The sequence below is a fragment of the Stenotrophomonas oahuensis genome, assembly GCF_031834595.1.
GTDB lineage: Bacteria > Pseudomonadota > Gammaproteobacteria > Xanthomonadales > Xanthomonadaceae > Stenotrophomonas > Stenotrophomonas oahuensis.
Map to the genome: position 1 here is coordinate 3,519,152 of NZ_CP115541.1, position 54,613 is coordinate 3,573,764.

Annotated in this window: 59 protein-coding genes and 1 tRNA gene (1 of these 60 only partly in view); 39 read left to right on the top strand and 21 right to left on the bottom strand. The window is 64.9% G+C overall.

All coding sequences use genetic code 11. The features are described from left to right. Both PDM29_RS15740 and PDM29_RS15745 read left to right on the top strand, forming a co-directional pair. Positions 1 to 598, top strand: the end of a protein-coding gene (locus PDM29_RS15740) for a serine hydrolase (RefSeq protein WP_311191005.1). Its footprint begins 851 nt before the window's first position; 598 of the gene's 1,449 nt are visible here — the last part of the coding sequence; its start codon lies beyond the left edge, outside the window; the stop codon is at positions 596 to 598. Positions 599 to 601: 3 nt separating this feature from the next. Continuing rightward, positions 602 to 874, top strand: a complete 273-nt coding sequence (locus tag PDM29_RS15745; protein WP_311191006.1) for a hypothetical protein — start codon at positions 602 to 604, stop codon at positions 872 to 874. 30 nt (positions 875 to 904) lie between these two features. Here the strand turns inward: PDM29_RS15745 and PDM29_RS15750 are convergent, their stop codons facing one another. Beyond that, positions 905 to 1,837, bottom strand: coding sequence for an AraC family transcriptional regulator (locus PDM29_RS15750; RefSeq protein ID WP_311191007.1), 933 nt, complete (start codon positions 1,835 to 1,837; stop codon positions 905 to 907). Between the two features lie 124 nt (positions 1,838 to 1,961). Between PDM29_RS15750 and PDM29_RS15755 the strand changes: the two genes are divergently transcribed. Continuing rightward, positions 1,962 to 2,819: an oxidoreductase gene (locus PDM29_RS15755; protein ID WP_311191008.1), complete on the top strand. Its 858-nt coding sequence runs from the start codon at positions 1,962 to 1,964 to the stop codon at positions 2,817 to 2,819. A gap of 8 nt (positions 2,820 to 2,827) precedes the next feature. On the opposite strand, the gene PDM29_RS15760 is transcribed toward PDM29_RS15755, so the two are convergent. The 9 genes from PDM29_RS15760 to amaB all read right to left on the bottom strand — a co-directional run bounded on the left by PDM29_RS15760 (position 2,828) and on the right by amaB (position 11,303). Beyond that, the gene (locus PDM29_RS15760) at positions 2,828 to 4,135 is read right to left on the bottom strand and encodes a type II toxin-antitoxin system HipA family toxin (protein WP_311191009.1); all 1,308 of its coding nucleotides are present in this window, start codon (positions 4,133 to 4,135) and stop codon (positions 2,828 to 2,830) included. Continuing rightward, positions 4,132 to 4,479 carry a helix-turn-helix domain-containing protein gene (locus PDM29_RS15765; protein ID WP_311191010.1) on the bottom strand — a complete coding sequence of 116 codons (348 nt, stop codon included), beginning with the start codon at positions 4,477 to 4,479 and terminating at the stop codon, positions 4,132 to 4,134. The genes PDM29_RS15760 and PDM29_RS15765 overlap by 4 nt, the downstream gene beginning before the upstream one ends. A 266-nt stretch (positions 4,480 to 4,745) precedes the next feature. Continuing rightward, the gene (locus tag PDM29_RS15770; protein WP_311193804.1) at positions 4,746 to 5,630 is read right to left on the bottom strand and encodes a DMT family transporter; all 885 of its coding nucleotides are present in this window, start codon (positions 5,628 to 5,630) and stop codon (positions 4,746 to 4,748) included. A gap of 35 nt (positions 5,631 to 5,665) precedes the next feature. Further along, a complete protein-coding gene (gene murB, locus PDM29_RS15775; RefSeq protein WP_311191011.1) occupies positions 5,666 to 6,724 on the bottom strand; it encodes a UDP-N-acetylmuramate dehydrogenase in 1,059 nt (352 codons plus the stop codon). Beyond that, complete coding sequence (locus PDM29_RS15780; RefSeq protein WP_311191012.1) at positions 6,721 to 7,776, bottom strand: quinone-dependent dihydroorotate dehydrogenase; 1,056 nt, start codon at positions 7,774 to 7,776, stop codon at positions 6,721 to 6,723. The genes murB and PDM29_RS15780 overlap by 4 nt, the downstream gene beginning before the upstream one ends. Positions 7,777 to 7,785: 9 nt before the next feature. Continuing rightward, positions 7,786 to 8,556, bottom strand: a complete 771-nt coding sequence (locus PDM29_RS15785; RefSeq protein WP_311191013.1) for a class I SAM-dependent methyltransferase — start codon at positions 8,554 to 8,556, stop codon at positions 7,786 to 7,788. A gap of 7 nt (positions 8,557 to 8,563) precedes the next feature. Next, positions 8,564 to 8,848 (bottom strand): DUF4190 domain-containing protein, encoded by a 285-nt coding sequence (locus PDM29_RS15790; RefSeq protein ID WP_311191014.1) that lies wholly within the window; start codon positions 8,846 to 8,848, stop codon positions 8,564 to 8,566. 83 nt (positions 8,849 to 8,931) lie between these two features. Further along, positions 8,932 to 9,774 (bottom strand): SDR family NAD(P)-dependent oxidoreductase, encoded by an 843-nt coding sequence (locus PDM29_RS15795; protein ID WP_311191015.1) that lies wholly within the window; start codon positions 9,772 to 9,774, stop codon positions 8,932 to 8,934. Continuing rightward, a complete protein-coding gene (gene amaB, locus PDM29_RS15800) occupies positions 9,774 to 11,303 on the bottom strand; it encodes an L-piperidine-6-carboxylate dehydrogenase (RefSeq protein WP_311191016.1) in 1,530 nt (509 codons plus the stop codon). The genes PDM29_RS15795 and amaB overlap by 1 nt, the downstream gene beginning before the upstream one ends. 256 nt (positions 11,304 to 11,559) lie before the next feature. Here amaB and kdsA point away from each other — a divergent pair, with 256 nt between their 5' ends. Both kdsA and PDM29_RS15810 read left to right on the top strand, forming a co-directional pair. Further along, positions 11,560 to 12,405 carry a 3-deoxy-8-phosphooctulonate synthase gene (kdsA, locus tag PDM29_RS15805; protein WP_125359844.1) on the top strand — a complete coding sequence of 282 codons (846 nt, stop codon included), beginning with the start codon at positions 11,560 to 11,562 and terminating at the stop codon, positions 12,403 to 12,405. 118 nt (positions 12,406 to 12,523) lie between these two features. Further along, positions 12,524 to 12,600: transfer RNA gene (locus PDM29_RS15810), tRNA-Arg, on the top strand. Between the two features lie 247 nt (positions 12,601 to 12,847). On the opposite strand, the gene PDM29_RS15815 is transcribed toward PDM29_RS15810, so the two are convergent. Next, positions 12,848 to 13,525 carry a hypothetical protein gene (locus tag PDM29_RS15815; protein ID WP_311191017.1) on the bottom strand — a complete coding sequence of 226 codons (678 nt, stop codon included), beginning with the start codon at positions 13,523 to 13,525 and terminating at the stop codon, positions 12,848 to 12,850. A gap of 991 nt (positions 13,526 to 14,516) precedes the next feature. Between PDM29_RS15815 and PDM29_RS15820 the strand changes: the two genes are divergently transcribed. The 4 genes from PDM29_RS15820 (at position 14,517) to PDM29_RS15835 (ending at position 16,197) form a co-directional block, all read left to right on the top strand. Then, the gene (locus tag PDM29_RS15820; RefSeq protein ID WP_311191018.1) at positions 14,517 to 14,777 is read left to right on the top strand and encodes a SymE family type I addiction module toxin; all 261 of its coding nucleotides are present in this window, start codon (positions 14,517 to 14,519) and stop codon (positions 14,775 to 14,777) included. A gap of 122 nt (positions 14,778 to 14,899) precedes the next feature. Further along, on the top strand, positions 14,900 to 15,181 hold the full coding sequence (locus PDM29_RS15825; protein ID WP_311191019.1) for a hypothetical protein: 282 nt from the start codon (positions 14,900 to 14,902) through the stop codon (positions 15,179 to 15,181). 708 nt (positions 15,182 to 15,889) lie between these two features. Next, entirely contained in the window at positions 15,890 to 16,030 is a 141-nt protein-coding gene (locus PDM29_RS15830) for a hypothetical protein (RefSeq protein WP_311191020.1), read from the top strand. Then, positions 16,027 to 16,197: a BLUF domain-containing protein gene (locus PDM29_RS15835; protein WP_311191021.1), complete on the top strand. Its 171-nt coding sequence runs from the start codon at positions 16,027 to 16,029 to the stop codon at positions 16,195 to 16,197. Before PDM29_RS15830 ends, PDM29_RS15835 begins: the two co-directional genes overlap by 4 nt. 431 nt (positions 16,198 to 16,628) lie before the next feature. Here PDM29_RS15835 and PDM29_RS15840 read toward each other — a convergent pair whose 3' ends face one another. The 3 genes from PDM29_RS15840 to PDM29_RS15850 form a co-directional block, all read right to left on the bottom strand. Further along, a complete protein-coding gene (locus PDM29_RS15840) occupies positions 16,629 to 17,030 on the bottom strand; it encodes an NUDIX hydrolase (RefSeq protein ID WP_311191022.1) in 402 nt (133 codons plus the stop codon). A 142-nt stretch (positions 17,031 to 17,172) separates the two neighbouring features. Then, positions 17,173 to 18,432 (bottom strand): IS256 family transposase, encoded by a 1,260-nt coding sequence (locus tag PDM29_RS15845; RefSeq protein ID WP_311191023.1) that lies wholly within the window; start codon positions 18,430 to 18,432, stop codon positions 17,173 to 17,175. Between the two features lie 60 nt (positions 18,433 to 18,492). Next, on the bottom strand, positions 18,493 to 19,242 hold the full coding sequence (locus PDM29_RS15850) for an SDR family oxidoreductase (protein WP_311191024.1): 750 nt from the start codon (positions 19,240 to 19,242) through the stop codon (positions 18,493 to 18,495). A gap of 98 nt (positions 19,243 to 19,340) precedes the next feature. Between PDM29_RS15850 and PDM29_RS15855 the strand changes: the two genes are divergently transcribed. Further along, positions 19,341 to 20,237: an AraC family transcriptional regulator gene (locus PDM29_RS15855; protein ID WP_311191025.1), complete on the top strand. Its 897-nt coding sequence runs from the start codon at positions 19,341 to 19,343 to the stop codon at positions 20,235 to 20,237. Positions 20,238 to 20,432: 195 nt separating this feature from the next. On the opposite strand, the gene PDM29_RS15860 is transcribed toward PDM29_RS15855, so the two are convergent. Together PDM29_RS15860 and PDM29_RS15865 are read right to left on the bottom strand one after the other, a co-directional pair. Continuing rightward, entirely contained in the window at positions 20,433 to 21,200 is a 768-nt protein-coding gene (locus PDM29_RS15860; RefSeq protein ID WP_311191026.1) for an SDR family NAD(P)-dependent oxidoreductase, read from the bottom strand. Between the two features lie 60 nt (positions 21,201 to 21,260). Continuing rightward, a complete protein-coding gene (locus PDM29_RS15865) occupies positions 21,261 to 22,064 on the bottom strand; it encodes an NADPH-dependent F420 reductase (protein WP_311191027.1) in 804 nt (267 codons plus the stop codon). A 178-nt stretch (positions 22,065 to 22,242) separates the two neighbouring features. Between PDM29_RS15865 and PDM29_RS15870 the strand changes: the two genes are divergently transcribed. After that, positions 22,243 to 23,139, top strand: coding sequence for a LysR family transcriptional regulator (locus tag PDM29_RS15870; RefSeq protein ID WP_311191028.1), 897 nt, complete (start codon positions 22,243 to 22,245; stop codon positions 23,137 to 23,139). 221 nt (positions 23,140 to 23,360) lie between these two features. Here PDM29_RS15870 and PDM29_RS15875 read toward each other — a convergent pair whose 3' ends face one another. After that, positions 23,361 to 23,978: a hypothetical protein gene (locus PDM29_RS15875; RefSeq protein ID WP_311191029.1), complete on the bottom strand. Its 618-nt coding sequence runs from the start codon at positions 23,976 to 23,978 to the stop codon at positions 23,361 to 23,363. A gap of 255 nt (positions 23,979 to 24,233) precedes the next feature. On the opposite strand from PDM29_RS15875, the gene PDM29_RS15880 reads away from it, so the two are divergent. Next, on the top strand, positions 24,234 to 24,629 hold the full coding sequence (locus tag PDM29_RS15880; protein ID WP_311191030.1) for a hypothetical protein: 396 nt from the start codon (positions 24,234 to 24,236) through the stop codon (positions 24,627 to 24,629). 154 nt (positions 24,630 to 24,783) lie between these two features. Here the strand turns inward: PDM29_RS15880 and PDM29_RS15885 are convergent, their stop codons facing one another. Next, on the bottom strand, positions 24,784 to 25,116 hold the full coding sequence (locus PDM29_RS15885) for a hypothetical protein (protein ID WP_311191031.1): 333 nt from the start codon (positions 25,114 to 25,116) through the stop codon (positions 24,784 to 24,786). Positions 25,117 to 25,293: 177 nt separating this feature from the next. Here PDM29_RS15885 and PDM29_RS15890 point away from each other — a divergent pair, with 177 nt between their 5' ends. From PDM29_RS15890 to PDM29_RS15920, 7 genes are all read left to right on the top strand, one after another. Next, positions 25,294 to 26,274: an acyl-CoA dehydrogenase family protein gene (locus PDM29_RS15890; protein WP_311191032.1), complete on the top strand. Its 981-nt coding sequence runs from the start codon at positions 25,294 to 25,296 to the stop codon at positions 26,272 to 26,274. Beyond that, the gene (locus PDM29_RS15895) at positions 26,262 to 27,050 is read left to right on the top strand and encodes a PIG-L deacetylase family protein (RefSeq protein ID WP_311191033.1); all 789 of its coding nucleotides are present in this window, start codon (positions 26,262 to 26,264) and stop codon (positions 27,048 to 27,050) included. Before PDM29_RS15890 ends, PDM29_RS15895 begins: the two co-directional genes overlap by 13 nt. Next, on the top strand, positions 27,047 to 27,634 hold the full coding sequence (locus PDM29_RS15900) for a methyltransferase domain-containing protein (protein WP_311191034.1): 588 nt from the start codon (positions 27,047 to 27,049) through the stop codon (positions 27,632 to 27,634). Before PDM29_RS15895 ends, PDM29_RS15900 begins: the two co-directional genes overlap by 4 nt. Further along, positions 27,631 to 28,332 (top strand): glycosyltransferase family 2 protein, encoded by a 702-nt coding sequence (locus PDM29_RS15905; protein WP_311191035.1) that lies wholly within the window; start codon positions 27,631 to 27,633, stop codon positions 28,330 to 28,332. Before PDM29_RS15900 ends, PDM29_RS15905 begins: the two co-directional genes overlap by 4 nt. Then, positions 28,323 to 28,604 (top strand): hypothetical protein, encoded by a 282-nt coding sequence (locus PDM29_RS15910; RefSeq protein WP_425508679.1) that lies wholly within the window; start codon positions 28,323 to 28,325, stop codon positions 28,602 to 28,604. The genes PDM29_RS15905 and PDM29_RS15910 overlap by 10 nt, the downstream gene beginning before the upstream one ends. A 174-nt stretch (positions 28,605 to 28,778) precedes the next feature. Then, positions 28,779 to 29,228, top strand: coding sequence for a PA2169 family four-helix-bundle protein (locus PDM29_RS15915; RefSeq protein WP_311191036.1), 450 nt, complete (start codon positions 28,779 to 28,781; stop codon positions 29,226 to 29,228). A gap of 120 nt (positions 29,229 to 29,348) precedes the next feature. Continuing rightward, positions 29,349 to 29,636 (top strand): hypothetical protein, encoded by a 288-nt coding sequence (locus tag PDM29_RS15920; protein WP_311191037.1) that lies wholly within the window; start codon positions 29,349 to 29,351, stop codon positions 29,634 to 29,636. Positions 29,637 to 29,643: 7 nt separating this feature from the next. Here PDM29_RS15920 and PDM29_RS15925 read toward each other — a convergent pair whose 3' ends face one another. Further along, entirely contained in the window at positions 29,644 to 30,471 is an 828-nt protein-coding gene (locus tag PDM29_RS15925) for a DUF6491 family protein (protein WP_311191038.1), read from the bottom strand. Positions 30,472 to 30,716: 245 nt separating this feature from the next. Here PDM29_RS15925 and PDM29_RS15930 point away from each other — a divergent pair, with 245 nt between their 5' ends. The 6 genes from PDM29_RS15930 to thrC all read left to right on the top strand — a co-directional run bounded on the left by PDM29_RS15930 (position 30,717) and on the right by thrC (position 37,576). After that, positions 30,717 to 31,466 (top strand): helix-turn-helix transcriptional regulator, encoded by a 750-nt coding sequence (locus PDM29_RS15930; RefSeq protein WP_311191039.1) that lies wholly within the window; start codon positions 30,717 to 30,719, stop codon positions 31,464 to 31,466. 36 nt (positions 31,467 to 31,502) lie between these two features. After that, positions 31,503 to 32,453, top strand: a complete 951-nt coding sequence (locus PDM29_RS15935) for a DMT family transporter (protein ID WP_311191040.1) — start codon at positions 31,503 to 31,505, stop codon at positions 32,451 to 32,453. 126 nt (positions 32,454 to 32,579) lie between these two features. After that, positions 32,580 to 32,717 carry a hypothetical protein gene (locus PDM29_RS15940; protein WP_311191041.1) on the top strand — a complete coding sequence of 46 codons (138 nt, stop codon included), beginning with the start codon at positions 32,580 to 32,582 and terminating at the stop codon, positions 32,715 to 32,717. Positions 32,718 to 32,803: 86 nt separating this feature from the next. Beyond that, positions 32,804 to 35,329: a bifunctional aspartate kinase/homoserine dehydrogenase I gene (thrA, locus tag PDM29_RS15945; RefSeq protein ID WP_311191042.1), complete on the top strand. Its 2,526-nt coding sequence runs from the start codon at positions 32,804 to 32,806 to the stop codon at positions 35,327 to 35,329. Beyond that, a complete protein-coding gene (locus tag PDM29_RS15950) occupies positions 35,326 to 36,252 on the top strand; it encodes a homoserine kinase (RefSeq protein ID WP_311191043.1) in 927 nt (308 codons plus the stop codon). Before thrA ends, PDM29_RS15950 begins: the two co-directional genes overlap by 4 nt. Positions 36,253 to 36,286: 34 nt before the next feature. Further along, positions 36,287 to 37,576 (top strand): threonine synthase, encoded by a 1,290-nt coding sequence (gene thrC / locus PDM29_RS15955; RefSeq protein WP_311191044.1) that lies wholly within the window; start codon positions 36,287 to 36,289, stop codon positions 37,574 to 37,576. A 47-nt stretch (positions 37,577 to 37,623) separates the two neighbouring features. Here thrC and PDM29_RS15960 read toward each other — a convergent pair whose 3' ends face one another. Then, positions 37,624 to 38,385: a Crp/Fnr family transcriptional regulator gene (locus PDM29_RS15960; RefSeq protein WP_311191045.1), complete on the bottom strand. Its 762-nt coding sequence runs from the start codon at positions 38,383 to 38,385 to the stop codon at positions 37,624 to 37,626. Between the two features lie 140 nt (positions 38,386 to 38,525). Here PDM29_RS15960 and hisS point away from each other — a divergent pair, with 140 nt between their 5' ends. Then, entirely contained in the window at positions 38,526 to 39,923 is a 1,398-nt protein-coding gene (hisS, locus tag PDM29_RS15965; protein ID WP_311191046.1) for a histidine--tRNA ligase, read from the top strand. 435 nt (positions 39,924 to 40,358) lie between these two features. Here hisS and PDM29_RS15970 read toward each other — a convergent pair whose 3' ends face one another. Then, positions 40,359 to 41,999 (bottom strand): ankyrin repeat domain-containing protein, encoded by a 1,641-nt coding sequence (locus tag PDM29_RS15970; RefSeq protein WP_311191047.1) that lies wholly within the window; start codon positions 41,997 to 41,999, stop codon positions 40,359 to 40,361. 248 nt (positions 42,000 to 42,247) lie between these two features. Between PDM29_RS15970 and PDM29_RS15975 the strand changes: the two genes are divergently transcribed. The 13 genes from PDM29_RS15975 (at position 42,248) to PDM29_RS16035 (ending at position 54,333) form a co-directional block, all read left to right on the top strand. Then, entirely contained in the window at positions 42,248 to 42,568 is a 321-nt protein-coding gene (locus tag PDM29_RS15975; protein WP_311191048.1) for a YerC/YecD family TrpR-related protein, read from the top strand. Between the two features lie 11 nt (positions 42,569 to 42,579). Then, positions 42,580 to 43,491 (top strand): ATP phosphoribosyltransferase, encoded by a 912-nt coding sequence (gene hisG, locus PDM29_RS15980; RefSeq protein ID WP_311191049.1) that lies wholly within the window; start codon positions 42,580 to 42,582, stop codon positions 43,489 to 43,491. Beyond that, a complete protein-coding gene (gene hisD, locus PDM29_RS15985; protein ID WP_311191050.1) occupies positions 43,488 to 44,783 on the top strand; it encodes a histidinol dehydrogenase in 1,296 nt (431 codons plus the stop codon). The genes hisG and hisD overlap by 4 nt, the downstream gene beginning before the upstream one ends. Continuing rightward, the gene (hisC, locus tag PDM29_RS15990) at positions 44,780 to 45,868 is read left to right on the top strand and encodes a histidinol-phosphate transaminase (protein ID WP_311191051.1); all 1,089 of its coding nucleotides are present in this window, start codon (positions 44,780 to 44,782) and stop codon (positions 45,866 to 45,868) included. The genes hisD and hisC overlap by 4 nt, the downstream gene beginning before the upstream one ends. Beyond that, entirely contained in the window at positions 45,865 to 46,938 is a 1,074-nt protein-coding gene (hisB, locus tag PDM29_RS15995) for a bifunctional histidinol-phosphatase/imidazoleglycerol-phosphate dehydratase HisB (protein WP_311191052.1), read from the top strand. Before hisC ends, hisB begins: the two co-directional genes overlap by 4 nt. Beyond that, positions 46,935 to 47,537, top strand: a complete 603-nt coding sequence (hisH, locus tag PDM29_RS16000) for an imidazole glycerol phosphate synthase subunit HisH (protein ID WP_311191053.1) — start codon at positions 46,935 to 46,937, stop codon at positions 47,535 to 47,537. The genes hisB and hisH overlap by 4 nt, the downstream gene beginning before the upstream one ends. After that, a complete protein-coding gene (hisA, locus tag PDM29_RS16005) occupies positions 47,534 to 48,268 on the top strand; it encodes a 1-(5-phosphoribosyl)-5-[(5-phosphoribosylamino)methylideneamino]imidazole-4-carboxamide isomerase (protein WP_311191054.1) in 735 nt (244 codons plus the stop codon). The genes hisH and hisA overlap by 4 nt, the downstream gene beginning before the upstream one ends. Beyond that, the gene (hisF, locus tag PDM29_RS16010) at positions 48,262 to 49,038 is read left to right on the top strand and encodes an imidazole glycerol phosphate synthase subunit HisF (RefSeq protein WP_311191055.1); all 777 of its coding nucleotides are present in this window, start codon (positions 48,262 to 48,264) and stop codon (positions 49,036 to 49,038) included. The genes hisA and hisF overlap by 7 nt, the downstream gene beginning before the upstream one ends. After that, a complete protein-coding gene (hisIE, locus tag PDM29_RS16015; protein WP_311191056.1) occupies positions 49,028 to 49,651 on the top strand; it encodes a bifunctional phosphoribosyl-AMP cyclohydrolase/phosphoribosyl-ATP diphosphatase HisIE in 624 nt (207 codons plus the stop codon). Before hisF ends, hisIE begins: the two co-directional genes overlap by 11 nt. A gap of 90 nt (positions 49,652 to 49,741) precedes the next feature. Further along, positions 49,742 to 51,343, top strand: a complete 1,602-nt coding sequence (locus PDM29_RS16020) for a calcineurin-like phosphoesterase C-terminal domain-containing protein (protein WP_311191057.1) — start codon at positions 49,742 to 49,744, stop codon at positions 51,341 to 51,343. 191 nt (positions 51,344 to 51,534) lie between these two features. Then, on the top strand, positions 51,535 to 52,554 hold the full coding sequence (locus PDM29_RS16025) for a glucokinase (protein ID WP_311191058.1): 1,020 nt from the start codon (positions 51,535 to 51,537) through the stop codon (positions 52,552 to 52,554). A gap of 55 nt (positions 52,555 to 52,609) precedes the next feature. Beyond that, positions 52,610 to 53,608: a glycosylasparaginase gene (locus PDM29_RS16030; protein WP_311191059.1), complete on the top strand. Its 999-nt coding sequence runs from the start codon at positions 52,610 to 52,612 to the stop codon at positions 53,606 to 53,608. Positions 53,609 to 53,610: 2 nt separating this feature from the next. Continuing rightward, entirely contained in the window at positions 53,611 to 54,333 is a 723-nt protein-coding gene (locus tag PDM29_RS16035) for a copper homeostasis protein CutC (protein ID WP_311191060.1), read from the top strand. Positions 54,334 to 54,613 lie beyond the last annotated feature (280 nt).

A 54,613-nucleotide genomic window follows, 5' to 3' on the forward strand; every position in this document is an offset into this window, starting at 1 on the left:
CTACATCGGACATTTCGGGAAGCGGGCACCCGACCACGCACCCGGAGTCCAGGACGGGTATTCGAACTACGGCTATGTGGTGCTGGGTGCGATCATCGAGGCGGTGAGCGGGCAGTCCTATTACGACTATATCCAGAAGCACATCTACGCTCCGGCGGGCATGACCTCTACCGGGTCGGAGCCCGAGTCCAGTCTCGTGGTTGGACGGGGAGTGCCGTATACGAAGGTGGATGGCCAATGGAAGGTCGAGTCCGCGTCATTGCCCTGGCGTGGCACAGCGGCAGGTGGTGGCTACAGCACGATCGGCGACCTGCAGCGGTTTGGTGACGCGCTGTTGCGAGGTGATCTGGTCTCCCCCGCGCTGCTGGATCAGGCCACTTCGCCGCAGAATCACAAGCAGTGGTACGGATACGGGTTCATGGTCAGTGGTAATGGTACCGCACGTCAGTTCGGACACGAAGGCGGGGCGTCGGGTGCCAATGCCGCTTTCGTGGTGATCCCGAGCAGGCAGTATGTTGTCATTGGACTCAGCAACAACGACCCTGACGCGATGGAGAATGCAGTTAACTTCCTCGCGCGGCGGCTGCCGCTGGAGTAGGCGGTGTCCGCGATGAAGCCGCTCTGGCGTGTGCTTGTCGCCGTGTCGGTGCTGTGTGGTGTGACTTCGACGTGGCTGCTTTTCACCAGCGGTGCCGGCGCAGGGATGCTCGCGGCGGCACAGTTGTTCGTGCTGGGTGCACTTGCTGCAGGGGGAAGCGCCGGGGTTGCGGCTGTCTTGGGTGACACCCGCAAACAATGCACCGGGATTGCACTCCTGGCTGGTTACGGACTGGCGTTGCTGGCATTCCTGCTTGGAATAGGCAACGTCCGGTAGTGACGCGCCATGCGCGTCATCGCACCGCGATCAATGCGACGAAACAAATCCAGACCCTCCCGGCGTAGCCGGCACAGAAAATGCCTCGCGCATGCGCTTCACCTCCCGCCCAGGCGTCAATCCGAACAACCGCTTGAACTCCCGGTTGAACTGCGACGTGCTCTCATACCCCACCGCATGGCAGGCAGCGGCAGCGGTCATTCCTTCGCGCACCATCAGCAGACGCGCCTGATGCAGGCGCGTGGACTTCAGGTACTGCATGGGCGAAGCGCACGTTACAGCTTTGAAATGGCTGTAGAAGGAAGGTGCACTCATGCCGGCCTCATCTGCGAGCTGCGCCACAGTCAACGGCTGCGCATATGCCGCGTGCAGGTACTGCAATGCCTTGCCGATGCGGCCGAAGTGGCCCTGATGCGCAAGCGCGGCGCGCAACGTGTGGCCCTGCGGCCCGGTGAGCACGCGGTAGTAGAGCTCGCGTAGCAGGCCTGGGCCCAGCACAGCAGCGTCCATCGGATTCGCCAGCGCCTGCAGCAGCCGCTGTACGGCCTGGTGCAACGGAGCATCGATCGGACTGGACATCATGCTTTGCGGTACTGCATTCGACCGTGGACCGCCGTGGCGGTCAATCTCCAGCATCAATTCGGCCGCCAGTGGAAACTGCAGATGCAGGTAAACGGCCAGCAAAGGCTCGTCTGCGCTTGCGTCGGTTTCCATGGTGAACGGAACCGGCACCGAAACGGCCAGGTACTGATGGGCGTCGTACACATAGGTCTGTTGACCGAAGTACCCGCGCTTGCGGCCTTGGCAGACGATCACAATGCCCGGGTCGTACAGCACCGGGGCCCTTGCCAGCGGTCGGTCTGAGCGCAGCAGGCGCACGCTGTCCAATGCTGTCTGGGTGTAGCCCTCGTGCGGAGCCAGCGCCTGCACCAGCGGAGCCAGGGGCAGCAGGTCTCCAGACATGGGGGAGGGCGCTTTCGAGGATGGGCGGATCATAGGAATAGGCAATAGATTGAGTCTGGATGGCCTTATGGCGCGGGTTTGGCATTTCTATTATGCACTCCTCCCCGAATCCCCCGAGGCCAACATGTCACCTTCGAAACTCATTCTTATTACCGGCGTCAGCAGCGGCTTCGGTCGTGCACTGGCAGTGGAAGCGCTTGCCGCCGGGCACCGGGTCGTGGGCACGGTGCGCAACGCGCAAGCGGCGCAGGACTTCGAAGCGCTGGTCCCGGGGCGCGCCTTTGCACGGATGCTGGATGTCACCAACACCGCTGCGATTGCACCGTTGGTGGAGGCGATTGAAGCGTATCTCGGCCCCATATCCGTGCTGGTCAACAATGCCGGCTACGGTCATGAGGGCGTGCTGGAGGAATCCCCGCTGGCAGAAATGCGGCAGCAGTTCGAGGTCAATGTGTTCGGCGCAGTGGCGATGATGCAGGCCGTCCTGCCGCACATGCGCCCGCGTCGCGAGGGACATATCCTCAACATCACCTCGATGGGCGGGTTCATCACCATGCCGGGCATTGCGTACTACTGCGGCAGCAAGTTTGCTTTGGAGGGCATCAGCGAGGCTCTGGGCAAGGAAGTGGCGGCGCTGGGTATCCGGGTGACTGCAGTGGCACCTGGCTCATTCCGTACCGACTGGGGAGGTCGTTCGATGGTGCGCAGTCCGCGCGCGATTGCCGACTATGACGCTTTGTTCGATCCCATTCGCCAGCGGCGGCAGGAGGTCAGTGGGAAGCAGCTGGGCGACCCGCAGAAGGCCGCGCAGGCGATGCTTGCCGTCATCGACAGTCCAGAACCCCCTGTGCATCTGTTGCTGGGCACCGACGCGCTGCAGCTGGTGCATGCAAAGCTGAAAGCCTTGGAGCAGGAACTGCGTGAGTGGGAGTCTCTGACGGTCTCTACCGATGGGGGATCGCCGGAAGGGGCGGTGCGTTAGTCCGGGCCTCAACGGAGGTCAGTTCGCAGGCTGCCCGCAATCTGGGTGCGCCAGCTTGGCTCCACGGCAGCAGCTTCGGCAAAGCGCTGCCATTGGCCCACACTGGCGCGTACCTGCTCCACGATGTCACGCGCTCTTGGTGCGCTGAGTGAAGCGGTGCGAGCGCACGCCGCAAGATCTTCCAGCGTAAAGTCCTCTCGTTTGCCCTGAATCGACATCTGATGGCGCGCGGTCCATTCGCCACTCGGGTTGTATGCCCAGGTGATGTCAAACGCCGGTGACAGCGACCAGCGTCCCTGCCGGTCCATCAGGTAGGCGATGTTCTTGACGTGATCGTCCTGGTTGCGGGCGATTACGTTGAACACCATGCGGCGGTACTGTTCTTCCAGTTGTTCCATCGGCAGATTCAGCTGGCGCATCACCAGTAGCGCTTGTTCATAGCTGTACGCGCTGGCGTCGTTGAAATCGAGGTGGGCGATGGCGGCCAGGGATTGCATGTGATGCTTGTCGCCATTCGCGTCACGGTCAAAGCGACGGGTCATGAAGTGGCGACGTCCTCCTTCCTCCAGCAGGCGGCATTCGCTGATGTTGATGCCCGCTTGGCGTGCCATCATGAAGTACGCGTACTCGACCGCGCCATAACCTTTGGGGTCTGCGAGTTCCTTGTCGCGGTTGTTGCGCACGCCATCGAACTTCAGCAGCCAATAGCCGAAGCCTGCATCTGCCACGGCTTGACCTGAACGCACCTCACCTGTCTTTTCGTTCCAGGCAATCACCGCCTTGGCGCGGGCACCGCCCGCCGACGTGCCAACTCGCAGGATGTCGCGCAGGGCATCGGCGCGGGATTCGTCGCCGAATGAGCCGCGCAGGTTATCGCGGTGGCTCAGTACTTCACTGGCCAGGGCCACCAACGCGTCGATCTGGATTCGCTGGGCCGTTCGGACACGCGGCCCGTGTACAGGTGCGAACTCGAGCGCGCCCATGCCTCGAGTGCCGGTGTAGCACAGGCGCTCTATGGCGTTGAAACTCTGCGGGGTACGCCCCTGGGTTGCGAGCCAGGCGTCGATCAGCGTGTTGCCGTACTTGTCGGGCAAGGCGTCGGCTAGAAGTCCAGGCAGACCGTGAAAACTGTTCGTTGCCAGATCAGGGAAGCGATAGGTCCGGCGCGCTGCCAAGGGCATCATCAGTGGTGCGACTTCGATACCTGAGTTGGCAAACTCCGGGTCATAGGCGAAGTCGGCCACACGTGCGCCGTTGGCCAAGCTGACAGCACCGATGCGGCTGCCCCACAGGCGCACTTCGGCGGTGGTGCTCACTTCTGGTCACCCCATACCCAAGGCGTCGGCGGTGGCTCGGCGACTGAAGGTCGCGCCCTCTGTCGTGTTTGCCCACGCCGTTCCAGCAGGTCGATGGGGTTGGGAGCATCTGGCGGCAACAGCGCATCCAATGCGGTCAGCTGCCCCAGCACCCGCAGACAGCGGATCAGGTTGACGAGCTGGGCAGGAGAGCCATCTTCGAGGCGTTGCACTGTTCGCTTGGAGACGCCGGCGGCTGTGGCGAGCTGCTCCTGGGTCATGTCCTGGGACAAGCGGAGGGTGGCCAGGCGTTGGCCCAGTTCGATGAGGATGGCGTCGTCGGTGCTGGTGGTTTGGATGCGCATAAAGTGACCCTTGTGGCGCTTTATGTCGCATTTCCAAGATAAAGTGTCAAGGATGACGCTTTATGTCGTTTCATGTGTGTTTATTTAAGGCGTCAGATATGTCGCTTTAGGTGCGAAAAGGCTGCCTAAATGGCCATTTGTGACGCTTAACGGGCTGTTTGAATTGGCGAGTCCAGCCACGCTGGGCGTGGCGCTACGGGGATGTCCAGCGCCTCGTGGACACGCATGGCGTGTCCCTACAGGGGTATCCCGCACCGCGTGTGCCGTTACTCCTGATGGGCGGCCTGGGTGGCGGCGTTGGATGCTGCGCGGCGTGCCAGCACCGCCTCGCGGTGGGCGATGTAGGCGTTGGCCCCGAGGATGATGCTGGCCCCGATCACGGTGTACCGATCGATTGTTTCGTTGAACAGCAACCAGCCCAGCAGCGTTACCAGCGGTAGCTGCATGAAGCTGATCGGGGTCAGCGCGGAGACTTCGCCCAGGCGCAGCGCCCGGGTCCAGAGCAGCTGGCCCACGGTGCCCAGCACGCCGGTTGCCGCCAGCCAGACCCAGGCGATGCCGGTCGGCCACACCCAGGTGAACAGTGCCGGCACCAGCGACAGCGGCACCCAGAACACATACGTGTACAGCACCACCGTATCGGCCCCATCCACGCGGGTGAGCTGCTTGATCTGGATCGCCACCAGCGAACTCAACAAGGCGGCCAGCACGGCGACCAGCACGCCGGGCGTGAACGAATCCGCGCCCGGACGCACGATGATCAGCACGCCGATGAAGCCGCATACCACCGCGGCCCAGCGCCGCACGCGCACCACTTCGCCCAGCAGCAACACCGCAGCGATGGTCACGAACAACGGCGTGGCATACGAAAGCGAAATCGCCTGCGAGATCGGCAGATGGCCAATCGCCCAGAACGCACACAGCATAGAAGCGAGCCCGATCACACTGCGCAGCAGGTATCGCGGCAACTGCTGGGTACGAAACACCTTCGGCCCCGAACGCAGCAGCATCGGCAGCAGGGCCACCAAGCCGAACGCGTTGCGGAAGAACGCCACTTCCTGGGTCGGCACGTGCGCGGTGGCATAGCGGATGGCGATGGCCATCAGGCCAAACGCCATCGTGCTTCCCAGCATCAGCAGCGCCGCCCGCATCGGAGTGGGGGCGGGCAGGGCTGGCGGGGCCGGGCTCACCACTGTGCGCCGATCAGGCGCGGCTCGGGTTCAATGGGCACGCCGAACTTCTCCAGCACCGAAGCGGAGATGCGCCGGGCCAGATCCAGCAGTTGGCCGCCGGTAGCGTTGCCGTGGTTCACCAGCACCAACGCATGGCTCGGAGCCACGCCGGCGTCGCCGTCGCGATAGCCCTTCCAGCCGCAGGCTTCGATCATCCACGCAGCAGATACCTTGCGGTGGGTGTCCTGCGCGGCCGGGTACACCGGAATGTCCGGGTACTGCTGCAGCAGCACGTCCACCTGGTCCAGCGGCAGCACCGGGTTCTTGAAGAAGCTGCCGGCGTTACCCAGCACGTCCGGGTCGGGCAGCTTGCGGCGGCGGATCGCGATCACCGCGTTGGCCACATCAGCGGCCACCGGCAGTTCCACGCCCATCGCCTGCATTTCCTCGGCGATGCCGGCATAACCCACGCGCAGGTCGTGCAGCAGCGGCAGTCGCAGTTCAATGGCGGTGATCAGGTAGCGGTCCGGTTCGTGCTTGAACAGACTGTCGCGGTAGCCGAACTGGCAGGCGTCGGCCTCCAGTCGCACCCATGCCTGCTCGGCACGGTCCCACGCTTCCACCGCGTTGATGAATTCATCCACCTGCACGCCATACGCACCGATGTTCTGGATCGGCGCGGCACCGGCGGTGCCGGGAATCAGGGCCAGATTCTCGAGCCCGGAAAGACCATTCTGCAGCGACCACATCACCAGCCCGTGCCAGTTCACGCCGGCCCCGGCGCGCACCACGGTGTGGTCGGCACGGTGTTCCAGCGCGGTGATCTCGCGGTTGGCGAACACCAGCACGGTGCCCGGCACATCGTCGGCAATCAGCACGTTGCTGCCGGCACCCAGCACCAGCAGCGGCTTGCCGGCAACTTCAGGCAGGGCCAGCACTTCCGGCAGCAGGGTGACGTCGTGCAGTTCCAGCAGGCGCTCGGCGCTGGCATCAACGTGGAAGGTGTTCAGCGCCTTCAGCGAGGCGTTCTCGGTCAGCGTCCAGGCGGTCATGGCAGGCATTGCGTCACTCATAGGGGAGCCACCGCGCCACGGCTGGGGGCTTCGCGTCGTCGGCGGATGGCTTCCACGCACTCATGCACCAACGCCGGGCCACGGAAGATCAGGCCGCTGTAGCACTGCACCAGCGCCGCACCGGCGGCCATCTTGGCCACCGCATCAGCACCGGACAGAATGCCGCCCACGCCGATCAGCGGCACCGATTCGGGCAGGCGTGCGCGCAGACGACGCAGCACCAGCGTGCTCTGGCTGATCAGCGGTGCACCGGAAAGGCCGCCGGCTTCCGACGCCAGCGGGCTGCCGGCAATCAGGCTGCGGTCCACCGTGGTGTTGGTGGCAATCACGCCGTCCACGTTCAATTCGCCCAGCACGCGGGCGGCGGCATCAATGTCGCGGTCGCTGAGGTCTGGGGCCACCTTCACCAGCATCGGCACGCGGCGGCCGTGCTGCGCGGCCAGCGCTTCCTGGCTGTCACGCAGCTGCGAGATCAGCTGTCGCAGCGCGGTTTCTTCCTGCAGTTCACGCAGACCGGCGGTGTTCGGCGACGAGATGTTCACCGTGATGTAGTCGGCCAGCGGATACACCTTCTGCAGGCAGTGGTGGTAGTCGTCGAAGGCATTCTCGTTCGGCGTGTCTTTGTTCTTGCCGATGTTGATGCCCAGCAGCCCGGTACGACGGCGGCTGCGTTCCACGTTGCGCACCAGCGCGTCCACGCCCGCATTGTTGAAGCCCATGCGGTTGATGATGGCCTGCTGTTCCGGCAGCCGGAACAGGCGGGGCTTCGGGTTGCCTTCCTGCGGACGCGGGGTGATCGTGCCGATCTCCACGAAGCCAAATCCGAGCGCGAACAGCGCATCGATGTGGTCGCCGTTCTTGTCCAGCCCGGCGGCCAGGCCGACCGGGTTGGGGAAGCGCAGCCCGAACACATTCGTGGGCAGTGGCGCGGAGCGGGCGGCCAGCAGCGGCGTGGTGCCGGTGCGGTAGGCCATGTCCAGCGCGCTCAGGGTCAGGCCGTGGGCGCGTTCGGCATCAAGCGAGAAGAGCAGGGGACGGGCAAGCGAATACATAGGGTCCAGTCAGTCCAGCGTGCCGATGAAGGCACGGGTTTGATACTCGAAGGCAATGCGACCGTCGACCGCGTGTGCGTCGAACAGCTGTTGCAGGGCCACCAGCATCGGCGCGTGGCGCGGATGCTCCGGCGGCGGTGCGTACGAGGAAGAAAGCAGCCGGCCACGCAGGCCGTCGGCGTCCATGTGCTGCACGTTGGGGAAGTTGGCCATGGCACGGAAACCGCTGCCGAACCAGGCTTTCATGGTGGCATCGTCCTGGTAGCGTTCGGCCACTTCGGTGTAATCGGTGCCGAATTCCAGCAGCAGCTGTTCGTAGCCGATCAGGAACGGCGAGGAATCCAGCAGGCGCGAATTCCAGAACACCAGTGCCTGCCCACCCGGATGCAGAATGCGCCGCCATTCCGCGCGCACTGCCTCCATGTCGAACCAGTGGAAGGCCTGCGCCGCGCTGACCAGACCCACGCTGTCGTCGGCCAGGGTGGTCGCTTCGGCGGTGCCGTCCACCAGTTTCAGGCGCAGATAGTCCGGGCTGAGCCAGGCGTCGGCGGCGTTGCGCATGGCCGCATTCGGTTCCACCGCGATCACCGGGTGGCCGGCGGCCAGGAACAGACGGGTGGAGATGCCGGTGCCGGCTCCGATGTCGGCCACCAGCGTTTCGGTGGGCACGCCCATGTCGTGGTGCAGCCAGTCCAGCAGCGCCGGCGGATAGCCCGGCCGGTAGCGGACATAATCCGCGACGCGGTTGCTGAAGCGCTCGGTGGCGTCAGAAGGACTCATGCGCACCTCATGAATAGTTGGGGACCATCCACAGCAGACCGCCAATGAACAGCACGAACAGCAGAATGCCCAGCAGGCACAACCCCACCATCAGGTAGCCCATGATCAGGCCGGCCAGCGCCATGCCGTCGCCTTCCTGAGTGCCCGCGCTGCGGCGGATTTCCCCGCGGGCCATGTGCCCGGTGATGATCGCCACAATGCTGCCCAGCGCGGGCAGGGCGGTCCAGCCCAGAATGCCGGCGATCAGGCTGATCAGGGCCATGGTGTTGGTTTGACGTACGGGCAGGTTCATCCGGGTCCTCCATGGCAGGACCTACATGATAGAGCCTGACTGGGGTTTAGCCCATCAAAACCGCCGGAATTCCGACGCAGGTCTCAGCCCATCAATACCTGACCGCCGTCCACCACCAGGGTCTGGCCGGTGACCCAGCGGGCCAGCGGGGAACACAGGAACAGGGCGGCATCGGCAATCTCTTCCGGTGCGCCGAAGCGACCGAACGGAATCTTGGCCAGCGTGCCGTGATACAGGGCGGGGTCTTCCGTGCGCCGGCGGTCCCACAGGCCGTCCGGGAACTCGATGGAGCCGGGTGCGATGGCATTCACCCGGATGCGGTCCGGTGCCAGACCCAGCGCCTGCGAGGTGGTGTAGTGCATCAGTGCCGCCTTGGCGGCGGCGTAGGGTGCCGCACCGGGGCGCGGCTGCATCCCGGCAATGGAGCCCAGGTTGAGAATGCAGGCATCGGTGGCCTGCCGCAGCCAGGGCAGGGCGAGGCGCGAGGTACGCACGGCGGCCATCAGGTCCACGTTGAGGCTGGCTTCCCAGCCGGCGTCATCGTCGACCATGCCGTAGCCGGTGGCGTTGTTCACCAGTACATCGATGCCGCCCAAGGCGTTGGCGGCGGCTTCCAGCCAGCGCTGGATGTCCTCGGGTTTGCCAAGATCGGCAGGCACGGTGTGGATGTCCATACCGGCCAGCGACGCATCCGCCCGCAGCGCGGCCAACCCGGCCTCGCCACGTGCGCACACCGAAACATGGGCCCCTGCGCGGGCAAAGGCCAGTGCCATGCACCGGCCAATGCCCTTGCTGCCCCCGGCCACCAGAACGCGGCGGCCGGAAAAATCCAGCACGCGCCGGCCATCTATCGCGCCATCGGGGGCGCTGATGGCCCCCGGTAGGTGCCGACCGTTGGTCGGCACATTGCCCGGCACGTTCGCCATCACAGATCGAACTTGATGCCCTGTGCCAGCGGCAGCGAATCCGAATAATTGATGGTGTTGGTCTGGCGGCGCATGTAGACCTTCCATGCATCCGAACCCGACTCACGACCACCGCCGGTGTCCTTCTCGCCGCCAAACGCGCCGCCGATCTCCGCACCCGAGGTGCCGATGTTGACGTTGGCAATGCCGCAGTCCGAACCGGCCGCCGACAGGAAGCGCTCGGCCGCCTTCAGGTTCTGGGTGAAGATCGACGACGACAGGCCCTGCGGCACGCCGTTCTGCATGTCGATGGCTTCGTCCAGCGTGCTGTACTTCATTACGTACAGAATGGGCGCGAAGGTTTCGTGCTGCACCACTTCGTCGCTGTTCTTCAGGCCGGTGACAATCGCCGGCAGCACGAAGTTGCCCGGGCGATCAATACGCGTGCCGCCGGTTTCCACCGTGCCGCCGCTGGCCTTGGCCTTCTCAATCGAGGCCAGGAACTGCTGCACCGCGCTGTCGCTGTTCAGTGGGCCCATCAGGTTGGCGGCGTCGGTCGGGTCGCCGATCTTGCCTTCCACCTGCTTGTACGCCTTCTTCAGCGTGGCCAGCACGTTGTCGTAGATCGATTCGTGCACGATCAGGCGGCGCGTGGTGGTGCAGCGCTGGCCGGCCGTACCGACCGCGCCAAACACGATACCCGGCACGGCCAGCTTCAGGTCGGCGGTTTCGTCCAGGATGATGGCGTTGTTGCCGCCCAGTTCCAGCAGGCAGCGGCCCAGGCGGCGCGCGACCTTTTCGTTCACCGTGCGGCCCACCTGGGTGGAGCCGGTGAAGCTGATCAGTGGAATGCGGCGGTCTTCCACCAGCTTTTCCGACAGCGCGGTGCCGGCGTCGTTGATCAGGAAGAAGATGTCCGGGAAGCCGGCATCGCGCAGCGCTTCATTGCAGATGCGCATCGAGGCAATAGCGGTCAGCGGGGTCTTGTTGGACGGCTTCCAGATGCAGATATCACCGCAGATGGCGGCCAGGAACGAGTTCCACGCCCACACCGCAACCGGGAAGTTGAACGCACTGATGATGCCGACCAGGCCCAGCGGCTGGTACTGCTCATACATGCGGTGGCCCGGGCGCTCGGAATGCATGGTGTAGCCATACAGCATGCGGCTCTGACCCACGGCGAAGTCGGCGATGTCGATCATCTCCTGCACTTCACCGTCGCCTTCCGGCTTGCTCTTGCCCATTTCCAGCGCAACCAGCGAGCCCAGCGCGTCCTTGTTGGCGCGCAGCGCTTCGCCACACAGGCGCACGGCTTCGCCACGGCGCGGGGCCGGGGTGGTGCGCCACACCTTGAAGGCTTCCTGGGCGCGGGCAACCACGGTTTCGTAGTCGGCCTCGGTGGTGGCATGCACCTGGGCGATGGATTCACCCGTGGTCGGGTTCACCGGCGTGATCACCCCGGCGCTGGCCGTGGACCATTCGCCATTGCCAAGGTAGGTGCCAGCGTTGGTTGCATCCAGGCCAAGGGCCTTGAGCAGGGCAGAGGACATGCAAACTCCTGTTGCGTATCGAAATGGGTGCAGACCCACCATTCTATCAGTCTGCTTTGCAGCCCCATGACGCAGCGCCGCACCGCACCTTCCCACGCCTGCACCTTGGGGCAATTGATGATCGTTCGCGGTGCAACGTAGAGCCGGGCTTGCCCGGCTGCTCTCCGCGACCAACCCATCACCCATGCAATCCCCCAAAGCCGCCCCCATATCCAACCCGTTACAATCCCTTTCTGAACATCCCCCAGGAACCTGAATGAACGTCACCGTCGCCGAAGGCGTAACCGTAGGAAACCGTCTCCCGTTCGTCCTCTTCGGCGGCCTGAACGTCCTGGAAGACCTCGACTCCACCCTGCACGCGGCCGAACACTTCACCACGGTCACCCGCAAGCTGGGCATTCCCTACGTCTTCAAGGCGTCCTTCGACAAGGCCAACCGGTCCTCGATCAAGTCCTTCCGTGGCGTCGGCCTGGAAGAAGGCCTGCGCATCTTTGAAGAAGTGAAGCGCCAGTTCGGCATTCCGGTCATCACCGACGTCCACGAAGTGGCCCAGGCTGCCCCCGTGGCTGAAGTGGTCGACGTGCTGCAGATTCCCGCCTTCCTCGCCCGCCAGACCGACCTGGTGGTCGCCATCGCCGAAACGGGCAGGGCGGTGAACATCAAGAAGCCGCAGTTCCTCAGCCCCACCCAGATCAAGCACATCGTCAGCAAGATCCGCGAAGCCGGGAACGAGAACATCATCCTGTGCGAGCGCGGTTCCCAGTTCGGTTACGACAATCTGGTGGTCGACATGCTCGGCTTCCGCGAGATGATCGAGTCCACCGGCGGCCTGCCGGCCATCTTCGATGTCACCCACAGCCTGCAGCGCCGCGACGCCGGCAGCGAAGCCAGTGGCGGCCGCCGCCGTCAGGTGGCCGAACTGGCCCGTTCCGGCATGGCGCTGGGCCTTGCCGGCCTGTTCCTGGAAGCCCATCGCGACCCGGACCACGCCCGCTGCGACGGCCCCAGCGCACTGCCGCTGGCCGCGCTGGAGTCGTTCCTGACCCAGATCAAGGCCGTGGACGAGCTGGTCAAGGGCTTCCCGGAGCTGGATATCCGCTGATTCCGGCGGGTTTGCGGGGTGGCCAGCCTTGGTCACCTCGCTGAATGCAGGTATCCTTATATGCGGGGCCGGTGCAATGCCGGCCCGTCACGCATCGGCGGTATGCTTCCGCCCGCATGGCCCCGTAGCTCAGCTGGATAGAGCGTCCCCCTCCTAAGGGGAAGGTCGCCCGTTCGAATCGGGCCGGGGTCACCAGTTACTTGGTTCGTCACCTCGGTAAGCGACTACGGCGCGAATCTCTGCTCTGCGGCTTTCGACTCGATTCTGCTCATGCGACTGGAAGAGCGCTTGATAGGCTTCAACTCCGACAATTATCGGGGAGGGCAGCGAATCCTCGGGAGTACGGGCGAAACTTGCGTGCGCCCCGCTCTTACATCGGTGGCCGTCGAGATCTTCAGGTTTGGTCCATCAATAGGCCGATTGGGCTCTGCGAGGACTCCGTTCAACCGCGCAATAGACCACGGCCTTCTGCGACGTGTCGCAAGGCGGCGACCTCGTCGAGCATGATTAGATCGTCAATATCTTCGCCTTGTCGATCCTCTTCATCCATTGAGTCCCACTCATCCCGATCCAACACATCGTCCACCAAGCGGGCAACCGTTGACGCCGCCGCGGCGGGTTTGAGCGGACTATTGCCGACCATCACATAAGCAGAGCAGTGCTTGGCCTTGAAGCCGTCAGCGGAGGCGAGCGATACCCACGCGCCGCGCCCGGAAAGCAGGGTGTCGGTCAACACCATTCCTCCAACGTGAGTGGTGCTGTCAGCCAGCTCCGCGATGATAGCGTCGTTGGCGACGAGGTCGCCCGTGACGACTAAGTTCTGCCCATGGCCGGTAATGAGCTGCTGACACCGCAGACTTCCAAGCACGATCAGGGCTCCATGGTCGTGGGAGCCCGTGGCAACAACGACATTGCCTTCCACTTCGAGGTCACCGTCAATGAGCATGAACTGCGCATTTGGCCTCCAAGCGGTGGTTGTCGCGCACCGAACCGCCGGCACGATGGTCCAAGCATCCCCCACCTCAAAGAGTTGCTTTGCCAAGTCTTTGGTTGCCCCGTCAGGCAGGGCCTCAAGCCGTTCAAACGTGATCCTTTCGTCGCCCATCTTCAAATTCTCCATTTTCTTGCTTAAACCAGCTTTGCACGGGGCACTGGGCCCTGGCCGGTTAGTCTAAGCCAAAGAACCAATACTGAGGGGGGCATGGATTTTAAGGAGCTGTAGACGCTCCCTAGGCCTACGTCACGTTCCCCTCGCCGTCGCTACACCGATGATCAGAAAGCCCAAGCCGTCATCCTGGTTGAATCCATCGGGCCTACCGCCGCTGCCCGGCATCTCAACGTTGCTGTTAAATCGCTGGCGAACTGGCTCTAAGCCTCGCGTGCGAGTCAGCCGGGCGAGATGGAGGTGGTACGCAAAGCAATTGCGGAGCGGAGGTCAGTTGTAAGTCGCCCACTCCTAAGGGGAAGGTCGCCCGTTCGAATCGGGCCGGGGTCACCTGATTCCTTCAGGCGACCTGAAGTCTTCATCGATCTTCAGCGTCTTGCTGGAGAGCGAGTGGAAGTCGTCGGATCGACGGTAGAAGGCGCGGCAGAGTTGCCACGGGTCGTCCATGTCTCCGAAGTTCGCCGGCTAGGGAACGGAGAAGCCTTGCTCGAGCCGCCGCTCTTATAGATGCAGAGGGTTCTGGGGCGTCTCCAAACGGCGAGGAATTCAAGGCGCGGAGCCGCAACTACTGGCGATTGCGACACTCCGGTAGGGCTGACTGAAAAATGGCGGGCCTGACGAACTCTTGGCGAGAATGTGATGCGGTTGGCGCTTTCTCACGCTGTATTCGACATTTTTGATCCGATTGCGTCGCGTCGTTGGCGTTTCTCGCCATCTCCGAAATATCATGCGCGGAAGCCTGCTTCACATCGCGTGAGTGATTTCGCAAGGTGTGTCCAGGGAGCCTGACAGCTCTACATAGGTAACGCTTGAACGTCGTATGCCGGGAGGGTGGCGAAATAGAACACCTCCGAGGAAATACGCCGCGCCGTTCCTATGTACGGTTGTCAGCCTCCCGGCTTCCTCGTCATTTCGACGGGGGAGAACACTCTTGACGAGGTTACATATGACAGTTTCAAGCTCCGATAACAACGGCAGTAACGGCAGCGACAACAAGCCCAAGGGCCGGCTCTACTTCACCAAGCCCGACACTCTCCGAGTGAGGGCCATCCAGGATCCGACCGGGAAGCGCAACCTGGCCAGCAACCGCATCCCCTGCCTGTGGCTGCGCGGCATGTGGATGTCCCGGGTTGGCTGGGAGGTGGGCAGCCGGCTGGCGATTGAATGGAAGGAGGACTGCATCATCCTCCGCAACATGAAGGTCTGACATTAACGGCTTAGCCACCCCGGTTGGCGGTGTGCGCATGGCGCGCAGTGTGTATGCCGTCAATCGGGGAACAGCCGGCCGAAGGCGGCTCAGCGATCGGCTGCCAAGTTGTGGAGGTGCCTATGTCCCCAGAATTCCTTCCGATTGATCTCGACGCTCTTAAGCTAGCGTCCGCTGCCCAGCAAACATCTGCAGAGCAGGGTCCGATGATCTCGTTGTCCAAGTCCTCACTGGACGAGCTGATGAGTATCGCCGGCGTGACCGGCTATGGGCTGTCTGGCGACAGAGAGTTGGTTGTCTACGTGGTGGCTGATAGCGTCATCGACAACCTCCCCGAGCGCCTTGATGGCCTGAAGATCCGGGCTGAGCAGACCGGCACGATCAAGACACTGATTGGGGGTTGAGGGCGGTTCGCGTCAATCTCTTCCGTGAGCAGTGCTGGTGCCGTTGGCCGACGTGCATGGAAGTCGGCATACAGTCTCATGACGTGCGCTGGGCGAAGGCTACAGTCCGCCCATGCACATCCCAGACATCGAATTCCTCGCACCGGTATCCGACCGGTCTGACCCCACCAAGCTCGCGCCGAGCTTCGGGCATCTGCTGCTTCGTGACGAGCGAACGCCTGAGGAGCAGTGGGCTGCCATGATCAGAGAGGCTGACCGCCGGAAGGGCCGGAAGCGAAGTCGTTGGTGGGAGACGGGGTGAGGCGGGGTGAGGCGGGTGTTCCTGCGTTTTTTGGTCATGCCCTATCGAACGTTTGGTTGCTATCGGCGGTCGACTGTCGTGCGACCCTACCGGAGCCATTTCCGCGTGCGTGTTATCAGGGCAGGTTTCCCGTGCCCGCGAGCGGATCGGTATCCGATGGTGCGTTGCCATAGCCAGGTCGGTGTGTGGGTTCGAAGAGAGGTCGGGGTGTGCCGATCTGCGAGAACATCGATATCGAGCGGGACAAGTACACGATCGGACGGTCATGGCTACTAGTCTGTTCTGAATGATTTACGTTGGTGCGCTTCGTGTCTGCGCGTAGGCTCGTTTCCGGCACATCAGTCTCACTGACACAAGCGCAGAGTCGATCCATCGGCCTCATGGTGACGCCGAGTTCGGAGAAGATCATGACCAATCAGAACCAGCAAGGACAGCAGAACCAGCAGGGCCAGCAGGATCGCCAAGATCAGCGTCAAGGCCAGCAGCAGCAACAGCAGGATCAGAAGCGCGAGCGCTCTGGTCAGCAGGGTGACCAGGAAGAAGAGTGAGCTGGATTCTCGTGATGGGACAGAAGCCCGGCCATTGGCCGGGCTTTCGTTTGACCGGTGTTACGGGTGTTTTGCCGTGTGACGGGAAGCGACTTCTGCAGTACATCGAAGGGTCAGATCTTGTCTGTGACTTCCGCGAAGAGTTGATTGCTGATGCCTTGCCGTGAGCCGCAGGCGGGGCACGTGATGACGACCCCGCCATCTACGGTTTCCAGTCCCTTCCCCGGGCGCGCGCGTAATGTGGTGCTGCAGTTGAGGCATTCTGCGTGCAGTTGCTGCACATTTGCGCATTGGTGAGGGTAGGCGGGTGCTGGAGCCTGTGCGTGCAGGATGTTGAATCGACCTGTGGTTGGCATGGGCGGGCGGGGTGTGGGGTTGTGAGCATTGAAACCCGAGCGCTGGATGGGTGAGGTCAATTGTTTGTGACGTGGGTGTGTTTGGTGCACCAGTCGTGCGGAGAGATGGTTGCGTTCGTTGGTCATGCCCTACCGGGCGGTGACGTGTTATCGGCGGTCGACTGTCGTGCGACCCTACCAAGGCAGGTTAGCGCACGGTTGGAGTGGGGCGAGGTTCGCGCAGAGTTGGGGCCGGAGCCCGGTCAGCGCAGTTGGGGCGCGCGGAAGATGTGGTCGCGGGTTAGTGGGGCGAGTTCCAGGTCCCCGGGGTCCTTCGGGTTGATCCAGGCGATTTCTTCCAGTTCTGCTTTGGGGCGGACTTCGCCGGTGTGGCTGAAGGTGTACACCTGTGCGGTTACGGTGCTGCCGCGTTCATTGACGGCAGGGGCGCTGAACGTGCCGATGAAGACTGGCAGTGTGGGGGCGATGTTCAGGCCGAGCTCTTCGTCCAGCTCACGGCAGAGGGCCTGGATGGGGTCTTCGCCGGGCTCGATCTTGCCGCCGGGCTGGATGAAGGCGTGTGATCCCTTCTTTCTTACCACCAGCACTTTGCCGTCATCGCGGGAGATGACGGCTGCTGCGATCCGGATAACGTCTGGGGACATTGGGTGCCTTGTTCTAGGTGCGAGGAACGATAGTCAGGCTCCAGTTTAATAGCGCGGGCAAGTGGGGCCGACCCGCGCTGCGCGAGAGTGTCCGTATTTTTGTGTTCGGGCGACGTGGGCTGCCCTGTGACAGCCCGGCTTCTTAGTACGGGCTCCGGATAAATCGGTCCCCGTAAAGTACGGCAAATTGGTTCATCGCGTTCTTCCAGCCGTGGCTGGTGCCTCCCCAGTTGGCCGTGATGTTGCGCAGCCCCAGCCAGATCAGCTTGATCGCCGCCTCGTCAGTTGGAAAATGCCCTCGGGTTTTGATGACCTTCCGCAGCTGCGCATTAACGCTCTCGATGGCGTTGGTGGTGTAGATGACACGACGGATCTCAGGTGGAAACGCGAAGAAGGGTATGACGCGATCCCACGACCGTCGCCATGCCTGGGCCACCGAGGGGTAGCGCTTGCCCAGCGGCGAGCCCTCCAGCGCTTCCAGGGCCTGTTCGGCGGCCTCTGCGTTGATGGCCTGGTAGACGGGCTTCAGCTCGGCTGCGAGGGCCCTTCGATCTTTCCAGCCGGCGTAGTCCAAGCTGTTACGGATGAGATGCACGATGCAGGTCTGGAGAGTGGTCGCTGGATAGACCGCCGCCAGCGCCTCGGGCATGCCTTTAAGGCCATCGGTCACCGCTATCAGTACGTCCTCCACGCCGCACGTCTTGAGGTCGTTGAAGACCTTCATCCAGAACTTGGCCCCTTCTGTGTTCTCGATCCAGATGCCCAGGATGTCGCGACTTCCATCAGGTAGAACGCCTAATGCCAGATAGATCGCTTTGTTGCGCACTACGCCCTCGTCACGCACCTTGACGCGCAGGGCATCAAAGAACACCACCGGATACATCAGCTCCAGCGGACGCGTCTGCCACGCCGAAATCTCTTCCAGAACCTCGTCGGTCACCGAGCTGATGAAGTCCGCCGACACGTCTGTTCCATACTGTTCAGACAGAAACGCGCGGATGTCGCGGACGCTCATTCCGCGCGCGTACATCGCGACGATCTTGTCGTCAAAACCAGTGAAACGCCGCTCGTGCTTGGGAATCAGGATGGGCTGGAAGCTGCCATCCCGGTCCCGGGGAACGTCCAGTCGCAGGGGGCCATCCTCAGTCAGAACGGTTTTGCTGGACGTTCCATTTCGCTGATTGCCGGTCGATTCCGGTCGCTCGCTTCCGGGTGGGTACCCCAGGTGATGGCCCAGCTCGCCCTTCAGTGCCCGCTCAATCAAGGCCTTTTTCAGGGCTGTGGTGATGTCCAGGATCTCGCCCGCGGTCGTCGCTCCGTTGGCAAGCTGCTCAACGAGCTCGGCAGGCAGGGTAGGCAGCTGACGGGCAGCGGCCTTGGCGGTCTTTTTCTTGGGTGGCATACATGATCCTTTTCAACATGTTATGCCCGAACACAAAATTCCTGACAGTCCCCGCTGCGCTCATCCGGCCTTAGGCATCAACGCCTCTGCGTCCTTGCCGGCTGCAATGCGCATTGGGGCACTCGGGTCGGTCACCGCACGCCAGACCGCTTCGGCCACATCCTGACCTTCGGTAATCGGACCGCTGCTGTCGCGGAAGCTTGCAAACACCTTCTGTGCAAACTCGCTGTAGGCGTTCTGGTCATCCATCCGAGGGACTGCCAGCGCATTGGAGCCGAACTGCGTGCTGGGCGCTCTGCCAGGCAGTACCAGGCGTACGCGCACGCCGAAGGGTTCCACTTCAATCGCCAGCGACTCGGTGAGGGCGTTCACTGCGGCCTTGCTGGCAGAGTAGACGCCTACCAGCGGCAGTGGCTTCAGCGTAACTGAGGAAGTGACGTTCACGATCACGCCTTCGCCTCGGGCGCGCATCTGCGGCAGCACGGCCTGGGCGACGGCCAGGGTGCCGAGGGTGTTGGTCTCAAACAGCGTGCGTGCGGTTTCCTGCGTGGTGAGTTCCACCGGCACCGCCGCGCCCACACCGGCGTTGTTGACCACGGCATCGAGCGGCCCGGCGGCTTCGATGGCGCGGGTGATGCTGTCCGGGTCGGTGATGTCCAGGGGCAGTAAGCTGAGGCGGTCGGAGCGGGGCAGGAGGTCTTCGCGCGGTGTGCGCATGGTGGCCACCACGTTCCAGCCGCGGTCGAGGAAGAGCTTGGCGGTGTCCAGGCCGAAGCCGGAGGAGGTGCCTGTGATCAGTACGGTGGGCATCCGGTGTTTCCTTGATGGGTGGGGGAAACCCATGTTCACCGGTTGGGGCTGGACGGTATATGCTGAGGAATCTCTCATTCTTCGTAGATCGTCCGGACATGGCAGATCCCCTGGCCCAGGTCGTCTCCCTGCTGCATCCCACTGCCCGCTTCTCCAAGCGGGTGGAGGGGGCGGGAGAGTGGTGCGTGCATCGCGAGGGTGAGGGTGAGCCTTTCTATGTCGCGTTGTTGGCCGGGGAGTGCCGGCTGACGGTGGACGATCAACCACCGCTGCATCTGCAGGCGGGCGACTTCGTTCTGGTACCTGCGCTGCGGTCCCTGTTCAATTGCAGCGCCGGGGCGGGCGTGGACGCCTTGCCCGAGCTGCCGGTACGGCTGGGTGACGGATGGTTCCGCGTGGGTCGGCAGGAAGGACCGGCGGAGGTCCTGATGCAGATCGGGCATTGCCAGTTTGAGTCGCCGGATGCGCCCTTGCTGGTGTCGCTGCTGCCACAGGTGCTGCATGTGCGCGGTGTGGAACGGCTTGCGACGCTGGTGGAGATGGTGGGTGATGAGTCGCGCTCGGCGCGGCCTGGACGCGAGGTGGTGCTGGAGCGGCTGTTGGAACTGCTGCTGATCGAGGCGTTGCGGAGTGCCGCGCAGTATTCCGATGGAGCGGGGCTGGTGTATGGGTTGGCCGATGACCGGCTGGCCGGGGCGCTGCGGGCGATTCATGAGCGGCCCGAGCATGCGTGGACGGTGGCTTCGTTGGCGGTAGAGGCGGCGTTGTCGCGGTCCTCGTTCTCCGCGCGTTTTACCCAGGTGGTGGGGGTTGCACCCATGGAATATGTGCTGGCGTGGCGGATGGCGTTGGCGAAGCAGTTGCTGCGGTCGCAGGCGTTGACGCTGGAGCAGGTGGCGGAGCGGGTGGGGTATGCGAGCGCGGTGACGTTCAGTGCGGCGTTTGTGAGGCTGGTGGGGGTTGCGCCTGGGCGGTATGGGCGGGTGGGGAGCTAGACGCTGCGTGATGGTGGCCGTGGTGGGCTTTGGTAGAGGCGGTCGTAAGACGCCTGCCGATAACGGTTGTGGGTGCCTTAACGCAGGGAACTCTGTCGGACGCGCTTCTGCGTTGGATGTTCATGCCCTATCGGGCGTTGAACCGTTATCGGCGGTCGACTGTCGTGCGACCCTACCAAAGCGGGCCCGACAGAATCAAAGCTTGTAGCCGCCGCTCGCTTCGATGACCTGGGCGGTGACCCAGCGGCCTTCATCAGATGCGAGAAAAGCAACGACGGCGGCGATGTCCGAGGTTTCGCCGAAGCGCCCCAGCGCGGTATCGGCTTCAATCGCCTTCACCATGTCCGCATTCTCGCGGACGGCGGCGTTCATGTCCGTTCGCGTCCAGCCGGGTGCGACAGCGTTCACCGTGATTCCGCGCGGACCCAGTTCCATCGCCAGCGCATGGGTCAGGTTGTTGATGGCGGCTTTGGCCATGGAGTAGATCGGAACTGCCGGCAATGGGCGCGTACCCAGACCGGAGGACGTGTTGATGATCCGGCCACCATCGGAAAGACGGCTGAGTGCGGATTGAACAATGAAGAACGGAGCGCGGGCATGCACCGCGAACATCGTGTTCCAGGCGTCTGGCGTTGCATCAGCAAGGCCGCCCCAGCCTGAGTTGCCAGCGTTGTTCACCAGGATGTCGAGCGTTCTGCTGCCCTTCCGTTCTTCCAATTCACGGTCGAGTGCGTCGAACATGACTGGGATTGCCGCTGTATCGACCAGATCAGCCTGCAACGCGAACGCGCTCCCGCCGTTGCGCTCAATGGTCGTAACGATGTCGTCGGCACCTGCGCGGCTTGCGTTGTAAGTGATGGCGACGGTTGCGCCTTCTGCTGCGAGCCGTTCCGCAATGGCGCGGCCGATCCCGCGCGATCCGCCTGTGACCAGCGCCGTTTTGCCACCAAGTGACATTGACATGAGTTTCTCCTCAGTTGAAAGGTATCGGGCACCCGTGAGAGGGTGCCCGACCCACGAGCGTTACTGCTTGACCGTGTCGGCGCTGGCCTGTTCGAAGAACAGGGCAACGTGGATCTGCGGCATGCCTTCGAATGTGCCGCCGATCGGGGAAGGACGCACCGCTTCGGAAACGAGCTTTGCCGCCTCTTCCTGCGTCAGCGGTTTGCCGGGCCGCTGGTACGCGCGCCGGGTGTCCTCGTCGGTGGCTTCGAGCGATACCTTGGGCGCATAGCGCCAGAAGTAGATGTCCGTGCTGGGCTCGATACGCCAGCTGTCGGCGAGCGAGCCGGCGTCGATGGTGTCGTAGCCGATATTGCCGAGGAAGGTGCTGACAGCCTGCTTGGCCTCCACTTCGTCGCCGGCCACGGGCAAGGTGGTGCGGTTGGCATCGCCCTTGGGCGCGGCGTTGGCCTGCATGTGGATCCAGCTCAGGTTATGAAGGCCTTTGACGACCTTGGCCCCCTTGAGATGACGGGCGATGAGTTCGCTGGAGGTGAGCTCGCCGTTGTCCAGATCCTCACGGCGGAAGTCGCCAAGGCCGGGATAGTAGTTCGTCTGATCGAGGACCACCTTGCCGGCGAATGCATTGCCGGGCAGCTTCTCGAAGGCGGCAATCGGAATCGAAAGGGTGACAATATCGCCAGCGGCGATCGCATCCTCGACGCTGCCGGCACGCGCCAGCGGACCCAGGCTTTCGACCAGTTCCGACAGAGAATCAGGCCCGCGGGAGTTGCTGATCACGACGTTGTACCCGGCGGCAACCGCCAGGCGCGCAACGGCCTTGCCAACCAGGCCGGTGCCGATGATGCCAATGGTGTGTTTCATCTTGCATTCCTTCTATGTGGCGGAGGGACCGCCGACAGCTTTCGGGGGACGCGCGGCTGAGCGCGGCGCGGTGCGAGCAGGTCGATCTGCCGGGAAGGCGGCGACGTGTTGCACGGAGCGCACTATGGACGTAGGCTCATTAGTGATAAATGGGCCGATATGACAAAGACTGTTGTCCATGAATACATCAATCGATCTGCCGGAGATGCGCGTCTTTGTGGCAGTTGTGACCGACGGTTCCTTCACCACGGCGGCGGATCGGCTGGGCACCGACAAGGCGCGCGTCAGTCGAATCGTCAGCCGTATGGAGAAGAAGCTGGGGGCGCAGCTGCTTAGCCGCTCAACCCGCCGTCTCAGCGTGACGGAGGTCGGGCGTGACTACTTCGAGCGCGCGATGTCCATCCTGACCGCCGCCGAAGCCGCCGAGGCGGCAGTGGCACAGCAGTCCAAGGAGCCGAAGGGCCTGCTCAAGCTCACCGCCGGATCCGAATTCGGCACCATGGTGGTCGACGACTGGATCGCTGCGTTTCTGAAGATGGCCCCGAAAGTGAGCGTGGAAGCGGAATACACCAACCGCCTGGTCGACATCATCCATGAGGGCTTTGATGTCGCCATCCGGGTGGGCGTGCTTGAAGATTCCGGGCTCTCCGCGCGCAGACTGGGCGAGGTTTCTTACGGTCTGTATGCGGCACCAGGCTACGTGAGAGACAGTCCGGTGATCGCGACCGTGGCAGACCTGAAACGTCACAGTCTGATCATGAAGACGACGCGCGGGCGCTCCAACTGGACGCTGCTGAACGGCGAGAGCATCGAGAAGATCACAGTGTCTCCGCGCTGTGCCGTCAACAGCACGATTGCGGCGAGAAACCTCGCGCTTTCAGGGCTGGGTGTCGCGCATCTGCCGCGTTTCATGGCGGACCCTTTAGTGACGGCAGGGGCGCTTTCGTGCGTGCTTCCTGGCTGGGCGGAAGCGCCGGCACCAGTGCACGCGGTGTTCGCTTCGAGCCGCTACATGGACCCGAAGGTGCGGAGCTTTGTCGATCTGTGCCTGGGCGCATTCAAGGCTGGCGGGTAACCCTGGATGGGCGAGGGCGTTCCCGAGGTGTGACCTGGTAGAGGCGGTCGCGAGACGCCTGCCGATAACGGTTGTCGGTGCTTTAACGCAGGGACCTCTGTCGGAGGCGCTTCTGCGTTCAATGCTCATGCCCCACCGGGCGTTGAGGCGCTATTGGCGGTCGACTGTCGTGCGACCCTACCAGCACCAGCACCCGCACCCGCAATGTCCGTTCGTCATCTTCAAAGGTTGCGTGATCTGGACATTCCAGGTCTGAACTCAATCTTCAGGCGCGTCATCGCCTCGAGCTCCTCGACGGCCGGTTCGTACACATCGGTATCAAAGCCCTCCACATGGATCTCGATTGCACGGCGCTCCGGTTGACCCGAGATTCCCGTGACGTCGGGGATGAGTGCGTAGATGACGGGAGCGCTTTTCGCCAGTACCTGACTGAACTCCTCGTCGGTGTATGGCTGTCCGGATTCAAACTGGACCCTAACCGGGGTCCCGGCAACGGTGATCACTTGGTCAGGTTCAACTGCAGCACCCTTCAATCCGATGCGCAGGTGTTGATCGGGATGTGCCTCAATGGAGAGAAACGCAATGCGTTCGGCGTACTGGGTGCGGAGCCTTACGATATGTGGATCAAGTTCTGCCTGAACTCGAAGTCGGCTTTGCGCTTCCTCAAACGAAACGCCCGCATCAAGCATGTATGCCCTCGTGGCGACATCGTCTTCAATGTACGGCGGTGCTGAAATGGCGCTGCCTGATACCAGCGCCGCAGCGAGTATCGTCAGGACAGTTATTCTGATTCCGGCGCGGTGACGCCGTCCAGGTTCTTCCGGATGAATGTTGTTCATTGCCCTCGATCCTTGATGGGATGGCCTTTCGTGCCGCGTGTGTACTCCAGGAAGAGACTATACGGGATGCTGCTGCGGAGCTCGATTCCGTCAGTGTGTGGACGTATGGTCGGCTTCGGGGAGGCGGCTGCGTTCAGCGGTCATGCCCCACTGCGCGTTGGGCCGTTGTCTGCGGTCGACTGTCGTGCGAGGCTACCAAAGCGGAGCGGGTCGGCGTAATACCCGGTCGCGCACAATCACTCTGAAGGTGCTGCCATGCGCGTACGGAAGCTGTTGGTCATTGCTGCCATCTGCGGGTCTGCGTCTGGGTGCCAGACGTTCCTGGAGACGCCATCCCCCTTCGACGGGGAAGAGGTGATGGAGGTAAGAGGGGTGGTGGAGGTCTTCACCGGTGGCCATGGCGGCGGCGGATTGGGTTTGATCAAGGCCGACGATGGGCGTTGCTATGATCTGGCACTGCCGAAAGAGGTGGTGCGCAACCGTCGGCGCTGGAATCAGAAGGCGGTGGTTCTGTCCGGCGAGTTGCAGTTTCGACCTGTCCTGAGCATGCCCGAGATGATGTGGTTTGAGATCGGGGATCGGAAGGTGGATGGGTTGGGGTGTTCGGAGGACATTATTTATGTTCGCTCGATCAGGCGGGTGAAGGGCTGAGGTTTGCGGGGGCTCTGTTTGGAGCGCGCCTGCGTTCGTTGGTCATGCCCTATCGCGTGTTGAGCGGTTATCGGCGGTCGACTGTAGTGCGACCCTACCGAAGCCACTTCACCTGGCTACACCTTGTGGAGGGTTCGTTGAAGCCGGAAGGCCGTCACGCGGTTGCGGCGTATAGTGGAAGCACTTCCCGGTCCAGATGCTGCCAGCGGCCTTGCGCAAAAACGTAGCGCGTCTGTGCGCGCTCCCTTGGCGGTACCGGGGCCTCCAACGGCGGCTTGGTCGGCGGCGGATCGCGCTCCGGCGGCGCCTCATTCGGCGGATCTTCGCGGGTGGGCTCTTCCGGCGGCGGCGCTTCTACCGGCGGGGCAGTGGGTTCGGGCGTCTGGGGCGGCGGCGGCACCTGCGCGCGCAGGGCCTGGAGGGGGGATTCGATCTGCTGCATGGGCAATGCGGGGGACGGGGACAACGTGATGGTTTCACGCTGCATGTCAACGCAAGGCGATAGCGCTGCGTAAGGGTCATGACGACACTGCGGTGAACACCCGAGAGCATCTGCTGCACGCGGTGCCTACATGCTGGTCACGACGTTCGCATGCAGGGGTGGGTATCTAGGAGCTTTGTTCCTGGAGATGCTCATGCCTCGTGTGACAGGGAAGGTGCCCTGATGATCGCGGTGCTGCACGAAACGACCCCGGCACGGGCCGGCGACCCGGTCGAAACAGCTGCCCGCGGCTGGGTGGCCAAAGTGCCCGCGCTACCCATGCCAGGAGGTGGCGACACGCTCGGCCGCTGGCAGGCGCTGGCGCACATGGCGGCGCAGGACCTGTGCCTGGTGAAAGTACTGGAAGCGCATTACGACGCACGCGCCATTCTGCTGGCCCTGGCACCCGAACGCCTGCCGCCGGCACAGGCGCTGGGTGCGGTGTGGGCGGCGCACGGTCCGCAGGAAACCCTGCAGCTGGATCCGTGCGGCCGCACGCTGAGCGGCAGCAAGCCGTGGTGCTCGGGTGCAGGCTGGGTGGACATCGCTTTGGTGACCGTACGCGACGAGGAACGCACGCGGCTGTTCCTGGTGGATGCGCGCCATCCCGGGCTGCAGTTCGACACCAATGGGTGGGTCGCAACCGGCATGGCGCGCATTCCCAGCGGCACCGCGCATTTCAACCAGGTGCCGGCGGTGGAGATCGGGGCCAGCAATGCCTATCTGGAAAGGCCGGGCTTCTGGCACGGCGGGGCCGGTATTGCGGCGTGCTGGTATGGCGCGGCGGTGGCGTTGGCCGAGCCGCTGCGCCGTTCCGAGCGTTGCGCGCAGCCGGGCGTCGCTGCCGGCCTGCTGGGCGAGGTCGACATGCACCTGGCCAGCTGTGCCGCACTGCTGCGCGAACTGGCGGCACAGATCGATGCCGAACCGCATGCCTCCCACCGCATGGCGGTCATTCGTGTGCGCAGCGTGGTCGAGCGGGCGTGCATGCACACACTGGATCTGGTCGGGCGCGCACTGGGGCCGGGGCCGATGTGTCTGGACACCTTCCATGCGCAGCGCTGGAGTGACCTGACGGTCTTCATCCGGCAGAGCCATGCCGACCGGGATTGGCAGGAGCTCGGCGCGTTGTGCCACGCGGAGGAACACCCATGGCGTCTGTAAACAAGCCCGCCATCAATGCCGATGCAGAACTGCGTCGGATTGAAGGCGACGGTGTGCCGGAGCAGGCGTGGCGCGAGTCTGCCTGGCTGCGTGAGCTTCCAACAGAGGACCCCGAGCATCTGTTCGCCGGTGTGCAGCGTCTGGTGGTGGTATCCCCGCACCCTGACGATGAGGTGCTTGCGTGCGGCGGGCTGATGGCCAGCGCGCATGCCTCCGGGCGCGAGGTGCTGGTGATCTCCGTCACCGATGGGGAGGCGTGCTATCCGGATCAACCGGACTGGCCGCCCGAGCGGCTGCGCGATGCCCGGCAGCTGGAGCTGGACCGGGCGCTGGAGCGCCTGGGGCTGGCGGAAACGCCGAGAATTGCCTGGCATGTAGGCGATGGTGCCGTGGCCGCGCACGAAGCGGACCTGCAGCGGTGGCTTCGTGCGGTACTGCGGGACGGAGATCTGCTGCTGGCACCGTGGCATCTGGACGGGCACCCGGATCATGAAGCGGTGGGGCGCGCGTGCGCGCAGGCAGCGGCGGCATGCGGTTGTGGGCTGCGCGAGTATCCCGTGTGGGGGTGGCATTGGCTCGACCCGGCGGTAGCACCCCGTGTGTGGGAGGGGGCTTCGCGATTTGCACTGGCCCCTTCGCTGCTGCTGCGGAAACGTCAGGCCATCGAGGAATTTGTGACCCAGACCGGAGCCGTGCGCGAGCTGACCGCTCCGCCGATTCTTCCGGAATACGTGCTGCGGCGGTTCCAACGCGACTACGAGGTGCTGCTTTCATGAGCAACGTCGCCTACTTCGATCATGTCTACGAAAATGACGACCCGTTTGGCTACCGCACGCGCTGGTACGAGGTGCGCAAGCGCGCGTTGTTGCTGGCCAGCCTGCCTTCGCCACGCTATGAGCGCGGCTGGGAACTGGGCTGTTCAAACGGCGTGTTGACCGCAGAGCTGGCGCACCGCTGTGCGCAGCTGCACGCCACCGACCTGAGTGAGGCAGCCATTGCCACCGCGCGCGCGTCGCTGGCCGACCAGGACCACGTCACCCTGGAATGTGCGCAGCACCCGCAGCAGTGGCCGGAAGGTCGCTTCGATCTGATCGTGTTCAGCGAGATCGGATACTACCTGTCACCCGAACAGATGCGTGACATGGCGGGGCGGCTGTGTGGGAGTCTTTCCTTTGATGGTGTGCTGGTCAGTTGCCATTGGCTGCACGCGTTCGATGAGGCGCGCTGCAGTGCAGACTTCGTGCACGCCCAGTTCGACGCGCGGCTGCCTCAGCTGTTCTGTTACCGCGATGAAGACCTGCTGCTGCAGGGCTGGTCGCGGATGACCACCTCCGTGGCCGCGCGCGAGGGGCTGCGATGATCACGGCTATTGTGCCCGCTCACAACGAGGCGGCGCTGATCGGGTCCTGCCTGCAGTCGCTGCAACAGGCCGCAGGGCACCCTGCGCTTGCGCGGGAAGAAGTGCGCATACTTGTCGGGCTGGACCGGTGCACCGATGGCACCGAAGCGGTATGCATGCGTTTCGGGGTAGAAACCGTCTTTGTGGACGCCGGCAATGTGGGGGTGGCGCGTGCGCGCCTTGCTGAAGTGGCCGTGGCGCAGGGGGCGCGATGGATCAGCTGCACCGATGCGGACACCACCGTGCCGCACGACTGGTTCGTGGCGCAGTCGGCCTGCACAGCGGATGCATTCTGTGGCGTGGTGCAGGTGGAGGACTGGGAGGATTTCAGCCCGGCTGTACGTCGGCGCTTCGCCCGCAGCGAACGCGCGCGCAACGGCCACCGGCATGTGCACGGGGCCAACATGGGTTTCAGCGCTGCTGTCTACCTTCGCAGCGGCGGGTTCCAACCACTGACATGTGGAGAGGATGTGGCACTGATCGACGCGATTGAGCGCGCAGGCGGCAATGTGGCACGGTTGGGAGCCCCGCGTGTTGTAACCAGTGCACGGAGACAAGCCCGTACTCCGAACGGATTCAGCCACTTCCTGAAGTGTCTGGAAACGGGCGTGCCGGATTCCTCCGCTGCCGGGGGCGTCTTGATCCCTGAATGGGCCTGACCGTGGCACCGGTCGATCTCATCGGTTGGGCAGCGACCTTGGTGCTGGTCGTCACGCTGTGGCGGCAGATCTGGAAACAGTGGCAGGCCGACGGAACAGAAGCCGTTTCGGGCTGGCTCTTTGTAGGGCAGATCACCGCCTCGCTGCTGTTCATTCTGTACAGCGCACTGCTGAAATCCTGGGTATTCGTGGTCACCAACAGCCTGGTGTTGCTGACCGCAGTAGCCGGTCAGATTCTGGCTAAGTTGAAGCAACGAAGAAACACCAGGTGATGTTCAACCTGTGCATCGTATACATCTTGAAGACATTCGTTTTTCAGCAGGAATACAAGGCTTAACCATGTGATTTGAAGGTCACGCGGACTTCATTTGCAATCGGGAAGAGTGAGTCCACCCAAGACGGGCCATCCGCGAAATACATCCGCGAAACAACAGGAGCAGATACACGTGAGCACCCAGTCCAACACCGAGCACACCCTCAACGACCTGATCGAAATCGCCCGCGACGGCAAGGACTTCTACACCGAAGCCGCCGGCAAGGTGAAGGACGCCGAGCTGTCCGCGCTGTTCACCCGCATCGCTGGCGTCAAGTCTGAAATCGTCACCTCGCTGAGCAGCACCGTGGTCGCCACCGGTGGCGAGCCGGCCAAGCACGGCACGATGGTCGGTTCCATGCAGCAGTTCTACGGCAAGGTCCGGGCTACGCTCGGCGACACCCAGTACGGATATGTGGCCGAGCTGGAAGAATCCGAAGATCGTCTGCTGAAGGCGTTCAAGGACGCCGCCACCGATAACGATCTGACCCCGGCAGCGCGCCAGGAAATCACCCGCTTCCTGCCGACCGTGCAGGAAACCCATGCGGTGATGCGCGACCGCAAGCACGCCATGAAGCACTAAACGCTGCACTAAGTGCTGTTAGCACTTGAGGAATGCCCCGGCCCAGCCGGGGCATTTTCTTTTTCCAACCCCTGCGGCGCAGATGGGGCATACTCGAACGACATCCTTACTGGAACTGCCATGGAAAGCATGCGCTGGCTGACGCTCCGCCTCGGCCACAACCAGTCCATCGGGCCCAGGCAGCTGCAGGATCTGTGGGCTGCAGCATGTGAGACCAACCATTCGTCGGTTACTCGCGAGGCGCTGGATGGCAAGCCGGTTGCCTACGCGCTGCATGCACCGGTTTCTCTGGGTTCGCCCAAACGCGCGGAGTTGCGCATGCGGCGGCTGCTGGAAGATGCAGGCTACAGGTTTACGCTGGGAACGTTGGACGATCGGCCACCGGTAACGCCCATTCAGCGGCGCTGAGCGCCGATCAGCCGGCCGGGTACACGGCCAGCACATCGCAGCGGTCGCCGATGCCCATGGAGGCGCGCGGCAGGCCGGAGCTGCGGTTGATGAAAGAAAGATCCTCGCCGGTCGCATCGCCGCCACCTGGAGCGTTGGCCTGCGAGATCATCACCACCACGTCGCCGGGGTTGCCACAGATCAGACTGGTGCCGAAGCCGGAGCGGAACTGGATGGCGGGCGAGTGCATCAGGGCGCGGCAGTTGGCTCCCACTTCCACCACATACTCCCTGTTGCCGCCGGAGCGCTTGGGGTTGGTCTGCACGGTGAAGCCCTTGATGTTGTCACCGTAGCTGCGCACGTGGCGGGTGTCGAAGCAGTACGAGGGGGAGCCACGCAGGGTGCGCTTGGATTCTTTGACGTTGACGGCGGCCAGGGTGGCGATGCCGCCACGGTCGGCCTGGCGGGCTTCCTCGGCGAAATCCTTGCGGGTCATCTGTTCAACGGAAGCAATGCCGCAGTCCTTGCCATCGGCTACGACACGTTCCTGGCCGGTGCCGCAGACCCAGCTTTCCTCGGCGAGGATGCGCGGGTTGGGAGAGGCCATCAGGCCGGGGCAGTTCTCTTTGAAGGTCACCTTCCAGGTGGATTGGTCGGCGGCCCGGAGGGAAATATGGGTGTCGCTGACCTGGTTCATTTCGCGCAGGCCGCGCGCGTCCATGCAGTTCGGGGCCGGGGCCACGCGATTGGGCGAGTTGGACGGGAGTGGGGTGGTGGCGGTTTCGGCGCTGGCGAGTGGGGTGGCGGCGAGGGCCAGGGCCAGGGCCAGCAGGGTGGAGAGGCGGGATTTCGTCATTTCGGCACTCCTTTGCTGTACGGGACGGTTTGGAATATAGCACCGGGGGTTTTGGGGGAGGTTACATAAGAGTATTGGGGCTGCGCTAAGAGCAGCCGGGCAAGCCCGGCTCTACGAAAGCGCGGCTTCGGCGGGTTGTTGGACGTGCGGGGATCCGAGTCTTCGTTGCACCGGGTTGGCGGATTGCAGCGGGGCGGCTGCGGGGGCAGACTGGCTGTCCTACCTGGGTTTCGCCACGTTCTTTCATGTCGTCCGCCGCCTTCAACCTGCGCCGTTATGGGTCGTCCTCTTCGGTAGACCGGCATGACGTGGCGCAGTGGGTGGTGCCGCTGCAGGGTGAGCTGTCGTTTGAACTGGAAGGGCGGGGCAGTCGGTTGGATGTGTTGCAGGGTATTTTCGTGGCCCCGCATGCGGGGCATGCGCAGACGGCGACGGCCCGCGACCGGTTCCTGATTGTCGATTGCCCGGCGGACATGTTTGACGACCACACGCTGGAGCGCTTGAACGCGCTGCCCACCCTGGCGTTGCCGGCCCCGGTGCGGGCGATGGCGCGGCGGCTGGCGATGTTGCCGGGAGAGGCGGTGGACGACGCGGTGGTTGAGCGCGAACTGCCGGTGCTGTTGCAGGCGTTTTCGCCGGCGGGCACTGCGACGCGGTTGCAGGCGGTGTGCGCGCGGATTGCGCAGGCACCGGGGCAGGATTGGCCGGTGGCGCGGATTGCGGCGGCGGTGGGGGTGAGTGGCAGCCGCCTGCATGCGTTGTTTCAGCAGGCGTTTGAACTAAGCCCCCAGGCGTGGCTGAGCGGGTGCCGGTTGCGCTGGTCGCGGGCACAGTTGGTGGAAAGCGACGCTTCGATTGCGGAGATCGCGCAGCGGGCGGGGTATTCCGAGCAGAGCGCGTTGACCCGCGCGTTGCGGCGGGAATGGGGAATGACGCCGGCGGAGTATCGGCGCGCAAGAGTCTCGGTCAAGAAATCCCCCCGCCACTCCCCCTAAACTCCCGGCTCCCCCCACCTGGAGCCCCGTAGTCTGATGAACCGTTCAATGGGCGTTGGCATTGCCAACGGCGTCGCCGCTGGCGCGCTGTGGGGCGTGGTGTTCCTGGCTCCTGCCGTGCTCAGCCAGTTCAGCGCGGTGCAACTCTCGGCTGGCCGCTACCTGGTGTACGGCCTGATCGCGATCATCCTGCTCGCCCCGCGCTGGAAGGAACTGCGCACGCGCATCGGTGCTGCCGAATGGAAGGGGCTGCTCTGGCTCAGCCTCGCCGGCAACCTGGTGTATTTCGTGCTGCTCTCCAACGCGGTGCAATGGGCCGGCGGTGCGGCGGCTTCGCTGATCGTGGGACTGATTCCTGTCGTGGTGACCCTGGTGGGCGTGCGCGAAAAAGGCGCGGTGCCTTTGAAGCAGCTGGCCCCGGCGCTGGCGTTATGTGTTCTGGGCGTGGCGCTGGTCGGCTACGAAGCGTTGCAGGCCGAACATGCCGAAGGTTCGGTAGGCCGGCGTCTGCTGGGGCTGCTGTGTGCGTTCGGCGCGCTGTTCTCGTGGGCGCTGTACTCCATCGGCAACAGCCGTTGGCTGGCCCGGCGGCCGGATCTGTCCGGGCACGACTGGTCGTTGCTGACCGGCGTGGCCACCGGCGGGCTGGCGCTGTTGCTGGTGCCCAGTGCGTTCGTGCTGCCTTCGGCGACGGTGCATGTGTCGTCGGATTGGGTGTGGTTCTGGGTGATCAGTGCCGGCGTGGCGGTGGTGGCCTCGGTGGTGGGCAATGCCTGCTGGAACCGCGCCAGCCAGAACCTGCCGCTGACGCTGACCGGGCAGATGATCGTGTTTGAGACCCTGTTTGCGCTGTTGTACGGGTTCGCGTGGCAACAGCGCTGGCCGACGCTGATGGAATTGCTGGCGATTGCCTGCCTCGTGTCGGGGGTGCTGCTGTGTGCGCATGCACACCGGCCGCCGCGTGCGGTGGCGGAGCATGTGGGGTGAAAGCGTTGTGCGATATGGATGGTCACATTCGTAACGTTTTCAACGACATTGCGTGAAGATGGGTGGCTTTGGATTTTTGCGGCGCAACACTTGACAAGCTGCCCGGCCGCGTTGTTTTCTTGGCGCATGGTCCTGATCGCCGCCACCGCTGCTCTGCTCACCACCGCCCTTATCGGCGGCGCGCAGACGTCTGGTCGCAGCATCGGCACCACCACCATTACCACCGGTACCACTCGTCCGGTGCGGTCCGTCGTCTTCGCGTAACTTCCGAAAACCACGGCCCCGCACCAGACCAGGTGGCGGGGAATTCCCTTCAGCCTGGATGACGCGGGGCCTCAATCGAGGTCAACATGTCCATCGCTGCCGCTCCATCTTCTGACGCCGCCGCTGCTTCCGCGCCGCTTTCGCCGCTGAAAGTCGCCACCGCCACGGTGGTGCACAAGTTCGGCGGCACCTCGGTGGCCGACGCCGAGCGTTACCGCCATGTGGCCCAGTTGCTACTGGCCCGCGACGAGGCTGTTCAGGTCACCGTGGTCTCAGCGATGAAAGGCGTCACCGACGCGCTGATCGCACTGGCCGAACGCGCCGCCGAAGATGCCCCGCAGTGGCGCGATGACTGGCACGCCCTGCGCGCACGCCATCGCGGTGCGGCGGTGGCGCTGCTGGGCGAGCATTCCGGTCCCACGGTGGAATGGCTGGATGCGCGCTTCGACCACCTGGCTGAAGTGCTGGCGGCACTCGGGGTGATCGGCGGGTTGCCGCCGGAAGTGCTGGACCGCGTGCAGGGTCTGGGCGAGGTGTATTCGGCGCACCTGCTGGGGTACTACTTCCGCAGCATCGGTCACGACTGCGCGGTGCTGGATGCGCGCGACGTGCTGGTGGTGGACCGCGGTGAACTGGGCGTGGACGTGGACTGGGAGCAGAGCGCGCTGCGGCTGGCCGAATGGCGCGAAGCGAATCCGGGGCCGCGCGTGGTGGCCACCGGCTTCGTGGCACGCGACCGCCGCGACCGCATCACCACGCTGGGCCGCAACGGCAGCGACTACTCCGGCGCGATCTTCGCGGCGCTGTTCAATGCCGATGAACTGCATATCTGGACCGACGTGGACGGCGTGCTGTCCGCTGACCCACGCGTGGTGCCCGAAGCGGTGCAGCTGGAAGCGCTGAGCTACGACGAAGCCTGCGAACTGGCGTACTTCGGCGCCAAGGTGGTGCATCCGCAGACGATGTCGCCGGCGATCGAGCGCGGCCTGCCGATCATCATCCGCAACACGTTCCAGCCCGATCACCCCGGTACCCGCATCACCGGTGAGCGCACCGTGGGCGGCCCGATCAAGGGCCTGACCCTGAGCCCGGACCTGGCCCTGTTGAACCTGGAAGGCACCGGGCTGATCGGCGTGCCGGGCACTGCCGAGCGCGTATTCGCGGCGCTGCGCAACGCCCACGTGTCCGTGGTGATGATCTCCCAGGGTTCTTCGGAACATTCCATCTGCTGTGTGGTGCGCCAGGCCGAAGCGGCGGCGGCACGCGCGGCGCTGCTGCAGGCCTTCGCACATGAACTGAGCGTGGGCCAGGTGCAGCGCGTGCAGTTGACCGGCAACGTCAGCGTGCTGGCGGCGGTGGGCGACGGCATGGCCGGGCAGCCGGGTGTGGCCGCGCGGTTGTTTGAATCGTTGGGTCGCGCGCAGGTGAACATTCTGGCGATTGCGCAGGGCTCATCCGAGCGCAACATCTCCGTCGCCGTCGACAGCGGCCAGGCAACCAAGGCATTGCGCGCGGCGCACGCGGGCTTCTGGCTGTCGCCGCAGACCTTCTCGGTGGGCGTGATCGGGCCGGGCAACGTGGGTGCGGCATTGCTGGATCAGCTGCTGGCCACGCACGGTGGGCTGCTGGCCCGCGCCAACGTGGACTTGCGGCTGCGCGCGGTGGCCTCGCGCAGCCGCATGCGGCTGGAGCCGCGGGGACTCAGTGGCGACTGGCGCGCCGCGCTGGCCGGGCAGGGCGAGGCGTCCGATCTGGATAAATTCACCGAGCACCTGCAGTCGGCCCATCTGCCGCATGCGCTGATCATTGATTGCAGCGGCAGTGCCGAAGTGGCCGAGCGCTATGCCGGCTGGCTGGCGGCCGGCATCCATGTGGTCACCCCGAACAAGCAGGCCGGGGCCGGCCCATTGGCGCGGTACCACGCCATTCGTGAAGCCGCGGCGACCAGCGGCGCGCGCTTCCGTTATGAGGCCACTGTGGGGGCCGGGCTGCCGGTGATCACCACGCTGCGCGACCTGGTCGACACCGGCGATGAGATCCTGGCCATCGACGGTATCTTCTCCGGCACGTTGGCGTGGCTGTTCAACAAGTACGACGGGCAGGCTCCGTTTTCGCAGTTGGTCACCGAAGCGCGCCGTCTGGGCTATACCGAACCGGACCCGCGCGATGACCTTTCCGGCGTGGACGTTGCGCGCAAGCTGGTGATTCTGGCGCGCGAGGCCGGGCGCGAGTTGAGCCTGGAACAGGTGCAGGTGGAAAGCCTGGTGCCGGCGTCCCTGCGCGAATCCAGCGTGGCCGATTTCATGGCCGGACTGTCCAGTGTGGATGCCGCCTTTGCCGAACGGCTGGCGCAGGCAAAGGCGCGTGGCGCGGTGCTGCGTTACGTGGCGCGGTTGTCGAATGAAGGCGCACAGGTCGGGCTGGTGGAACTGCCGGTCAGCCATGCGTTCGCTAACCTGCGCCTCACCGACAATGTGGTGTCGTTCACCACGCGCCGTTACTGCGACAACCCGCTGGTGGTGCAGGGCCCGGGCGCAGGCCCGGAAGTGACCGCCGCCGGCGTGTTCGCCGATGTGCTGCGCGTGGCCGCCGGCGAAGGGGCGCGCCTGTGAGCGAAAGCGACATTGCGAAGGCGTTTGCGCCAGCCTCGGTCGGCAACGTGGCGGTGGGCTTCGACATTCTGGGCCACGCCATCACCGGCGTGGGCGACACCGTCACGGTGCGGCGCATCGCAGAACCCGAGGTGCGCATCGTCGCGATTCGTGGCACCACCGTGGATCTGCCGCTGGAGGCCGCCGCCAACACCGCCGGTGCGGCATTGATTGCACTGCGTGAGGCATTGGCGCTGTCGTTCGGCTTTGAGATCGAGATCGACAAAGGCATTCCGCTCGGCTCTGGCATGGGCGGTTCGGCCGCGTCCTGCGTAGCGGCACTGGTGGCGGCGAATGCGCTGCTGGACGAACCCTTGTCGCGCGAAGCGCTGTATCCCTTCGCGCTGACCGGTGAAGCAGTGGCCAGCGGCGGCCGGCATGGCGACAACCTGGGGCCGATGCTGCTGGGTGGGCTGGTGCTGAGCACCGCAGACCAGCTGGTGAAGCTGCCAGTGCCAGAGGCGTGGCACAGCCTGCTGGTGCATCCGGATGCGGTGCTGGAAACGCGCCGCGCACGTGCCGCCCTGCAGGGGCATTACGCGTTGTCCGAATTCGTGGCGCAGAGCGCCAATCTGGCGCTGGTGATCAGCGGCTGTTACAGCGGGGACGGCGCGCGGGTGCGGGCAGGGTTGCGTGACGTGCTGGTGGAGCCGCGCCGTGCCGCGTTGATCGTCGGCTTTGAAGCCGCTCGCGATGCGGCGCTGGCGGCCGGTGCGATGGGGTCCAGCATTTCCGGTGCCGGGCCCAGCGTGTTTGCCTGGTTCGAGCAGCGCGAAGCGGCGGAAGCCGCTCGCGCCTCGGTGCAGCAGGCATTTGCCGACGCCGGATTCGACAGCCAGGCGTGGGTATCGCCGTTGAACGCGCCGGCGGCGCATCTGCTGTGAGCACGGGTTCGTCTTTCTACTTTCAGGACTTTTCATGAACTTTGTTTCTACGCGTCATGCCGCGCCCGCCGCGTCGCTCAGCCAGGCGCTGGCTGCCGGTCTCGCGCCGGATGGTGGTCTGTATGTGCCAGAAGTGCGTCCGCAGCCGCAGGCATGGTCGACGCGCGGCAGCCTGGCCGCCAATGCCGAAGCCGTGCTCGCACCGTACTTTGCCGGTGATGCCTTGCAGCCTGACCTTTCTGCGCTGTGCGAACAGGCGTTTACCTTCCCGGCTCCACTGGTGCCTCTGTCCACGCCGCAGGACCATGTGCTGGAGCTGTTCCATGGACCCACTGCTGCGTTCAAGGACTTCGGTGCGCGCTTCCTGGCCGCCAGCCTGTCGCGGCTGCAGCGCGACCAGAGCCGTCCGCTGACCATTGTGGTCGCCACGTCGGGTGACACCGGTGCGGCGGTTGCGGCGGCGTTCCATCGCCTGCCGGGGATCCGCGTGGTGGTGCTGTATCCAGACGGCCGGGTGTCGCCACGCCAAGCGCATCAGCTGGGGTGCTTTGGCGACAACATCCACACCCTGCGCGTGGCCGGTTCGTTCGACGACTGCCAGGCGATGGTGAAGCAGGCGCTGGGTGATGAGGAGCTGCAGAAGCAGGTGCCGTTGAGCTCGGCCAACAGCATCAGCCTCGGGCGCTGGCTGCCGCAGATGAGTTACTACGCCGATGCCGCGTTGAATCACCATGCGGCCACCGGGGAAGTGCTCAATCTGGTGGTGCCGACTGGCAACCTGGGTAATGCCATGGCCGCAGTGCTGGCGCGTGGCATGGGCCTGCCGATCGGGCAGATTGCGCTGGCCACCAATGCGAATGCGGTGCTGCCCCGCTTTTTCCATGGTGCGGCGTACAGCCCGGCGACCAGTGTGGCGACGTTGGCCAATGCGATGGATGTGGGCGCACCGAGCAACTTTGAGCGGTTGCGCTGGTTGTTTGGCGAGGATGATGTTGCGCTGCGCGGGGCGTTCCGCAGCGAGTCCGTGGATGACGCGGCGATTCAGGAGGTGATTAGCCGGCGTTATGCCGAGGCGGGGGAGGTGTTCTGCCCGCATACGGCGACCGCGGTGCATCTGCTGGAGCAACTGCGGGCTGAAGGCGTGCAGGGGCATTGGGCTGTGGCAGCGACCGCGCACCCGGCCAAGTTTGAATCGGTGGTGGAGCCGTTGATCGGGCGGCCGCTGGAGGTGCCGGCGGCGTTGGCGGCTTTGTTGGAGCGGCCGGCGAAGGCCGAGCCGTGTGCGCCGGAATATGCGGCGTTGCGGGAGGTGTTGTTGGGGTGACAGGCGTTGGCGCGAACGGCTGACGGGCATGGCCCGTCACTACGCGATTACGCCCAGCCTTCGTCGGCCGAAAGCTCGCGCAACCCGTCCTGATCCAGAATCTCAACGGTGTTCAGATGGGGCAGGGCAATCAGCCCCGACTGGCGCAGCTTGGTAAACGTACGGCTCACCGTTTCCATCGTCAGCCCCAGATGGTCGGCAATATCACCGCGACCCATCGGCAGGGTCACCCGCAGCGCATTCCCGCCCAGCGGGGCCTCACGTGCCGCCAGCCGCAGGAGGAAGTCAGCCAGCTTTTCCGCCGGCTGCAACCGGCCCAGCGCCAAGGCCGCATCGGCGGCAGCGTCCAGTTCCTGGCAGGCACGCTGCAGCAGCTTGCGCTCCAGGTGCGGATAACGCGCACGCAGGTCCTTCATCTGGCTCAGCGCCACCCGGCACACCCGGCTGTCGGCGATGGCCTCGATGTCGTAGCGGTGATGGTCGCTGCCGGTCAGGCCCAGGTAGTCGCCGGGCAGCACGAAGCTGCTGATCTGGCGGCGGCCGTCGGCCAGGGTGCGAACCAGCCGCAGCGCGCCGCTGGTCAAGGTATAGACATGTTGGCGCGGCTCACCGGCGCGGGCCAGGGTGGCCCCCAGCGGCAACGGCTGCGAGATCGTCACCCGTTCCAGCGCCTGCACTTCATCCGGCGACAGCGCCGAGCAGACCGCCAGATGGCGGACCGAGCAGTGCAGGCAGTCCTTCAGCGTTGAACACCCCGGTGCGGGGTCGTCTACAGCGGAAAGTGCGGTGCCGGAGTGGGGCCGGGACATGTGCAGCCAGTGAGCGGGACGTCCCTATGATACTTCATGCGGCGGTTCAGCCGGATTACAGCCCGTCGCTGGGGCCGGAAGGCCGGCTGCGGCTACAATAGACGGTCCGCACACCCCACGTTCGAGCAGGAGCCCCGCAAGTGATCAAGCCCCGTACGCCGTCCGGCACCCTGGAACTGCTGCCGCGCCAGCAGATCGCGTTCCAGCGCATGCTGGACGTCATCCGCCGCAATTACGAGCGGTTCGGGTTCCTGCCGGTCGAAACGCCGGTGTTCGAACTGTCGGATGTGCTGCTGACCAAGTCCGGCGGTGAAACCGAGCGCCAGGTGTACTTCGCGCAGTCCACCGGTGCCCTGGCCAACGCGGCCGAAGCCGGCGACAAGAGCCTGCCGGAACTGGCCCTGCGTTTCGACCTGACCGTGCCGCTGGCCCGTTACGTGGCCGAGCACGAGCACGACCTGACCTTCCCGTTCCGCCGTTACCAGATGCAGCGCGTGTACCGCGGCGAGCGCGCCCAGCGCGGTCGTTTCCGCGAGTTCTACCAGTGCGACATCGACGTGATCGGCAAGGACACGCTGAGCACGCGTTACGACGCCGAAGTGCTGGCGGTGATCCACGCGGTGTTCTCGGAACTGCGCATTGGTGATTTCTCGGTACAGCTGAACAACCGCAAGCTGATGCGCGGCTTCTTCGAAAGCCTGGGCGTGGCCGACGGTGAGCGCCAGCTGGCGGTGCTGCGTGAAGTGGACAAGCTGGACAAGCGCGGCGCGGACTACGTGCGTGAAACGCTGACCGGCGAAGGGTTTGGTATTCCCGCCGAGCAGGTGGAACGCATCCTGGCGTTCGTGGCGGTGCGTTCGACCAGCCACGCCGATGCGTTGGTGCAGCTGGACGCGCTGGTGGCGGACGCGGCCGCAAGCGAAACGCTGAAGGTGGGCGTGGCCGAACTGCGCGAGGTGCTGACGCTGGTGAAGGCACTGGGTGTGCCGGAAACGTCGTACTGCCTGAACTTCTCGATTGCGCGCGGCCTGGATTACTACACCGGCACGGTGTACGAAACCACGCTGACCGACCACCCGCAGATCGGCTCGATCTGCTCGGGCGGCCGTTACGAAGACCTGGCCAGCCACTACACCAAGTCGAAGCTGCCGGGCGTGGGCATTTCCATCGGCCTGAGCCGCCTGTTCTGGCAGCTGCAGGAAGCCGGGCTGATTGCCGGCATCGAAGACAGCAGCGTGCACGCGCTGGTGGCCTTGATGGACGACAACGGCCTGCCGGATTCGCTGGACCTGGCCCGTCGCCTGCGCGCCGGTGGCATCAACACCGAAGTGCAGATGGAGCCGAAGAAGATCGGCAAGCAGTTCCAGTACGCCGCGAAGGCGGGCATCCGCTTCGTGGTGCTGGTGGGCGAAGACGAACTGGCCCGCGGCGTGGTGGCGGTAAAGGACCTGCTGCGCGAACAGCAGTTCGAAGTCGCCCGCGAAGAACTGGCCAGTGCCCTGCAGGTAGAACTGGAACAGACCCGCGCGATGGCGTGATGGATTGTCGAATGCTTGAAACAACAACGGCACCTGACGGTGCCGTTGTTCTTTCGGCGGTCGGAAGGCTACGTAGAGCCGGGCTTGCCCGGCTGCTGTTGGGCTCATGCGAACAACCCCCGCCTCGCGGTATCCCCGGTTTGGCGGCTCGGAATGGGCGTTCCGGGGGACGGCGTGAATCCATCCCTGGAGCCTCGGTCGCCGCATCCATGCGGCTCACGCCCCCTCCAGCCCATCCCGACCCGCCATCGACAGTGCGTCGGTGTCCACGGAAGATCAAAACCCATTCGCGCACCCGGTAGCGTCGGTCGACAGACGACGGCCGTGAAATCTCCAACATCCGGTAACGCATGACCCCGGATCGACACCAGCTTGATTTTTGCTTGCCCGTGTCGTCCGGCGGCGACGCCACCAGGATGAGCCTCGCGGACGTTCCTACGCTCTGCTGGCTTCAGTATTTCGCAGGTGATCCTCGATCACGCTGACAGTCTCAGCCGAGCCGGACAGTCGAGCACGATCCAATGGTGTCAATCCACCCTTGTTCAAGGCGCGCAGATCGCCCCCGTGCTGGAGCAGCAACCTCAGTGTGGCTGTATCTCCATTCCACGCCGCAGCATGAAGCGGCGTCTCCTGGTGTCTGTTTTCCGGGAGATTGGCTGAGGCTCCGGCAATTAGAAGCAGGCTGACGATGTCAGCTCGCTTCATGGCGACGGCCTTGAGCAGAACCGATGTCCCCCACACGTCCAGGACGTCGAGGTTCTGGGGGATTTTCAACAGCAGCGCAACCATGCCTGCATGGCCCTTGATCACTGCGACCCCCGTTGGCGTCATACCATCCCCGACGTGTGCGCCCGGATCTGCACCCCAACTGAGCAGCAATGCGGCCGCCTCCTGGCGGTCATTCATTGAGGCAAAATGGAGAGCGCTGTTGGAACCAGGGGAATACGCATCGACGAAATCGCTTCCATGCCGGGAGTGAATGTCGGTCAGCGTGCTGATGTCACCGGCAACAGCAGCCCGGGTCCACGCTCTTGCCTCGGGATGCTCGCGTTTTGCCATATGCTCTTTAAAAAGCTCAAGCATGTTGGGCTTGAGCCGGTCGTACAGACGGTCCTGCTTCGCTCTACCGACCGGGGTCAGTCCTTCGCTGTCGTAGTTTGTCAGGTTGATGCCTGGCTTTTGAAGCAGCATCTGGACGACCGTGTTTCGCTTCTCTCGAACCGCGATGGAGAGGGGACTATCGTTGCCAGGAGTGTTGGTCCCATTCACGCTCGCGCCTGCGTCCAGCAGCGTTCGAATGCACTCCTCTTTGCCTACCTCGATTGCAGCCATCAGCGCGGTTTTTCCTGATTCCATGGAGTCAGGATGACAGCCCGCGGCGATGAGTGTGCTGACGGCAGTGGCATGGCCCCAGCTGGCGAAATAGTGAAGCAGATGAGACGCCCCTGAAGCGCCATCCACTGTGGTGACGCCTAGCCCGTCTCCTACCGGATCCAGCAGCAATTTTGTCGCTTCAAGGTTTCCGTTTCCGGCTGCGTAGTAAATAGCCGTCTTTCTGTCGTGGTCAAGGGTGTTACGGTCGAAGCCAGCCTCGAGCAGAACGCTGATCGTGTCCGTGTCGTTGCGGCCAGCGGCGTCAAACCACTGCGCGTTAAGCGTTGCAGGGTCCTTGGACATTGCCGCAGTGAGGCAGTCAGCGCGCAACGCGTTGGCTGCCTGCACCAGGCAAGCCAGATCCTGTGTAGTCAGCTTTTCGAGAAGTGATTGCCGGCTTTCGCATGAGATGAGGTTGAGATTTGCGAACTGCGGTGTGTGTTTCTGCGGCGTCGTTGCATCAGAGGGGAGCGGCGAGGGGCCGTTGAGCAGGCTGCCCAGGGGCAGCGCGGAGTCTGATTGAACGGTGTGGTTGGTGTCGTGGTTGATTGCGCGCGATGCGGAGGTTGATGCGGCAAGGGGCTCGATGGGCATGACAGCGGTATGGCTGAGACGGTCAGCGGTTGCAATGGGGGCGATATGGTCTGATGCGGCGGGCGCAGGCGCTTCCTGATTTCGATCTATAGGGACATGCCGGAGCATCGGCGGTGTCGTTCCGGGGTCATGCGTTACCGGATGTTGGGGGTTTCACGGCCGTCGTCTGTCGACCGACGCTACCGGGCCAACAAAGTCAGGGATGCAGTCAAAACCGGTCGTTCGCCTGAATCCAACAGCAGCCGGGCAAGCCCGGCTCTACGTAAAGCCAAAGCCCCAGATGAATCGGAAGCCTCAGCGATTTGGCATGGGGGAAAATTTGCGCTAATGTAATAGCACGCTATTACATTGATACGATGAAAACACGCCCCGACCCCCGCCAGAAGGACCCCCAGGCTGACCTTGAGTGCCTGGCGCGGGCCTTTGCTGGCCTGACTGAACCTGAACAAGTCACCGCCTTCCTGCGTGACCTGTGCACCCCCGCCGAGCTGGAGGCCCTGGCCGACCGCTGGAAGGTGGTGCCGCTGCTGCAGCAGGGCGTGCCGTATCGCGAAATCCATGAGTTGACCGGTGTCAGCGTGACCACCACCGGGCGCGTCGCCCGTTCCCTCGAGCATGGGCATCGCGGCTATGCCGCCGCCATCGCCGTCACGTCTGCCACCCCCGAATCCGAGTAGAGACCTCCCCCATGAGTGCAACCCAGAACGCCCCGGCACGTGACCGGCTGCGTATCGCCATCCAGAAGAGTGGCCGCCTCGCCGAGCCCGCCCGCAGCCTGCTTACCGCCTGCGGCCTGAGCTGGCGGCAGAGCCGCGACAAGCTGTTCTGCTATGGCGAATCGCTGCCGGTGGACCTGCTGCTGGTGCGCGATGACGACATCCCCGGCCTGATTGCCGATGGCGTCTGCGACTTCGGCATCGTCGGTCGCAACGAACTGGACGAGCAGGCCGCCGCGCGCCGCCAGATCGGTCTGCCCGATACCTACCAGGCCCTGCGAGGCCTGAACTTCGGCCAGTGCCGCCTGATGCTCGCCGTGCCCGAAGAATGGGACTGGCAGGGCGTGCAGCAACTGGCCGGCAAGCGCATCGCCACCAGCTACCCTGCCATCCTCACCGACTGGCTGGCCGCCCAGGGCGTCGATGCCCAGGTGGTGGAACTGTCCGGCTCGGTCGAAATCGCCCCACGCCTGGGCACCGCCGACCTGATCTGCGACCTGGTGTCCAGCGGTGCCACCCTGGCCGCCAACCAGCTCAAGCCCGTCGAGACTCTGCTTGAAAGCGAAGCCGTGCTGGCCGGCCCGGTGCGCACGCCCGACGACGCCCGCGCCGGCCTGATGGCCATGCTGCTGCGTCGCCTGGACGGCGTGGTCAAGCAACAGGACAGCAAGCTGCTGATGTTCCGCGCGGCCGCCGAACGCGTCAGCGAACTGACCCGCCTGCTGCCGGATGCGGATCCGCTGGAACAGCTGCCCGACGATGGTGGCCACCTGCGGCTGCAGACCATGTGCCACGGCGCGCTCACCTGGCAGCGTCTGGAAGAACTGGAACGCGCCGGTGCGCAGGGTTTGAAGGTACTGAGCGTGGAGCGGTCGCTGGCATGAATCGTCTGCAATGGAACCAACTTGATAGCGCTGCGCAGGCCGATGCGCTGCAGCGTCCGGTACAGGCGGTGGCCGCACGCACCCGTGAATCGGTCGCCGCCCTGATTGCTGCCGTGCGCGAAGACGGCGATGCCGCGCTTCGCGAAATCAGCCTGCGCTTCGACGGCATCGCGCCCGACAGCTTTGAAGTCAGCGACGAGGAATTTGCCGCCGCCGAACGTGCGGTGCCGGCCGAACTGCGCCAGGCGATGATCGATGCCGCCGAACGCATCCGCGTCTTCCACAAGGCCGGCATGAGCCAGGGCTATGCGGTGGACACCGCGCCGGGTGTGCGCTGCGAGCGCATGGTGCGTGCGATTGGCCGCGTTGGCCTGTACGTGCCCGCAGGCAGCGCACCGTTGCCGTCCACCGCGTTGATGCTGGGCGTGCCGGCACAGCTGGCCGGCTGCCGGGAAGTGGTGCTGTGCACGCCGCCGCGCAAGGATGGCACCGCCGATCCCGCGGTGCTGGTCGCGGCGCGTCTGACCGGCGTAGACCGGGTGTTCAAGCTCGGTGGTGCGCAGGCGGTTGCCGCGATGGCCTACGGCACCGACAGCGTACCGGCCTGCGACAAGCTGTTCGGGCCGGGCAACAGCTATGTCACCGAAGCCAAGCAGCAGGTTGCGCAGGACGGGGCCGCCGCCATCGACATGCCAGCGGGCCCGTCGGAAGTGCTGGTGATTGCCGATGCGGGTGCCAACCCCGCGTTCGTGGCCGCTGACCTGCTTTCGCAGGCCGAGCACGGCCCGGATTCGCAGGTGCTGCTGCTCACCGACGATGCCGCGCTGCTGGAAAAGGTGGAGGCGCAGGTGCAGGAACAGCTGGCCCAGCTGTCCCGCGCGGATATTGCCACGCAGGCATTGGGCAGTTCACGACTGATCCTGGTCGAGTCGCTGGTGCAGGCCTTCCAGATCAGCAACCGCTACGCACCGGAACATCTCATTCTGGCCCTGCGCGAGCCGCGTGACTGGCTGCCGCAGGTGGAGGCCGCCGGTTCGGTGTTCCTGGGTGACTACACGCCGGAAGCGCTGGGCGACTACTGCAGCGGCACCAACCACGTGCTGCCCACGGCCGGTGCCGCGCGCGCTTACAGCGGCGTCAGCGTGTCCAGCTTCCAGAACATGATCAGCGTGCAGCAGGCCACGGTGCAGGGCATTGCCGGAATCGGTGACAGTGCACGCGTGCTGGCCCGCGCGGAAGGCCTGGACGCGCACGAGAATGCGGTGGCGCTGCGCATGGAGACGGCGGCATGAACGCCTCCTCCGTGCTTTCGCTGGTGCGCGAGGATCTGCGCGCGTTTGCGGGTTACTCCTCGGCGCGCAGCAGCGCGCTGGTGGGCGATGTATGGCTCAACGCCAATGAGTCGGCCTGGGCCAACCCGGCCGACCCACAGGGCAGCGCACGCCGCTACCCGGAACCGCAGCCGGAGGCGCTGCGCGCGCGGCTGGCCGCGCTGTATGGCTGCACGCCCGAGCAGCTGCTGATCGGGCGCGGCAGCGACGAAGCGATTGATCTGCTGGTGCGCGCCCTGTGCGAGCCCGGCCGCGACGCGGTGCTGGTGACGCCGCCGGTGTTCGGCATGTACGCGGTGTGTGCGCGTCTGCAGAACGCGCCGCTGCTGGAAGTGCCGCTGGTGGACAGCGACACTGGGCTCAACGCCGACATCGACGCGATCATTGCCACCGCACTGTCGGGCAAGGCCAAGCTGGTGTTCCTGTGCACGCCGTCGAACCCGGCCGGCAGCAGCATCGCCTTGAGCGACATCGAACGCGTCGCCACCGCGCTGCGGGGCAGGGCAGTGGTGGTGGTCGACGAAGCGTATGGCGAGTACGCCGAGCAGCCTTCCGCAGTGACCCTGCTGGACCGTTACGACAACCTTGCCGTGCTGCGCACGCTGTCCAAAGCGCACGCCCTGGCCGCTGCCCGCATCGGCTCACTGATCGCCGCGCCGGAACTGATCCAGCTGCTGCGCCGCTGCCAGGCCCCGTACCCGGTGCCGGCACCGTGCAGTGCGCTGGCACTGGCCGCGCTGGAGCCGGCGGCACTGACCACCACCGCAGCACGCGTGGCCGAAGTGAAGGCCGAACGCGCCCGCCTGCAGCAGGCACTTCAGAATGCACCCGGCGTCCGCCGCGTGTATGCCTCACAGGGCAACTATCTGCTGGTCCGCTTCAATGACGCGCAGAGGGCATTCGACGCACTGCTCGCCACCGGTGTGGTGGTGCGCGACCAGCGCGCCGCACCGCAGTTGGGCGACGCCCTGCGCATCACCGTGGGCAGCCCGGCCGAGAACGACCGTGTGCTGCAGGTACTCACCGCCGGGAGGGCCGCCGCATGACCCCTATTCTGTTCGTCGACCGCGACGGCACCCTGATTGAAGAGCCGGCCGATTTCCAGATCGACGCGTACGAGAAGATCCGCTTCGTACGCGATGTGATTCCGGCCATGCTCAAGCTGCGCGATGCCGGCTACCAGTTCGTGATTGTCAGCAACCAGGACGGGCTGGGCAGCGAGGGCTACCCGCAGGCAAGCTTCGACGGCCCCAACAACCTGATGCTGCAGATCTTCGAAAGCCAGGGCATCGTGTTCCGTGACGTGCTGATTGACGGCACCTGGCCGCACGACAGCGCGCCGACCCGCAAGCCGGGCATCGGCATGATGCTGCCGTACCTGCAGGACCGGAACATCGACTGGGCGCGTTCGGGCATGGTGGGCGACCGCCCGACCGACATCCAGTTCGCGCAGAACATGAACATCCGCGGCTTCCAGCTACGCACCGGACAGTTCGGCGGCGAGTGGGACTGGAACGGCATTGCCCACGAACTGGCCGACGCCCCGCGCCGCGCCACCGTGCAGCGTAATACCAAAGAAACCCGCATCCGCGTGGATGTGGACCTGGACCGCACCGCCGAGCCGAAAACCCACACCGGCCTGCCGTTCTTCGACCACATGCTGGAGCAGATCGGCAAGCACGGCGGTTTCGCGCTGAGCGTGCAGGCCGAGGGCGACCTGCACATCGACGAACACCACACCATTGAGGACACCGGGCTGGCGTTGGGTCAGGCATTGCGTGAGGCGCTGGGCGACAAGCGCGGCATCGGTCGCTATGGCTTCACCCTGCCGATGGACGAAACCCTGGCCAGCGCCGCGCTGGATTTCAGTGGCCGCCCGTACTTCGTGTTCGAAGGTGAGTTCAAGCGCGAACGGGTAGGCGACATGCCGACCGAACTGGTGCCGCACTTCTTCCGCTCGCTGTGCGATGCGTCCGGGTTGAACCTGCACCTGAGCGTGCGCGGCGACAACGACCACCACAAGGTGGAAGCCTGCTTCAAGGCGCTGGCGCGTGCGCTGCGCCAGGCGCTACCGCGCCAGGGCACGGCACTGCCCAGCACCAAGGGGGCGCTGTGACCGAGGTTGCGCTGATTGATGCCGGTGGGGCCAACCTGGGCTCGGTGCGCTATGCACTGGAGCGCCTCGGCGCGCGCGTGCAGCTGGTGCGCACCGCAGCCGGGCTGGAAGGCGCGCAGCGGGTGATCCTGCCCGGTGTGGGTGCGGCCAAGCCAGCAATGCAACGCCTGCATGAGCAGGGACTGGTGGAACCGCTGCGGCGTCTGGAAGCGCCGCTGATGGGCATCTGCCTGGGCATGCAGCTGTTGTTCGAGCATTCGGAAGAGTCCGGCGTGGAAACGCTGGCGCTGATTCCCGGCACGGTGCGCAAGCTGGTGCCGGCCACCGGCATCCGCGTGCCGCACATGGGCTGGAACCGGCTGCTGCCGCTGAAGCCGTCGCTGCTGCTGAAGGACATTCCCGAGCGCGCCAGTGCCTACTTCGTGCACAGCTACGCCGCACCGCTGAACGCCCACACCGTGGCCGCCTGCGATCACGGTGGGCTGTTTACCGCGATGGTGGAGCAGGGCCGTTACTTCGGTGCCCAGTTCCATCCCGAGCGTTCTGGCGACACCGGTTCGCTGATGCTGCGTAATTTCCTTGAGGGCACTGCTGTATGAGCTTCACCGTTTACCCCGCATTGGATATCCGCGAAGGCCGCGTGGTGCGCCTGCGTCAGGGCGACTATGCGCAGGAGACCCACTACGGCGACGATCCGCTGCCGCGAGCACAGGCGTTTGAAGCGCAGGGCGCGAACTGGATGCATCTGGTGGACCTGGACGCGGCCCGCGCCGGCGGCTACACGCTGGCTCCGCTGCTCGGTGCGATCCGCGCCCACACCGGTTTGCAGGTGCAGACCGGCGGCGGCGTACGTAGCCGCGATGACGTGGCGCGCATTCTGGAGGCAGGTGCCAGCCGCGTGGTGGTCGGGTCGCTGGCAGTGCGCGAGCCGGAACAGGTGATCGGTTGGCTGGGCGAGTTCGGCCCGGAACGCATCACCATTGCGCTGGACGCACGCCAGGACGAGCAGGGCCTGTGGCAGTTGCCGGTGCACGGCTGGACCGAAAACGCCGGAGTTACCCTGGATGTGCTCGCCGACCGCTATGCGGCCGCTGGGCTGCGCCACCTGCTGTGCACCGACATCGCGCGCGACGGCATGCTGGCCGGCCCGAATCTGGAGCTCTACCGTCACCTCGCTGCACGTCTGCCCGGCGTGGCAGTGCAGGCTTCCGGCGGTGTACGTGACGTGGCCGACGTGGCCGCTGCACGTGCGGCCGGCTGTGCTGGTGCGGTACTGGGCAAGGCGCTGCTGGAACAGCGCATGGACCTGGGCGAGGCACTGGCATGTTGAGCCGGCGCATCATTCCCTGCCTGGACGTGCGCGATGGCCGCGTGGTCAAGGGCGTGCGCTTCCGCGACCACGTCGACATGGGCGACATCGCCGAACTGGCGCAGCGCTACCGCGACCAGGGCGCGGACGAACTGGTGTTCTATGACATCGGAGCCAGCCCGGAAGCGCGCTCGGTGGACGTGGCCTGGATCGAGCGCATCGCGCGCCTGATCGACATTCCGTTCTGCGTGGCCGGCGGCATCGACAGCGTTGAAACCGCGCGCCGGGTGCTGTTTGCCGGTGCCGACAAGATCTCCATCAACTCGCCGGCGCTGGGCCGGCCGGAGCTGATCACCGAACTGGCCGACGAATTCGGGGTGCAGTGTGTGGTGGTCGGCATCGACTCCGTGCGCGAGCCGGATGGCCAGTGGCGCGTGCGCCGCTTCACCGGCGATCCCAGCAAAACCCAGGCGGTACCGGTGCGTACCCTGGACTGGGTGCAGGAAGTACAACGCCGGGGTGCGGGCGAGATCGTGCTCAACTGCATGGACAGCGACGGCGTGCGCCGCGGTTACGACGTGGAGCAGCTGGCCCAGGCCCGTGCGGTCTGCCAGGTGCCGTTGATCGCCTCTGGCGGGGCTGGCGAGATGCAGCACTTTGCCGACGTGTTCGACCAGGCCGACGTGGACGGGGCGCTGGCCGCCAGCGTGTTCCACAGTGGGTCGATTGCCATTCCCGCGCTGAAGCAGTTCCTGCGCATGCAACAGATCGAGGTACGTGATGTCTATTGAAGTGCTGCCGTCCCGGCAGGCGCTGGAGCAGCTGGACTGGAGCAAGGGCGACGGCCTGCTGCCGGTGGTGGTGCAGGACGCCGATACGTTGGCCGTGCTGATGCTGGGCTATGCCAACGCCGAGTCGCTGGCGGCCACCCTGGCCAGCGGCCAGATGACCTTCTACAGCCGCAGCAAACAGCGCCTGTGGACCAAGGGCGAGTCGTCGGGCAACGTGCTCAGCGTGCTTGCGGTACGGGTGGACTGCGACAACGACACCCTGCTGGTCACCGCGCGCCCGGCCGGACCGACCTGCCACACCGGCGCGGAAAGCTGCTTCGAGCGTGCCCCGGGCAACTTCCTTGGGCGGCTGGACGCCTTGGTGCAGCGGCGCGAGCAGCAGCGCCCGGAGAAGAGCTACACCACGAGTCTGTTCGAAGCTGGCGTGCGCCGCATCGCCCAGAAGGTGGGCGAGGAAGGGGTGGAAACCGCGCTGGCCGGCGTGGTGCAGGACGACGCCGCGCTGCTGGGCGAGTCGGCCGACCTGCTGTTCCACCTGATTGTGCTGCTGCGCGCGCGCGGCCTTTCGCTGGACGACGCGGTCGCCGTGCTGCAGGAACGACACGCCCGCTGATGCGGCGGGCACGCATTTAACGTTGGTGAAACGCGGTCCGCGCGATGATGTGCGGCTTTACAATCGCCCCCTTCGATACGGACCGCTCCGATGACCTGCAAGACCGCCTGGCTGGCCTGTTTGCTGCTGATTTCCGCACCGGCCTGGGCCGCCAGCGAGGCCACCGTCACCGGCAAGGTCTACCAGGAGCGCGACGGCAAACCGGGCCGCGGCCCGACCGACCCGGCGCTGGCCGGCGTACAGATGTCCAACGGCGAAGTGATCGTGCGTACGGCGGCGGATGGCAGCTACAGCCTGCCGGTGCGTGATGGCCAGACGGTGTTCGTGATCAAGCCGGACGAGTTCCGCTTCCCGGCCCGCGCTGACGGCATGCCGGGCTTCTGGCGGCACTTCGCACCGCAGGGCTCGCCGAAGCTGAAGTACGACGGCATCGCGGCCACCGGCAGCAACACCCGCAACTGGGACTTCGCGCTGGAGCCGTTGAAGGACGCTGACGGCGCGCGCGACGGTTTCGACATGCTGGTGTTCACCGATTCGCAGACCGCCACCCGCCAGGAAGTGGGGTATTACCAGCGCGCCATCGTCGAACCGATCATCGGCAAGCACAAGGCGCGGCTGGGCACCACGCTGGGCGATATCGTCAACGACGACCTGAGCCTGTACCCGGAACTCAACAAAGCCACCGCGCAGTTGCAGGTGCCGTGGTTCCATGTGCCGGGCAACCACGACCTGGACTTCGATGCCCCCACCGACCAGCATTCGCTGGACAGCTGGCGCGCCGTGTACGGTCCCGACACCTATGCGGTGGAAGAGGGCGGGGCCAGCTTCGTGTTCCTGGACGACGTGGTGTACGACCCGAATGGCAAGCCGAAGTACATCGGCGGGCTGCGCCCGGATCAGTTCACCTTCCTGGCCAATTATCTGAAAGCCCTGCCGCGCGATCGCCTGCTGGTGCTGGGCATGCACATTCCGCTGTTCGACGCTGCGCCGGGCCGGGAGACCTTCCGTCACGCCGACCGCGCCAAGCTGTTCGCGCTGTTGAAGGACTTCCCGCATGTGCTGGTGCTCAGCGGGCACAGCCACACCCAGCAGCACTACTACCATGGTGCGGCCGAGGGCTGGCAGGGTGCCAAGCCGCTGCACGAGTACAACGTCGGCGCGGCCTGCGGGGCGTTCTGGTCGGGCGTGAAGGACAGCAACGGCATTCCCGACGCCACCATGAGCGACGGCACCCCGAACGGCTATGCGGTGCTGAGCGTGAAGCCGGCCGGCGAGTACGCGCTGCGCTACTACGTGGCGCGCGCGCCGGATGACTACCAGATTTCCCTGCATGCGCCGAAGGTGCTGCGCAAGGGCGCGTACCCGGCCTGGGGCGTGTATGCCAACGTGTTCATGGGCCAGGACGACACCGCCGTGGAGTACCGTGTGGACGGTGGCGCGTGGCAGCCGATGAAGCGCGTGGAGCAGCCGGACCCGCGTCTGCTGGTGGAAAACGTGGCCGACGACACCGCCGAGAAGCTGCGCGGCTTCGACCGCTCGCCCGAAGCCACCGCCTCGCCGCACCTGTGGCGCGGCGCGCTGCCGACCGACCTGGCCGCCGGCGAACACAAAGTGGAAGTGCGCGCCGCGCAGGCGGATGGCTCCACCGCGACTGCCAGCACTACGTACCGGCTGCAGGTGGCCAAGCCCTGACCTGCGGTGGACGATGTCGCCGCCCCGTAGAGCCGGGCTTGCCCGGCTGGGGACGGGCGACGCGGGTTGATCGGGCACCCGTTCGGTTCGTTCGATCCCCATACGCAACGGTACGGTGCGTATTGGTTTGCAAGCGACCATCGATCAACGAAAATCCCTTCAATGCATCATTTTCTTACCAAGGCCCGTGCGTGAGCGCTGCAACCCCGTTTCCCAATCCGGCGCTGCGTCGCTCTGCTCCTGCTGAAACCCTGATTGTGGCCGACGTCGGCGGCACCTATGCACGCGTGGCACTGGCCGACGTGGTCGCCGGCGCACCTCCACGCATCAGCGCGCTGCGCCGCTACGCCTGCGCCGAACACGCCAGCCTGGCCGCGATCCTGGCCGACTTCCGTGCCAGCCTGCCACAGGCTCCGAACGCCGCCGTGGTCGCCATTGCCGGTGTCCTGAAAGGCGACGATCTGGTCAACACCAATCTGCCATGGTCGGTATCGATGCAGGCCACCCGCCGCGACGCGCAGTTGTCCACACTGGAACTGATCAACGATTTCGAAGCGGTGGCCTACGCGATTCCGTTCGTCGATGCGCAAGCGCGTGTGTCGCTCACCCCGGACGCGCCGCAGGCCAACGCGTGGCCGGCGTTGGTGCTGGGCGCAGGCACCGGCCTTGGCGCGGCGCTGCGTTTCGAAGCAGGCTCACGCGCGGTGCTGGCCAGCGAGGCCGGGCACGCCGCGCTCGGTGCTGGCAATGCACTGGAACTGCAGATGCTGCAACAACTGCTGCAGCGATGGGAGCACGTGGACAACGAACGCGTGCTGTCCGGCACCGGTCTCATGAATCTGTACCCGGCACTGTGCGCGCTGCGCGGCGTGCGCGTGCAGTGGACCAGCCCGGAAGCGCTGATCAGCGCGGCGCTGGGTGGCGAAGACGCGCTGGCGGTGGAAACGCTGGAAGTGTTCTGCGGCTGGCTGGGCAGCCTGGCCGGCGATCTCGCGGTGAGCTTCGGCGCGCGCTCGGTGTATCTGGCCGGCGGCATTTCTGCGCACGTGGCCCGCTTCCTGCACGACGGCCGATTCCGCGACCGCTTCCTGGCCAAGGGCGTAATGCGTCCGGTGCTGGAGCAGGTGCCGGTATGGCGGGTGGAGCACGGCGAACTGGGCGTGCTCGGCGCGGCCGTGTGGTACGACGAACATCGCCGCGCAGCGGCCTGACAAAAAAAGACCCGGCCCTCCCGGGGTCGGCGCATGGCAACGGGAGAGGCAGCGCGTGACTGATCGCAGAACATTTCTTCAGGCCGGTGCGTTGGCCGCTGGCGTGGCCGCGTTTCCGCGCGTGCAGGCCAAGGCCAATGGCAGGGCCCGCGTCGTATCGACCTGGGATTTCGGCGTTGGGGCCAACCAGGCGGCGTGGAAGGTGCTGGGCAACGGCGGCAGCGCGCTGGACGCAGTGGAAGCCGGTGCGCGCTGGGCCGAGAGCGAGCTGTGCAATCCCACCGTGGGGCGTTGCGGCAATCCGGACCGCGACGGCGTGCTGAGTCTGGACGCCAGCATCATGAACGGCGACGGCAGCTGCGGTTCGGTGGCGGCGCTGGTGGACATCGCGCACCCGGTATCGGTTGCCCGCAAGGTGATGGAGCAGACCCCGCATGTGATGCTGGTGGGCGAGGGTGCACAGCAGTTCGCCATGCAGCAGGGCTTCAAACGCGGGAAGCTGCTCACGCCGGAAGCGGAAAAGGCCTGGCGCGAGTGGTTGAAGACCGCGCAGTACACGCCGGAAATCAATGCCGAGCGCCGCAGTCGACCGGGTGACAGCAGCAATCACGACACGTTGGGCATGCTGGCTGTGGACGCGCAGGGTCAACTGGCCGGTGCGTGCACCACCAGTGGCATGGCGTGGAAGCTGCACGGCCGCGTAGGCGACAGCCCGATCATTGGCGCGGGGTTGTACGTGGACAACGAAGTAGGCGCAGCCACCGCCTCGGGCGTTGGCGAAGAGATGATCCGCAACGCAGCCTCGTTCCTGATGGTGGAGCTGATGCGCCAGGGCCGCACCCCGGCGCAGGCCTGTCGCGAGGCGATTGCACGCGTAGTGCGTAAACGACCGGAAGCCAGCAAGACGCTGCAGGTGTGCTTCCTGGCACTGGGCAGGAATGGTGAAGTGGGGGCGTACGCCCTGCACCGGGGATTCGTGTACGCGGTGTGCGATGCCGAGCGCCAGGACGACCTTCGTGATGCGGCCTCGGTCTACACCACGGAGCAGACCTGAGCATGGGTTACGTGCTGGAAATCGCCTCCAACTCCGTGGCTTCAGCGCTGGCCGCGCAGCGGGGTGGAGCGGATCGCATCGAGCTGTTCGACAACCTGGCCGAGGGCGGCACCACGCCGTCGTTCGGCAGCATCGCGCTGGCGCGCGAGCAGCTGCAGATTCCGTTGTTCGTCTTGATCCGGCCGCGCCCGGGTGATTTCCATTACGACGCGCTGGAGCGCGAGTTGATGTTGCGTGACATCCAGCAGTGCAGGGCGCTGGGCTGCGACGGTGTGGTGATTGGCGCAATGGATGCGGAAGGCAACGTGGACGTTCCGTTGTGCCGTGAACTGGTGCAGGCCGCAGGGCCGATGCAGGTCACCTTCCATCGTGCGTTCGATGCGGCGCGGGATCTGTCGGCTGCGTTGGAGGACGTAATCTCGCTCGGCTGCCAGCGGGTGCTGAGTTCCGGAGGCCACGCCAGCGCGGAGGCCGGTGCGGGTGTGCTGGCAGCGTTGGTGAATCGGGCAGCGGGACGTATCAGCGTCATGGCCGGTGCGGGGATCACGCCCGGCAACATCGCGGCGGTGGCGAAGGCGACCGGTTGCAATGAATTGCACGCCTCGGCCAAGGGTACGCGGCGTTCCGACGTGCGATTCCAGAATCCGGCATTGGTTGGCTTGTCGCCCGACTGGGTCGCCACAGATGCCGATGAAGTCGCCGCCTTGCGCGCGGCATTGGCCTGACCTCCGCATTGGCATGGCCGGATTAACGGCGGTGTCGATTCGGGGTCATGCGTTACCGGATGTTGGGGATTTCACGGCGATCGTCTGTCGACCGATCCCACCGGGGCTACGTGCTCTTGATTTTCGATGGCCACCGACCATCTGTCGATGGCGGGTCGGGATGGGCTGGAGGGGGCATGAGCCGCATGGATGCGGCGACTGAGCTTACAAGGATGTACTTGCAGCGTCCCCCGGAACGCCCGTCCCGAGCCGCCAAACCACGGATGCCGTCAGCCGACGG

Coding starts and splice junctions, on each gene's coding strand:
- PDM29_RS15785 (WP_311191013.1), bottom strand. CDS start 8,556: ATGAGTCCTTCTGACGCCACCGAGCGCTTCAGCAACCGCGTCGCGGAT.
- thrA (WP_311191042.1), top strand. CDS start 32,804: ATGTCCATCGCTGCCGCTCCATCTTCTGACGCCGCCGCTGCTTCCGCG.
- hisD (WP_311191050.1), top strand. CDS start 43,488: ATGAATCGTCTGCAATGGAACCAACTTGATAGCGCTGCGCAGGCCGAT.
- PDM29_RS15795 (WP_311191015.1), bottom strand. CDS start 9,774: ATGGCGAACGTGCCGGGCAATGTGCCGACCAACGGTCGGCACCTACCG.
- PDM29_RS15925 (WP_311191038.1), bottom strand. CDS start 30,471: ATGACGAAATCCCGCCTCTCCACCCTGCTGGCCCTGGCCCTGGCCCTC.
- PDM29_RS15890 (WP_311191032.1), top strand. CDS start 25,294: ATGATCGCGGTGCTGCACGAAACGACCCCGGCACGGGCCGGCGACCCG.
- PDM29_RS15820 (WP_311191018.1), top strand. CDS start 14,517: ATGACAGTTTCAAGCTCCGATAACAACGGCAGTAACGGCAGCGACAAC.
- PDM29_RS15790 (WP_311191014.1), bottom strand. CDS start 8,848: ATGAACCTGCCCGTACGTCAAACCAACACCATGGCCCTGATCAGCCTG.
- PDM29_RS15770 (WP_311193804.1), bottom strand. CDS start 5,630: ATGCGGGCGGCGCTGCTGATGCTGGGAAGCACGATGGCGTTTGGCCTG.
- PDM29_RS15975 (WP_311191048.1), top strand. CDS start 42,248: ATGAAAACACGCCCCGACCCCCGCCAGAAGGACCCCCAGGCTGACCTT.
- PDM29_RS15875 (WP_311191029.1), bottom strand. CDS start 23,978: ATGAACAACATTCATCCGGAAGAACCTGGACGGCGTCACCGCGCCGGA.
- murB (WP_311191011.1), bottom strand. CDS start 6,724: ATGAGTGACGCAATGCCTGCCATGACCGCCTGGACGCTGACCGAGAAC.
- PDM29_RS15825 (WP_311191019.1), top strand. CDS start 14,900: ATGTCCCCAGAATTCCTTCCGATTGATCTCGACGCTCTTAAGCTAGCG.
- PDM29_RS15970 (WP_311191047.1), bottom strand. CDS start 41,999: ATGCTCCGGCATGTCCCTATAGATCGAAATCAGGAAGCGCCTGCGCCC.
- PDM29_RS15880 (WP_311191030.1), top strand. CDS start 24,234: ATGCGCGTACGGAAGCTGTTGGTCATTGCTGCCATCTGCGGGTCTGCG.
- PDM29_RS15895 (WP_311191033.1), top strand. CDS start 26,262: ATGGCGTCTGTAAACAAGCCCGCCATCAATGCCGATGCAGAACTGCGT.
- PDM29_RS15780 (WP_311191012.1), bottom strand. CDS start 7,776: ATGTATTCGCTTGCCCGTCCCCTGCTCTTCTCGCTTGATGCCGAACGC.
- thrC (WP_311191044.1), top strand. CDS start 36,287: ATGAACTTTGTTTCTACGCGTCATGCCGCGCCCGCCGCGTCGCTCAGC.
- PDM29_RS15865 (WP_311191027.1), bottom strand. CDS start 22,064: ATGAAACACACCATTGGCATCATCGGCACCGGCCTGGTTGGCAAGGCC.
- kdsA (WP_125359844.1), top strand. CDS start 11,560: ATGAACGTCACCGTCGCCGAAGGCGTAACCGTAGGAAACCGTCTCCCG.
- PDM29_RS15920 (WP_311191037.1), top strand. CDS start 29,349: ATGGAAAGCATGCGCTGGCTGACGCTCCGCCTCGGCCACAACCAGTCC.
- PDM29_RS15940 (WP_311191041.1), top strand. CDS start 32,580: ATGGTCCTGATCGCCGCCACCGCTGCTCTGCTCACCACCGCCCTTATC.
- PDM29_RS16020 (WP_311191057.1), top strand. CDS start 49,742: ATGACCTGCAAGACCGCCTGGCTGGCCTGTTTGCTGCTGATTTCCGCA.
- PDM29_RS15850 (WP_311191024.1), bottom strand. CDS start 19,242: ATGCCCACCGTACTGATCACAGGCACCTCCTCCGGCTTCGGCCTGGAC.
- PDM29_RS15905 (WP_311191035.1), top strand. CDS start 27,631: ATGATCACGGCTATTGTGCCCGCTCACAACGAGGCGGCGCTGATCGGG.
- hisF (WP_311191055.1), top strand. CDS start 48,262: ATGTTGAGCCGGCGCATCATTCCCTGCCTGGACGTGCGCGATGGCCGC.
- hisG (WP_311191049.1), top strand. CDS start 42,580: ATGAGTGCAACCCAGAACGCCCCGGCACGTGACCGGCTGCGTATCGCC.
- PDM29_RS15885 (WP_311191031.1), bottom strand. CDS start 25,116: ATGCAGCGTGAAACCATCACGTTGTCCCCGTCCCCCGCATTGCCCATG.
- PDM29_RS15855 (WP_311191025.1), top strand. CDS start 19,341: ATGGCAGATCCCCTGGCCCAGGTCGTCTCCCTGCTGCATCCCACTGCC.
- PDM29_RS15930 (WP_311191039.1), top strand. CDS start 30,717: ATGTCGTCCGCCGCCTTCAACCTGCGCCGTTATGGGTCGTCCTCTTCG.
- PDM29_RS16035 (WP_311191060.1), top strand. CDS start 53,611: ATGGGTTACGTGCTGGAAATCGCCTCCAACTCCGTGGCTTCAGCGCTG.
- PDM29_RS15935 (WP_311191040.1), top strand. CDS start 31,503: ATGAACCGTTCAATGGGCGTTGGCATTGCCAACGGCGTCGCCGCTGGC.
- PDM29_RS15845 (WP_311191023.1), bottom strand. CDS start 18,432: ATGCCACCCAAGAAAAAGACCGCCAAGGCCGCTGCCCGTCAGCTGCCT.
- PDM29_RS15860 (WP_311191026.1), bottom strand. CDS start 21,200: ATGTCAATGTCACTTGGTGGCAAAACGGCGCTGGTCACAGGCGGATCG.
- PDM29_RS15960 (WP_311191045.1), bottom strand. CDS start 38,385: ATGTCCCGGCCCCACTCCGGCACCGCACTTTCCGCTGTAGACGACCCC.
- hisC (WP_311191051.1), top strand. CDS start 44,780: ATGAACGCCTCCTCCGTGCTTTCGCTGGTGCGCGAGGATCTGCGCGCG.
- hisA (WP_311191054.1), top strand. CDS start 47,534: ATGAGCTTCACCGTTTACCCCGCATTGGATATCCGCGAAGGCCGCGTG.
- PDM29_RS15755 (WP_311191008.1), top strand. CDS start 1,962: ATGTCACCTTCGAAACTCATTCTTATTACCGGCGTCAGCAGCGGCTTC.
- PDM29_RS15750 (WP_311191007.1), bottom strand. CDS start 1,837: ATGTCTGGAGACCTGCTGCCCCTGGCTCCGCTGGTGCAGGCGCTGGCT.
- PDM29_RS15900 (WP_311191034.1), top strand. CDS start 27,047: ATGAGCAACGTCGCCTACTTCGATCATGTCTACGAAAATGACGACCCG.
- PDM29_RS15910 (WP_425508679.1), top strand. CDS start 28,323: ATGGGCCTGACCGTGGCACCGGTCGATCTCATCGGTTGGGCAGCGACC.
- PDM29_RS15840 (WP_311191022.1), bottom strand. CDS start 17,030: ATGTCCCCAGACGTTATCCGGATCGCAGCAGCCGTCATCTCCCGCGAT.
- PDM29_RS15815 (WP_311191017.1), bottom strand. CDS start 13,525: ATGGAGAATTTGAAGATGGGCGACGAAAGGATCACGTTTGAACGGCTT.
- hisB (WP_311191052.1), top strand. CDS start 45,865: ATGACCCCTATTCTGTTCGTCGACCGCGACGGCACCCTGATTGAAGAG.
- PDM29_RS15830 (WP_311191020.1), top strand. CDS start 15,890: ATGACCAATCAGAACCAGCAAGGACAGCAGAACCAGCAGGGCCAGCAG.
- PDM29_RS15765 (WP_311191010.1), bottom strand. CDS start 4,479: ATGCGCATCCAAACCACCAGCACCGACGACGCCATCCTCATCGAACTG.
- hisIE (WP_311191056.1), top strand. CDS start 49,028: ATGTCTATTGAAGTGCTGCCGTCCCGGCAGGCGCTGGAGCAGCTGGAC.
- PDM29_RS15870 (WP_311191028.1), top strand. CDS start 22,243: ATGAATACATCAATCGATCTGCCGGAGATGCGCGTCTTTGTGGCAGTT.
- amaB (WP_311191016.1), bottom strand. CDS start 11,303: ATGTCCTCTGCCCTGCTCAAGGCCCTTGGCCTGGATGCAACCAACGCT.